This is a genomic window from Micromonospora sp. NPDC049274 (assembly GCF_040678875.1).
In the GTDB taxonomy this organism is placed as follows: domain Bacteria; phylum Actinomycetota; class Actinomycetes; order Mycobacteriales; family Micromonosporaceae; genus Micromonospora.
The window spans coordinates 340,706-396,786 of sequence record NZ_JBFAQS010000003.1; the positions used below are offsets into that span (position 1 = coordinate 340,706).

Annotated in this window: 53 protein-coding genes and 2 pseudogenes (1 of these 55 cut by a window edge); 31 read left to right on the forward strand and 24 right to left on the reverse strand. The window is 71.6% G+C overall.

Annotated features, from left to right (window positions below; all coding sequences use genetic code 11):
• Together AB0K10_RS07975 and AB0K10_RS07980 are read left to right on the forward strand one after the other, a co-directional pair.
• Positions 1 to 186, forward strand: partial view of a SigE family RNA polymerase sigma factor gene (locus AB0K10_RS07975; RefSeq protein ID WP_363681074.1) — the final stretch only. The gene continues 300 nt to the left of window position 1, outside the view; only the last 186 of its 486 coding nucleotides appear in the window; its start codon lies beyond the left edge, outside the window; it ends in the stop codon at positions 184 to 186.
• On the forward strand, positions 183 to 1,247 hold the full coding sequence (locus AB0K10_RS07980) for an LCP family protein (RefSeq protein ID WP_363681076.1): 1,065 nt from the start codon (positions 183 to 185) through the stop codon (positions 1,245 to 1,247). The genes AB0K10_RS07975 and AB0K10_RS07980 overlap by 4 nt, the downstream gene beginning before the upstream one ends.
• Positions 1,248 to 1,251: 4 nt before the next feature.
• Here AB0K10_RS07980 and AB0K10_RS07985 read toward each other — a convergent pair whose 3' ends face one another.
• Positions 1,252 to 1,464, reverse strand: a complete 213-nt coding sequence (locus AB0K10_RS07985; RefSeq protein ID WP_358097149.1) for a hypothetical protein — start codon at positions 1,462 to 1,464, stop codon at positions 1,252 to 1,254.
• Positions 1,465 to 1,586: 122 nt separating this feature from the next.
• Between AB0K10_RS07985 and AB0K10_RS07990 the strand changes: the two genes are divergently transcribed.
• Both AB0K10_RS07990 and fbaA read left to right on the forward strand, forming a co-directional pair.
• Complete coding sequence (locus AB0K10_RS07990) at positions 1,587 to 1,970, forward strand: phage holin family protein (RefSeq protein ID WP_363681078.1); 384 nt, start codon at positions 1,587 to 1,589, stop codon at positions 1,968 to 1,970.
• A 136-nt stretch (positions 1,971 to 2,106) separates the two neighbouring features.
• Positions 2,107 to 3,132 carry a class II fructose-bisphosphate aldolase gene (gene fbaA / locus AB0K10_RS07995; protein WP_363681080.1) on the forward strand — a complete coding sequence of 342 codons (1,026 nt, stop codon included), beginning with the start codon at positions 2,107 to 2,109 and terminating at the stop codon, positions 3,130 to 3,132.
• A 49-nt stretch (positions 3,133 to 3,181) separates the two neighbouring features.
• Here fbaA and AB0K10_RS08000 read toward each other — a convergent pair whose 3' ends face one another.
• Positions 3,182 to 4,375, reverse strand: a complete 1,194-nt coding sequence (locus tag AB0K10_RS08000) for a hypothetical protein (RefSeq protein WP_363681082.1) — start codon at positions 4,373 to 4,375, stop codon at positions 3,182 to 3,184.
• A 247-nt stretch (positions 4,376 to 4,622) separates the two neighbouring features.
• On the opposite strand from AB0K10_RS08000, the gene AB0K10_RS08005 reads away from it, so the two are divergent.
• Positions 4,623 to 5,051, forward strand: coding sequence for a DUF3151 domain-containing protein (locus AB0K10_RS08005; RefSeq protein ID WP_266247783.1), 429 nt, complete (start codon positions 4,623 to 4,625; stop codon positions 5,049 to 5,051).
• Between the two features lie 43 nt (positions 5,052 to 5,094).
• Here AB0K10_RS08005 and AB0K10_RS08010 read toward each other — a convergent pair.
• Together AB0K10_RS08010 and AB0K10_RS08015 are read right to left on the reverse strand one after the other, a co-directional pair.
• Positions 5,095 to 6,015 (reverse strand): annotated as a pseudogene (locus AB0K10_RS08010) (chromosome partitioning protein); the annotation flags it as partial.
• 1,547 nt (positions 6,016 to 7,562) lie between these two features.
• Entirely contained in the window at positions 7,563 to 8,636 is a 1,074-nt protein-coding gene (locus AB0K10_RS08015; RefSeq protein ID WP_363681084.1) for a hypothetical protein, read from the reverse strand.
• 124 nt (positions 8,637 to 8,760) lie between these two features.
• Between AB0K10_RS08015 and AB0K10_RS08020 the strand changes: the two genes are divergently transcribed.
• The 3 genes from AB0K10_RS08020 (at position 8,761) to purD (ending at position 12,550) form a co-directional block, all read left to right on the forward strand.
• The gene (locus AB0K10_RS08020) at positions 8,761 to 10,050 is read left to right on the forward strand and encodes an adenylosuccinate synthase (protein ID WP_363681086.1); all 1,290 of its coding nucleotides are present in this window, start codon (positions 8,761 to 8,763) and stop codon (positions 10,048 to 10,050) included.
• A gap of 223 nt (positions 10,051 to 10,273) precedes the next feature.
• Positions 10,274 to 11,209, forward strand: a complete 936-nt coding sequence (locus AB0K10_RS08025) for a type IV toxin-antitoxin system AbiEi family antitoxin domain-containing protein (protein WP_363681088.1) — start codon at positions 10,274 to 10,276, stop codon at positions 11,207 to 11,209.
• Between the two features lie 90 nt (positions 11,210 to 11,299).
• Positions 11,300 to 12,550 carry a phosphoribosylamine--glycine ligase gene (purD, locus tag AB0K10_RS08030; RefSeq protein WP_363681090.1) on the forward strand — a complete coding sequence of 417 codons (1,251 nt, stop codon included), beginning with the start codon at positions 11,300 to 11,302 and terminating at the stop codon, positions 12,548 to 12,550.
• Between the two features lie 31 nt (positions 12,551 to 12,581).
• Here purD and AB0K10_RS08035 read toward each other — a convergent pair whose 3' ends face one another.
• Positions 12,582 to 14,144, reverse strand: coding sequence for an AMP-binding protein (locus tag AB0K10_RS08035; RefSeq protein WP_363681092.1), 1,563 nt, complete (start codon positions 14,142 to 14,144; stop codon positions 12,582 to 12,584).
• A gap of 408 nt (positions 14,145 to 14,552) precedes the next feature.
• Here AB0K10_RS08035 and AB0K10_RS08040 point away from each other — a divergent pair, with 408 nt between their 5' ends.
• Positions 14,553 to 14,990, forward strand: a complete 438-nt coding sequence (locus tag AB0K10_RS08040) for a peptidase inhibitor family I36 protein (protein ID WP_363681094.1) — start codon at positions 14,553 to 14,555, stop codon at positions 14,988 to 14,990.
• A gap of 77 nt (positions 14,991 to 15,067) precedes the next feature.
• Here the strand turns inward: AB0K10_RS08040 and AB0K10_RS08045 are convergent, their stop codons facing one another.
• Positions 15,068 to 16,282, reverse strand: a complete 1,215-nt coding sequence (locus AB0K10_RS08045; RefSeq protein WP_363681096.1) for an acyl-CoA dehydrogenase family protein — start codon at positions 16,280 to 16,282, stop codon at positions 15,068 to 15,070.
• 1 nt (position 16,283) lies between these two features.
• Positions 16,284 to 16,736 carry an SCP2 sterol-binding domain-containing protein gene (locus tag AB0K10_RS08050; protein WP_363681097.1) on the reverse strand — a complete coding sequence of 151 codons (453 nt, stop codon included), beginning with the start codon at positions 16,734 to 16,736 and terminating at the stop codon, positions 16,284 to 16,286.
• Positions 16,737 to 16,804: 68 nt separating this feature from the next.
• Here AB0K10_RS08050 and AB0K10_RS08055 point away from each other — a divergent pair, with 68 nt between their 5' ends.
• Positions 16,805 to 17,443: a TetR/AcrR family transcriptional regulator gene (locus AB0K10_RS08055; RefSeq protein ID WP_363681099.1), complete on the forward strand. Its 639-nt coding sequence runs from the start codon at positions 16,805 to 16,807 to the stop codon at positions 17,441 to 17,443.
• Here AB0K10_RS08055 and AB0K10_RS08060 read toward each other — a convergent pair.
• Entirely contained in the window at positions 17,418 to 18,086 is a 669-nt protein-coding gene (locus AB0K10_RS08060; protein ID WP_363681422.1) for a DedA family protein, read from the reverse strand. The genes AB0K10_RS08055 and AB0K10_RS08060 overlap by 26 nt on opposite strands.
• Before the next feature lie 167 nt (positions 18,087 to 18,253).
• Between AB0K10_RS08060 and AB0K10_RS08065 the strand changes: the two genes are divergently transcribed.
• The gene (locus tag AB0K10_RS08065; RefSeq protein WP_363681101.1) at positions 18,254 to 19,405 is read left to right on the forward strand and encodes a histidine kinase; all 1,152 of its coding nucleotides are present in this window, start codon (positions 18,254 to 18,256) and stop codon (positions 19,403 to 19,405) included.
• Positions 19,402 to 20,043 carry a response regulator transcription factor gene (locus AB0K10_RS08070; protein WP_363681103.1) on the forward strand — a complete coding sequence of 214 codons (642 nt, stop codon included), beginning with the start codon at positions 19,402 to 19,404 and terminating at the stop codon, positions 20,041 to 20,043. The genes AB0K10_RS08065 and AB0K10_RS08070 overlap by 4 nt, the downstream gene beginning before the upstream one ends.
• Positions 20,044 to 20,054: 11 nt before the next feature.
• On the opposite strand, the gene AB0K10_RS08075 is transcribed toward AB0K10_RS08070, so the two are convergent.
• From AB0K10_RS08075 to AB0K10_RS08105, 7 genes are all read right to left on the reverse strand, one after another.
• Positions 20,055 to 20,675 carry a DedA family protein gene (locus tag AB0K10_RS08075; RefSeq protein WP_363681105.1) on the reverse strand — a complete coding sequence of 207 codons (621 nt, stop codon included), beginning with the start codon at positions 20,673 to 20,675 and terminating at the stop codon, positions 20,055 to 20,057.
• Positions 20,676 to 20,739: 64 nt separating this feature from the next.
• Positions 20,740 to 22,002 (reverse strand): adenylosuccinate synthetase, encoded by a 1,263-nt coding sequence (locus tag AB0K10_RS08080; RefSeq protein WP_363681107.1) that lies wholly within the window; start codon positions 22,000 to 22,002, stop codon positions 20,740 to 20,742.
• Complete coding sequence (locus AB0K10_RS08085; protein ID WP_363681108.1) at positions 21,999 to 22,958, reverse strand: hypothetical protein; 960 nt, start codon at positions 22,956 to 22,958, stop codon at positions 21,999 to 22,001. Before AB0K10_RS08085 ends, AB0K10_RS08080 begins: the two co-directional genes overlap by 4 nt.
• 9 nt (positions 22,959 to 22,967) lie before the next feature.
• Positions 22,968 to 23,939, reverse strand: a complete 972-nt coding sequence (locus AB0K10_RS08090; RefSeq protein ID WP_363681110.1) for a serine/threonine protein kinase — start codon at positions 23,937 to 23,939, stop codon at positions 22,968 to 22,970.
• On the reverse strand, positions 23,936 to 24,688 hold the full coding sequence (locus tag AB0K10_RS08095) for an NUDIX domain-containing protein (protein ID WP_363681112.1): 753 nt from the start codon (positions 24,686 to 24,688) through the stop codon (positions 23,936 to 23,938). Before AB0K10_RS08095 ends, AB0K10_RS08090 begins: the two co-directional genes overlap by 4 nt.
• A 107-nt stretch (positions 24,689 to 24,795) precedes the next feature.
• Positions 24,796 to 25,614: a MaoC/PaaZ C-terminal domain-containing protein gene (locus AB0K10_RS08100; RefSeq protein WP_363681423.1), complete on the reverse strand. Its 819-nt coding sequence runs from the start codon at positions 25,612 to 25,614 to the stop codon at positions 24,796 to 24,798.
• Between the two features lie 245 nt (positions 25,615 to 25,859).
• Positions 25,860 to 27,206 carry a 3-oxoacyl-ACP reductase gene (locus AB0K10_RS08105; RefSeq protein ID WP_363681114.1) on the reverse strand — a complete coding sequence of 449 codons (1,347 nt, stop codon included), beginning with the start codon at positions 27,204 to 27,206 and terminating at the stop codon, positions 25,860 to 25,862.
• 55 nt (positions 27,207 to 27,261) lie between these two features.
• Here AB0K10_RS08105 and AB0K10_RS08110 point away from each other — a divergent pair, with 55 nt between their 5' ends.
• Positions 27,262 to 28,554: an acetyl-CoA C-acetyltransferase gene (locus AB0K10_RS08110; RefSeq protein WP_363681116.1), complete on the forward strand. Its 1,293-nt coding sequence runs from the start codon at positions 27,262 to 27,264 to the stop codon at positions 28,552 to 28,554.
• Between the two features lie 60 nt (positions 28,555 to 28,614).
• Here the strand turns inward: AB0K10_RS08110 and AB0K10_RS08115 are convergent, their stop codons facing one another.
• The gene (locus tag AB0K10_RS08115) at positions 28,615 to 30,933 is read right to left on the reverse strand and encodes a right-handed parallel beta-helix repeat-containing protein (RefSeq protein ID WP_363681117.1); all 2,319 of its coding nucleotides are present in this window, start codon (positions 30,931 to 30,933) and stop codon (positions 28,615 to 28,617) included.
• A 338-nt stretch (positions 30,934 to 31,271) separates the two neighbouring features.
• On the opposite strand from AB0K10_RS08115, the gene AB0K10_RS08120 reads away from it, so the two are divergent.
• The 3 genes from AB0K10_RS08120 to purB all read left to right on the forward strand — a co-directional run bounded on the left by AB0K10_RS08120 (position 31,272) and on the right by purB (position 34,678).
• A complete protein-coding gene (locus tag AB0K10_RS08120; RefSeq protein WP_363681119.1) occupies positions 31,272 to 31,787 on the forward strand; it encodes a SigE family RNA polymerase sigma factor in 516 nt (171 codons plus the stop codon).
• Positions 31,784 to 33,064, forward strand: a complete 1,281-nt coding sequence (locus AB0K10_RS08125; protein WP_363681121.1) for a hypothetical protein — start codon at positions 31,784 to 31,786, stop codon at positions 33,062 to 33,064. Before AB0K10_RS08120 ends, AB0K10_RS08125 begins: the two co-directional genes overlap by 4 nt.
• A gap of 192 nt (positions 33,065 to 33,256) precedes the next feature.
• The gene (purB, locus tag AB0K10_RS08130) at positions 33,257 to 34,678 is read left to right on the forward strand and encodes an adenylosuccinate lyase (RefSeq protein ID WP_363681123.1); all 1,422 of its coding nucleotides are present in this window, start codon (positions 33,257 to 33,259) and stop codon (positions 34,676 to 34,678) included.
• A gap of 127 nt (positions 34,679 to 34,805) precedes the next feature.
• Here purB and AB0K10_RS08135 read toward each other — a convergent pair whose 3' ends face one another.
• On the reverse strand, positions 34,806 to 35,369 hold the full coding sequence (locus AB0K10_RS08135) for a YbjQ family protein (protein ID WP_363681425.1): 564 nt from the start codon (positions 35,367 to 35,369) through the stop codon (positions 34,806 to 34,808).
• Positions 35,370 to 35,444: 75 nt separating this feature from the next.
• Positions 35,445 to 35,555 (reverse strand): annotated as a pseudogene (locus tag AB0K10_RS08140) (peptidase S1); the annotation flags it as partial.
• 303 nt (positions 35,556 to 35,858) lie between these two features.
• On the opposite strand from AB0K10_RS08140, the gene purS reads away from it, so the two are divergent.
• The 4 genes from purS to AB0K10_RS08160 are packed head-to-tail and all read left to right on the forward strand — an operon-like array spanning position 35,859 to position 40,275.
• The gene (gene purS / locus AB0K10_RS08145; RefSeq protein ID WP_007454310.1) at positions 35,859 to 36,122 is read left to right on the forward strand and encodes a phosphoribosylformylglycinamidine synthase subunit PurS; all 264 of its coding nucleotides are present in this window, start codon (positions 35,859 to 35,861) and stop codon (positions 36,120 to 36,122) included.
• Positions 36,119 to 36,802 carry a phosphoribosylformylglycinamidine synthase subunit PurQ gene (gene purQ / locus AB0K10_RS08150; protein ID WP_363681125.1) on the forward strand — a complete coding sequence of 228 codons (684 nt, stop codon included), beginning with the start codon at positions 36,119 to 36,121 and terminating at the stop codon, positions 36,800 to 36,802. Before purS ends, purQ begins: the two co-directional genes overlap by 4 nt.
• A gap of 46 nt (positions 36,803 to 36,848) precedes the next feature.
• Entirely contained in the window at positions 36,849 to 39,515 is a 2,667-nt protein-coding gene (gene purL, locus AB0K10_RS08155) for a phosphoribosylformylglycinamidine synthase subunit PurL (protein ID WP_363681127.1), read from the forward strand.
• A gap of 4 nt (positions 39,516 to 39,519) precedes the next feature.
• The gene (locus AB0K10_RS08160; RefSeq protein ID WP_363681427.1) at positions 39,520 to 40,275 is read left to right on the forward strand and encodes a 2-phosphosulfolactate phosphatase; all 756 of its coding nucleotides are present in this window, start codon (positions 39,520 to 39,522) and stop codon (positions 40,273 to 40,275) included.
• Positions 40,276 to 40,521: 246 nt separating this feature from the next.
• On the opposite strand, the gene AB0K10_RS08165 is transcribed toward AB0K10_RS08160, so the two are convergent.
• Positions 40,522 to 42,591 carry a hypothetical protein gene (locus tag AB0K10_RS08165; protein ID WP_363681129.1) on the reverse strand — a complete coding sequence of 690 codons (2,070 nt, stop codon included), beginning with the start codon at positions 42,589 to 42,591 and terminating at the stop codon, positions 40,522 to 40,524.
• Positions 42,592 to 42,751: 160 nt separating this feature from the next.
• On the opposite strand from AB0K10_RS08165, the gene AB0K10_RS08170 reads away from it, so the two are divergent.
• The 5 genes from AB0K10_RS08170 to amcA all read left to right on the forward strand — a co-directional run bounded on the left by AB0K10_RS08170 (position 42,752) and on the right by amcA (position 47,463).
• On the forward strand, positions 42,752 to 43,105 hold the full coding sequence (locus AB0K10_RS08170; protein WP_363681131.1) for a sterol carrier family protein: 354 nt from the start codon (positions 42,752 to 42,754) through the stop codon (positions 43,103 to 43,105).
• A gap of 168 nt (positions 43,106 to 43,273) precedes the next feature.
• Complete coding sequence (purF, locus tag AB0K10_RS08175; protein ID WP_363681133.1) at positions 43,274 to 44,812, forward strand: amidophosphoribosyltransferase; 1,539 nt, start codon at positions 43,274 to 43,276, stop codon at positions 44,810 to 44,812.
• 61 nt (positions 44,813 to 44,873) lie between these two features.
• Positions 44,874 to 46,028, forward strand: coding sequence for a phosphoribosylformylglycinamidine cyclo-ligase (gene purM, locus AB0K10_RS08180; protein WP_363681135.1), 1,155 nt, complete (start codon positions 44,874 to 44,876; stop codon positions 46,026 to 46,028).
• 126 nt (positions 46,029 to 46,154) lie between these two features.
• Positions 46,155 to 47,258 carry a cyclophane-forming radical SAM peptide maturase AmcB gene (gene amcB, locus AB0K10_RS08185; RefSeq protein ID WP_363681429.1) on the forward strand — a complete coding sequence of 368 codons (1,104 nt, stop codon included), beginning with the start codon at positions 46,155 to 46,157 and terminating at the stop codon, positions 47,256 to 47,258.
• Positions 47,227 to 47,463: a multiple cyclophane-containing RiPP AmcA gene (gene amcA / locus AB0K10_RS08190; protein WP_007454327.1), complete on the forward strand. Its 237-nt coding sequence runs from the start codon at positions 47,227 to 47,229 to the stop codon at positions 47,461 to 47,463. Before amcB ends, amcA begins: the two co-directional genes overlap by 32 nt.
• A 142-nt stretch (positions 47,464 to 47,605) precedes the next feature.
• Here the strand turns inward: amcA and AB0K10_RS08195 are convergent, their stop codons facing one another.
• Positions 47,606 to 47,821, reverse strand: coding sequence for a DUF3073 domain-containing protein (locus AB0K10_RS08195; RefSeq protein WP_007454329.1), 216 nt, complete (start codon positions 47,819 to 47,821; stop codon positions 47,606 to 47,608).
• A 305-nt stretch (positions 47,822 to 48,126) separates the two neighbouring features.
• On the reverse strand, positions 48,127 to 49,209 hold the full coding sequence (locus tag AB0K10_RS08200; protein ID WP_363681137.1) for a Glu/Leu/Phe/Val dehydrogenase: 1,083 nt from the start codon (positions 49,207 to 49,209) through the stop codon (positions 48,127 to 48,129).
• Between the two features lie 194 nt (positions 49,210 to 49,403).
• Here AB0K10_RS08200 and AB0K10_RS08205 point away from each other — a divergent pair, with 194 nt between their 5' ends.
• Both AB0K10_RS08205 and AB0K10_RS08210 read left to right on the forward strand, forming a co-directional pair.
• Positions 49,404 to 50,243 carry a hypothetical protein gene (locus AB0K10_RS08205; RefSeq protein ID WP_363681139.1) on the forward strand — a complete coding sequence of 280 codons (840 nt, stop codon included), beginning with the start codon at positions 49,404 to 49,406 and terminating at the stop codon, positions 50,241 to 50,243.
• Positions 50,244 to 50,494: 251 nt separating this feature from the next.
• Positions 50,495 to 50,704: a BldC family transcriptional regulator gene (locus AB0K10_RS08210; RefSeq protein WP_007073996.1), complete on the forward strand. Its 210-nt coding sequence runs from the start codon at positions 50,495 to 50,497 to the stop codon at positions 50,702 to 50,704.
• 64 nt (positions 50,705 to 50,768) lie between these two features.
• Here the strand turns inward: AB0K10_RS08210 and AB0K10_RS08215 are convergent, their stop codons facing one another.
• Positions 50,769 to 51,158: a PPOX class F420-dependent oxidoreductase gene (locus AB0K10_RS08215; protein WP_363681141.1), complete on the reverse strand. Its 390-nt coding sequence runs from the start codon at positions 51,156 to 51,158 to the stop codon at positions 50,769 to 50,771.
• Between the two features lie 53 nt (positions 51,159 to 51,211).
• Between AB0K10_RS08215 and AB0K10_RS08220 the strand changes: the two genes are divergently transcribed.
• A complete protein-coding gene (locus AB0K10_RS08220) occupies positions 51,212 to 51,991 on the forward strand; it encodes a class I SAM-dependent methyltransferase (RefSeq protein ID WP_363681143.1) in 780 nt (259 codons plus the stop codon).
• A 40-nt stretch (positions 51,992 to 52,031) separates the two neighbouring features.
• On the opposite strand, the gene AB0K10_RS08225 is transcribed toward AB0K10_RS08220, so the two are convergent.
• Complete coding sequence (locus AB0K10_RS08225) at positions 52,032 to 52,322, reverse strand: hypothetical protein (RefSeq protein ID WP_363681145.1); 291 nt, start codon at positions 52,320 to 52,322, stop codon at positions 52,032 to 52,034.
• 177 nt (positions 52,323 to 52,499) lie between these two features.
• On the opposite strand from AB0K10_RS08225, the gene AB0K10_RS08230 reads away from it, so the two are divergent.
• Both AB0K10_RS08230 and AB0K10_RS08235 read left to right on the forward strand, forming a co-directional pair.
• On the forward strand, positions 52,500 to 53,357 hold the full coding sequence (locus tag AB0K10_RS08230) for a 3-hydroxyacyl-CoA dehydrogenase family protein (protein ID WP_363681147.1): 858 nt from the start codon (positions 52,500 to 52,502) through the stop codon (positions 53,355 to 53,357).
• 28 nt (positions 53,358 to 53,385) lie between these two features.
• Entirely contained in the window at positions 53,386 to 54,129 is a 744-nt protein-coding gene (locus AB0K10_RS08235; protein WP_363681149.1) for an enoyl-CoA hydratase/isomerase family protein, read from the forward strand.
• A gap of 58 nt (positions 54,130 to 54,187) precedes the next feature.
• Here the strand turns inward: AB0K10_RS08235 and AB0K10_RS08240 are convergent, their stop codons facing one another.
• Complete coding sequence (locus AB0K10_RS08240) at positions 54,188 to 55,531, reverse strand: ABC transporter substrate-binding protein (RefSeq protein ID WP_363681151.1); 1,344 nt, start codon at positions 55,529 to 55,531, stop codon at positions 54,188 to 54,190.
• 155 nt (positions 55,532 to 55,686) lie between these two features.
• Here AB0K10_RS08240 and AB0K10_RS08245 point away from each other — a divergent pair, with 155 nt between their 5' ends.
• On the forward strand, positions 55,687 to 56,076 hold the full coding sequence (locus AB0K10_RS08245; protein ID WP_363681153.1) for a hypothetical protein: 390 nt from the start codon (positions 55,687 to 55,689) through the stop codon (positions 56,074 to 56,076).
• Positions 56,077 to 56,081: the final 5 nt, after the last annotated feature.

Genomic DNA, 56,081 nt, shown 5'->3' on the forward strand with positions numbered 1-56,081 from the left:
CAGATCTGGACCTGGCTGTCCCGGCTGCCACGCCGGCAGCGCGCCACCCTCGTGCTGCGCTACTACGAGGATCTGCCCGACGCCGAGATCGCCGACATTCTCGGCTGTGCCGTCGGGACCGTACGTTCGTCCATCTCCCGGGCGCTGGCCACGCTCCGGGCCGAGTACGTGGAGGTTGGCTCATGATCGAGGATGACCTGCGGGCAGCCTTCGCCCGGCACGAGCCGCTGACCCCGCCGACCGGTCCGCTGCGCGCTGCCATCGACCGGCTGACGATCAGGCGACGCCGACGCCGTCGCCGCTGGCAGGCCGGTGGCACCGCGCTGGCCCTGCTCGGGGTGCTGGGGCTCGGGGTGCCCCTGCTGACTCCCGAGCAAGCGGGGCCGCCGCCGGCCGCCGAGCTGCTCGGTGAGTCCGGTCGGCCGACGCCCACCGGCGCGCTGAACATTCTGCTGCTCGGCATCGACGGCGACGGACGGACGGCTGCACGCGCGGATGCCGTGCTGCTGGTGCACATCCCGGCCGACCGCAGCCGCCCCTACCTGGTGACGCTGCCGCGTGACCTGGGGGTGCAGATTCCGGGGCAGGGAACCGACAAGCTGAACGCCGCGTTCCCGTTCGGGGCCGGGTTCACCCGCCCGGAGCTGACCAAGGGGTACGAGCTGACCCGGCGAACGGTGACCGAGCTGACCGGGGTCCGGGTGGACGCCGGCGTGGTGCTGACGTACCGCGCCGTGCGCTCGCTCACCGACGCCGTTGGCGGCGTCCCGACCTGCCTGCCCGAAGCGGTGCGCTCCGTCCACACGAAGCGGCTCTTCCCGGCCGGCTGCCACCGCCTCGACGGCGCCGCGTCGGTCGACCTGCTCCGCCAGCGCTACGGTCTGCTCTGGGGCGTCCAGGACCGGGACCGCAACTCCCGGGTCTTCGCCGCCGGCCTGGTGCGCCAGGCCGCCGACCAGGGCGTGCTCACCGATCCGGTACGCCTCGCCAAGTTGCTGACCACCGTCGGCCCGGACCTGGTGGTGTCACCCGACCGGGGCGCTGTGCTGGACCTGCTGCGGCTCGTCCCCACCCTGCGGACCGTCGATCCGGTCGGGCTCAGCCTGCCGGTCGCCGGGGTGTTTGAGAAGGACCGCTACCTGCGTACCGACCCGAAGCTCGCGCCGGAGTTACTGACCGCGCTGCGGGAGGACCGGCTCGGCGACTGGGCGGCCCGCCACCCGAAGCTTGTCGACAGCGCCCGCTGAGCTGTCAGCGGTAGTCGTCCTCGTCGGTGGTGACCACCCGGGCCTGCTCCATCGCGTCCCAGTCGTCGACCTCCAGGCCGCGCTGCGGCTCGGGGTCGACGTCGGCGGGGCCGACCGCTGCGGCCTGCTCGACCGCGTCGGCCGGCTCCGCCTCGGGGTCGCGTTCGTCCGCGGCGAGGTGGTCGCCGGGGGTGAAGTCCTCATCGGGCTGACCCATGGTCCCTCCCGGGTTGTCGGGGCACGATTCCCACCACCGTACGGGCTGCGTCGGTGCCGCGCGCGGAAGCCGAGTCGGCCGAATCACCCCGTGACGGCGCGCGCCGATGCCAGGATGGTGGCGTGGGCTTCCTCATCCGACTGGCGATCACCGCTGTCGCGTTGTGGGTGACCACGCTGATCGTGCCCGGCGTCGACGTGCACGGCCGCTCCGGTGGCAACACCGTGCTCACGCTGATCGTGGTGGCGCTCATCTTCGGCGTTGTCAACGCGGTGCTCAAGCCGGTCATCCGGGTGGTCGGCTGTGTGTTCTACCTGCTGACCCTGGGCCTGTTCGCGCTTGTGGTCAACGCGCTGCTCTTCCTGCTCACCGACCGGATCGCCCGCGGGCTCGACCTGCCGTTCCAGGTGGACGGCTTCTGGGCGGCGTTCTGGGGGGCGATCGTGATGACAGTGGTCACCTGGCTGATCAGCGTCATCGTGCCGGACCGTCTGGACACCCGGTGAGCGGGTGACACCCCCCTCGATTAGTCCGGCGCACCGCACCTGCGGGATACTGCCGGGCGGAGGACAGCGCGGTCCGGCGCACACGAGAACAACAGCGGCCAGCACGGCCGAGAGTGGTAAGTAAGGAGCGCATCACATGCCCATCGCTTCCCCCGAGGCCTACGCGGAGATGCTGGACCGCGCCAAGGCTGGCCGGTACGCGTACCCCGCGATCAACGTGACCTCCTCCCAGACGCTGAACGCGGCGCTCAAGGGCTTTGCCGACGCGGAGAGTGACGGCATCATCCAGGTCTCCACCGGTGGTGCCGAATACCTGTCCGGTCCCTCGATCAAGGACATGGTCACCGGCGCGGTGGCGTTCGCCGCGTACGCGCACGAGGTGGCCAAGAAGTACTCGGTCAACATCGCCCTGCACACCGACCACTGCCCGAAGGACAAGCTGGACGGGTTCGTGCGTCCGCTGATGGGCATCTCGCAGGAGCGGGTGAAGCGCGGCGAGCAGCCGCTGTACCAGTCGCACATGTGGGACGGGTCGGCCGTGCCGGTCGCGGAGAACCTGCAGATCGCCTCGCAGCTCCTCGACGAGGCCGCCAAGGCCAAGATCGTCCTTGAGATCGAGGTCGGCGTGGTCGGTGGCGAGGAGGATGGCGTCGAGAACGCCATCAACGACAAGCTCTACACCACCACCGATGACGGCCTGGCCATGGTCGAGGCGCTCGGCCTCGGCGAGAAGGGCCGCTACATGGCGGCGCTGACCTTCGGCAACGTGCACGGCGTCTACAAGCCGGGCAACGTCAAGCTCCGCCCGGAGATCCTGAACCAGATCCAGGAGGCGGTCGGCGCCAAGTACGGCAAGGACAAGCCGCTCAGCCTGGTCTTCCACGGCGGCTCGGGCTCTTTGCTGAGCGAGATCCGTGAGGCTCTCGACTACGGCGTGGTGAAGATGAACATCGACACCGACACCCAGTACGCCTTCACCCGGCCCGTTGCCGACCACATGCTGCGCAACTACGACGGCGTGCTCAAGATCGACGGCGAGGTCGGCAACAAGAAGCTGTACGACCCGCGGGCCTGGGGCAAGGCCGCCGAGGCCGGCCTGGCCGCTCGGGTCGTCCAGGCGTGCGAGGACCTGCGCTCCACCGGCACCACGATGACCAAGTAACGACGCTCCACCGACGGCCGGCTCTCCCTCGGGGAGCCGGCCGTCGCCGTCAGGTGGTCAGCAGGCGGACGGCCTCGTGGACGTCGTCGGTGAGGTGGATCGTCGTCGACAGGTCACCGAACGGGGACGCGGCAAGCAGCGGGCGCAGCAACGCCTCCACCGGCAACTCCCGCGTCCAGTAGTCGCGGTCCAGGAAGATGTACGCGCCGCTGGCCCCGTCGGTGCCGTAGTAGGTCTTGGTCGCCGCCTGGAACACCTCCTGCACCGTGCCCGCCCGTCCCGGCGCGAACACGATGCCGCCCCGGGCGAGCCGCAGAATCGTGTCCTCCCGGATGGCGTTCGAGAAGTACTTCGCGATCCGCCCGGCGAACAGATTCGCCGGCTCGTGCCCGTACAGCCAGGTCGGGATCGCCAGCCCACCGCTCCGCGCCCACCCGGCGTCGCCGGCACGCTGGCGGGGCACGCTCGCGTACCGCTGCCGGACCGTCAACGCCACTGCCGTGTACCGGTGGTGGTCGGTGAAGTCGGGCGCGGTGGCCAGCAGGTCGATCGCCGCGGTCAGGTCCGCCGCCGGCCGGTCCGCCAGGTACGCGCCGAGGTTCGCCGCCTCCATCACCCCGGGACCGCCGCCGGTCACCACCAGCCGGTCGGCCCGCGCCAGCTCCCACCCCAGCACGGCAGCCATCCGGTACGCCGCACTGCCGCGCCGCACCGCGTGCCCGCCCATGATGCCCACCACCGACTGCGGCCCGTACCCGCCCAGCCAGGCGCGGGTGGCGTCGGCGAGCGCGTTGTCCACGCCGTGGTCGTGCAGCCGCTGACCGAGCGCTTCCTTCACGTCCGGCAGCGCCCCGCCGTGCGCCCGGTAGTGCTCGTACACCCGGGTGTCGTACATGCCGGCGAACCCGCCCTCGGCGAACCCGGCGGCCAGGTCGTCCGGGGTGTAGAGGTGCGCCGGCTGGGTCGGGTACGGCAGCCCGGAGAACGGTGGCACCACGTTCGCGCCGCGCCGGACCAGGTCGGCGCCGACCTCCCGGGAGGCGAACCGGCAGCCGACGAAGAGCGTGCCGGTGACCTCGACGGCGGTCAGGTCGGGCACCGGGGCGAGGTCGAGGCGCAGCCCCTGCACGGTAAGCCCGGTCAGGCGCCCGGTGACCAGTCGCCTGTCGAACTCGTCCCGGGTCTGGATCTCGTCGGCGTGCAGGTGCGGTTCGATGACGTCCGTGGGAGGTGGGGTCGGCACCCGGCCATCCTGCCCCTTCGACGGGGCCGGCCAAACCCCGGGCGGGGCGGAAACGACAGGAGCCCGGCGGTCGTGGCCACCGGGCTCCTGCGTAACCGGGTCCTGGGGAGGCTCCGGACCATTAGTTGTAGTGGAAAACACCTGGCGGCGGCATAGGCCGCAGGCGTGACCAACTCCTCAGCCGTTCAGCGGAACGCGTCGGCCGACCCGCTCGCGTGTCGCCCTGTCCAGCGGGTTGAATGGGGCGATGCAGAACCTTTTGCCGGAGCCACCGGCCACCCTCCTGCCCGCGAACGACGAGGCCGACGCCGCCCTGGCCGCTGCCCAGGAGGCCGGCACCGACGAGGCGTTCGCCGAGGTGGCGGCCCGCTTCCCGACCTTCAGCGCGGCCTGGGGTGCGCTCGCGGCCCGGGCGTTCGCGGCCGGTGCGGTGGTGACGGGGTACGCGTACGCCCGCACCGGATACCACCGTGGCCTGGACCAGCTCCGCCGCAGCGGCTGGAAGGGCCACGGGCCCGTGCCCTGGTCGCACGAGCCCAACAGGGGCTTCCTCCGCTGCCTGTACGTGCTCTCCCGGGCCGCCGACGAGATCGGCGAGGCCGACGAGGCGGCCCGCTGTGCCCAGTTCCTGCGCGACTGCGACCCGGCTGCGGCGGACGCGCTGGCCAGCAACTGACACCGGCCCAGGGCCGGCCCGACGCCGGGCCGGCCCTGGGCGGCTACAACCCTTCGGCGACCGCTGCGGCGATCTTCAACCAGGCGTCCCGGGTGGCCGAGGAGAGCCCGCCGTACCGGATCGGTTCGCCGCTGTCGATGAGCCGCTCGTACGGCGCCAGCAGCACCGCCCGGGTCCGGGCCGCGAAGTGCTCCTGGATGGCCGGCAGGTCGATCTCCTTGCGGGACGGCGGCATCGACACCACTGTCACCGCCTGCCGGACCAGCCGATGCCTGCCGCTCTGCTCCAGGTGGTCGAGCATCCGGGCGGCCGTCTCCGCCGAGTCGTTACGGGCCGACATGGTGACCACGAGCTGGTCGGTGGCGTCCATCGACGCCTGCCAGTTCTGCGCCCGGACGTTGTTCCCGGTGTCCACGAAGATCAGCTTGTAGAACCGGCTGACCACCTCGCGGATCTCGGCGAACGCGGCAGCCGTCAGCATCTCGCCGCCGGTCGCCGACTCGTCCGAGGCCAGCACGTCGAACATCCCCTCGCCCTGCGAGCGGACGTACTGCGACAGGTCACCGACCCGACCGTGCGCTCCCTGGAACTGCCCGAGGTCGCGCAGCATGTCCCGCACCGTGCGGGAGTGGAAGTCCTGCTGGGCCCGCATCCCGAGGGTGCCCTGCGTCTCGTTGTTGTCCCAGGCCAGCACGTAGCCGCCGCGCTTCTGGCCGAACGTCATAGCGAGCAGCAGGATGGCCACCGTCTTGCCGGCGCCGCCCTTCGGGTTGACCACCGTCACCTGCCGCAGCCCACCGAAGTTGCGGCGCACCATCTCGATGTCCCGCTTGAGCTCCTGCTCGTGCCGCCCCGGCGAGAGCCGGACCAGACCCATCTTGTTGACCACCGCGCGTACGCCCATGGTGGCCACCGGGTCGGCGGGCCGGACCTGCCGGCGGCGGGCGAAGTCCTCGGCCGTCGGCGCGGCAGTGGTCTCCGGCGTCCAGGTGGCGTCCGGGTAACCGGTGGCCGGCACCCGCGCCACCGGGTCGGTCTCCTGATACTGCTGCGGCGGTGTCGGTGGGACCGCTGCGGCGCCCTGCTGCCACGGCGGCGGATACCAGCCCGGCGACGGCGGAAAGGGCCCCGGTGGCGGGGTCGGCACCGCGCCCTGCTGCGGCGGTTCGGCCGGTGCCGGGCCGGGGACCGCCGGCGGGTACGTCTGGGCGGAGTAGGTCTGGCCGGTGTACGTCTGCCCCGCTCCGGTGCCCTGGTCGAACGCGGGCGGTGGCGCGGGGATCGGTGGTGGTGCGGGAATCGGCGGTGGCGCGACGGTGGCCTGATCCTCTGCCGACGGGGGCAGGTTGGTCGGCCGCTGCGGCGGATACGCCCAGGGGGACTCGGTGGCCGGACGCACCGCCCCGACGGCCGGGCCGTCCTCCCCGGTACCGCCTGCTTCGTCAGCCTGCGGCACCGGTCCCGCCCCTGCCGCGGCCGGGTCTGTGGTGGAAGGGCCTGCGACTGCCGGGCCCGGCACGGCCGGGCTCGTCGTGGAGGGGCCTGCGGTGGCTGGGCCCGCTGCGGTCGGGTTTGCCACGGCCGGTCGGTCGACGGGCGTTGCTGCTGCCGTCGGGCGGTCCAGGGAGAACGGCAGGTCCAGGTCGACGCCGCCCGGCGCCGTCGGCGAGTGGGCGACCTGGCCTGGGCCACGCTCGTCCGCCGGCACCGTTCCGGTCCCGCCGCCCGTCGCCCTGGTTGCGGTGCCCGGCGCTCCGCTAGCGGTGTCGGTCGACCACGCCGCGGTGCCCGGTCCGCCGGTTGCGGTGCCCGGTTCCCCCGCTGCGGCGTTCGCTGACGCGGAGGTGGTCGCCGGCATGACCGCGTCGGTCGTCGGAGCGCCGGGGGCCGCCTGTGCCGTATCGCCGCCTGGGCCGAGGAGAGCGCCCACCCCCGGCGGAACCGGTGCCGTCGACGCGACGGGCGGCACCGGCGCAATGGCCGGCGCCGGCGGAATGGCGGGCGCGGGTGGGGTAGCAGGCGCCGATGAACTGGCCGGCGCGGGTGGGGTGGCTGGCGGGTCGGCCGGCGGCCAGCTCGGCTGTGCCGGTGCCCAGCCCGTACCTGCACCGTTCGGGCCGGTGGCTCCCCAGCCGTTCGGCGGCGGCACCGCCCCGGTCAGCGACGGGTAGTCCGACGGAGACGGCGGCGGCAGAGCTGCGGCCCCCGGCTGTCCGGGAACCGGCGGACGGCCGATCGGCGGCGCTGCCACCGGCGGCGCGACGGTCGACGATGGTACGGACGGCGACGGGCCACCCCGCCGCTCGGCGACAGCCGCCCACGGCGGCACCACGTCACCCGCGCCCCGCTCGGCTGGATCCGGCGGCCAGAGTGGCTCGATGTCCCGCTCCGGCACCGGCTGCTGGCCGGGCACCTGCGCCCGGTCGGCGTTCTTGTCCATTACGGTTCCTCCCCAGTCCTCCTGCGAGGATAGGCCCACCGGACGACCGGGGCCGGTCGGCACAGCCAGGGTCAGACCACCCAGACCGCCCAGGCGCCCGGTTCGATCCACCAGGAGCGCTTGCGGGTCAGCTCACCCTCGACGCCATCGTCGAGGTAGGGCACCTTTCCCTCCCGGGGCAGCACCGAGACGGCCCGTCCCCGGGCCCGCCGCACCTCCAGGCGTACCCGCTTGCGTCCCAACGCCGACCGGACGACCACCGGCACGGCCACCGCGACCTCGACCTGGCCGTCGGCCGGGTCCGGAGCGGCCAGCAGCGTCACGTCTTCGAGCGACGCGTACCCGCCGGCGTTGCCGATCGCGCAGACCAGCAGCGGTTCGTCGCCGTCGGTGAGGATGGCGTCGTCCACCTCCACCCGGGCCCGCCAGTGCAGCGGGCGGCCAGCGTCGTCGGCGGCGCCCAACAGGGCGCCGTCCAGGGTCACCGAGCCACCGTCGTTGCGCAGCAGGTCCAGGCGGCGTGGCGTGCCGTCCAACACGGCAGCGGCCACGGCCGCCGGGTCGCGGGGCAGCCCGAGCTGCGCGGCGAGGTCCCGGTGGGCGCCGCCGCGCGCCGGGTCGAGCGGGAGTACGGCGACCGGCGGCAGGTCGGGCAGGGTCCGGTCGCCGCGCAGGTCGGCCGGACGCTTGCTCGGCGCGGGGGCGTACCGCTTGACGAGCCGGCGCAGCACGGCGCGCAACTGCGCGTCGCTCGCCGTGGCGACGACCAGCCGTGTCTTGCCGTCCGAATCCGGCCAGGTGAGACCGTCCGGGCGGGCCGGACCGTCGAGCTGGGTCAACACCGCGTCGATTTCGGCGTCCGAGCGGGCGGTGGCCGTCTGCACACGAGCGCCCCGGGCGGTAAGCGCGTCGGCGCAGGCCAGCACCGGCACCCGGGGCCGATCGGTGGCGCAGACGTCACTCGATGTCCCGCTGGCGTCGGCCGCGGTCCTCCTGCCGTTGTCGGCCGCGGTCGTCTTGCCGGCGTCGGCCGCGTCGACGCCGGTGTCGCTTCCGGTCGCGCCGCCGCAGCAGGCCCCGCCGCTGCCGCAGCCCCCGGGAGCATCGCGCTCCGACGCGAGGGTGAGCAGCACCACGTCGTACACCGAAGGAGCCTCCTGCCTCTCGACGCGACCCCTGCCGGTCGCGCCGTCACTACTTGTTAACCTGACACCCCGGGCTCGCCAACCGGTCGCCACCTGGCACCCGAGCCTTCTGGAGGCGGAAAAGATGCCAGCGATCGTGCTCATCGGCGCTCAGTGGGGCGACGAGGGCAAGGGCAAGGTTACCGACCTGCTGGGTGAGCGGGTCGACTACGTCGTGCGCTACTCCGGCGGCAACAACGCCGGGCACACGGTCATCACCCCGGACGGCCAGAAGTACGCGCTGCACCTGATGCCCTCCGGGGCGCTCTCGCCGAGCGCGATGATCGTCATCGGCAACGGCGTGGTGGTCGACCCGAAGGTGCTGCTCGCCGAGATCGACGGTCTCGCCGAGCGCGGCGTGGACGTGTCCCGGCTGCGGATCTCCGGTGACGCACACCTCATCATGCCGCACCACCGAGCGCTGGACCGCGTGGTCGAGCGGTACCTCGGCTCGTCGCGCATCGGCACCACCGGCCGGGGCATCGGCCCGGCGTACGGCGACAAGGTCGCCCGGATGGGCATCCGGCTCCAGGACCTGCTCGACCCGGGCATCCTGCGCAAGAAGCTGGAACTCGCGCTGCGCGAGAAGAACCAGATGCTGTTCAAGGTCTACAACCGCAAGGCGATCGACCTTGAGGCCACCGTCGAGGAGTACCTGGAGTACGCGGAGCGGCTCAAGCCGTACATCGCCGAGACCCGGGCCATGCTCTGGGACGCCCTGGACCGCGGCGAGACCGTGCTCCTGGAGGGTGCCCAGGCCACCATGCTGGACATGGACCACGGCACGTACCCCTTCGTGACGTCGTCCAACCCGACCGCCGGTGGCGCCTGCGTGGGCGCGGGCATCCCGCCGACCGCGATCAACCAGGTCATCGCGGTGAGCAAGGCGTACACCACCAGGGTCGGCTCCGGGCCGTTCCCGACGGAGCTGTTCGACGCCAACGGCGCGCACCTGCGCAAGATCGGTGCGGAGTACGGCACCACCACCGGCCGGGAGCGCCGGTGCGGGTGGTTCGACGCGGTCGTGGCCCGCTACGCCTGCCGCCTCAACGGCGTCACCGACCTGGTCATCACCAAGCTGGACGTGCTCACCGGGCTGCCCAAGGTGCCGATCTGCGTCGGGTACGAGATCAACGGCAAGCGGGTCGACGACATGCCGATGAGCCAGACGGACTTCCACCACGCCACGCCCATCTACGAGGAGCTGGACGGGTGGTGGGAGGACATCACCAAGGCCCGCACCGTCGACGAGCTCCCGGAGAACGCCCGCCGCTACATCGCGAGGGTCGAGGAACTCTGCAACACCAGGGTGAGCGTCATCGGCGTAGGCCCAGGCCGAGAAGAAAACGTAGTCCAACACCCCCTCCTCCCCTAACCCCCGGCACCCGGCCCCGCCCCGCCCCGCCCCCGCCCCGCCCCGCCCCGCCCCGCCCCGCCCCGCCCCGCCCGCGTTGATCATGAAGTTATTGCCACTCTCCTCGGCGTGTCGTGGCAATAACTTCATGATCAACATGCACTGATCGGCTGGTTATCCACAGCGGGTCCGTGGTTGTCCACAGGGGTGGGTTTGGGGCGCCCGGGTGGGTCAGGGTGGCCGCGTGGACGCTTTGGAAGGTGCGCGGCGGATTGCGGCCGCGCGGGACGGGATCGTGACGCTCGGGGAGGCGCGAACCGCAGGCCTCACCACGCATGAGGTTCAGCGACTCTGCCGGAGCGGTCGATGGCGCTTCGTGGCACGTGGCAGCTATCTCGTGGACGCCGATCTTTATGACGGGGTGCCCAGACGGGCACGGATCAGGGCGGCGGTCGCCTCCTTCGGCCCGTCGGCGGCGGCAGTGCTTGCCACGGCGGCAGAACTGCACGGGCTGGCCGGTCTGCGGGCCACCGAGGTGATCGATCTGTCGGTGCCGGGCCGGGTTGCCAGGCCGGCCCGGGTCGCCCATCCGGAGGTGGTGGTCCATCAGTTGGTCATTCCGCCCGAACATCTCGTCCGAGTGGATGGAATCACCACTACCGAGCCGCTTCGGACCCTCGCCGACGTGAGCCTGCGGGTTGATCGTTTCTCGGCGGTGAGTGTGTTGGATTCGGCGTTGAATCGTCGGCTGATCACCGCGGACGATCTGCACTCCATCCCGCAGCTCGTCCGAGGCCGACGTGGTGCGGTCGCGGCTCGTAGCTACCTGGGCGAGGCGGATGGGCGGGCGCAGTCGCCGCTCGAGACGCGCGCTCGGCTTCGTTGTGTCGACGGCAGCGTGCCGCCCGATGCGCTGCAACTGGAGGTCCGCGACCACGACGGCTATCTGCTGGGCATCGGGGACCTGGGATGGCGTGGTCCCCTGGTCATCGCCGAGGCCGACGGTCGCGGCCCGCACGGCGTTCCCGAAGCAGTCTTCACTGATCGCCGCCGCCAGAACCGGCTGGTCAACGCCGGTTGGACGATCCTCCGCTTCACCTGGCAGGACACTCTCCGTCCCGATTACATCCCGTGGACTGTCCGCCAGGCAATCGCTGCCTCCCGACAGCGACATCGTTGATCATGAAGTTATTGCCACGACACGCCGAGGTCGTGGGCAATAACTTCATGATCAACGGGGTGGGTGGGGCGGACAGTAGGATGCTTGGTTGTGCGCGTTCTCTTGGTGGGTGGTGGTGGGCGGGAGCATGCTCTCGCGCTCGGGTTGGCCGGCGATCCGGCTGTTTCGGCGCTGATTGCCGCGCCCGGTAATCCGGGGATCGCCTCGGTTGCCGAGCTGCGGGCCGTCAATGCCTCCGATCCTTCCGCGGTGGCCGCGCTGGCCGTGGAGACTGCCGCCGACCTGGTCGTGATCGGGCCGGAGGCGCCGCTCGTCGCCGGTGTCGCCGACGCGGTACGCGCCAAGGGCATCGCCGTGTTCGGCCCGTCGGCCGAGGCCGCCCAGTTGGAGGGCTCGAAGGCGTTCGCCAAGGACGTGATGACCGCCGCCGGCGTGCCGACCGCCCGGGCGTACGTCTGCACGGACGAGGAGAGCACCGCGCGGGCGCTTGACGAGTTGGGCGCCCCGTACGTGGTGAAGGACGACGGGCTGGCCGCCGGCAAGGGCGTCGTGGTGACCGACGACCGGTCCGCCGCGTTGGCGCACGCCGCGGAGTGCGGCCGGGTCGTGGTCGAGGAGTTCCTCGACGGCCCGGAGGTCAGCCTGTTCGTGGTCACCGACGGCGAGGCGGCGCTGCCGCTGCTGCCCGCACAGGATTTCAAGCGGATCGGCAACGGCGACACCGGCCCGAACACGGGCGGCATGGGCGCGTACGCGCCGCTGCCCTGGGCCCCGTCCGACCTGGTGGACGGTGTGCTGCGCGACGTGGTCCACCCGACCCTCGCCGAGATGCGCCGCCGGGGCAACCCGTTCGCGGGCCTGCTCTACGTGGGCCTCGCGATGACGGCGACCGGCCCCCGGGTGATCGAGTTCAACGCGCGTTTCGGTGACCCGGAGACCCAGGTCGTGCTCGCCCTGCTGGAGACCCCGTTGGGCGGGCTGTTGCACGCGGCGGCCACCGGCACGCTGGCCGAGCACCCGCCGCTGCGGTGGCGGGACGGCAGCGCGGTCACCGTGGTGCTCGCCGCGCAGGGCTACCCGGCGGCGCCGCGCACCGGCGACGTGATCACGGGCGCGGATCGGCCGGGCATCATCCACGCGGGCACCGCCCGCCGGGCCAGCGACGGCGCGTTGCTGTCCGCCGGCGGCCGGGTCCTCTGCGGTACGGCCACCGGCCCCGACCTGGCGACCGCCCGGGATGCCGCGTACACGCTGGTGGACGGGGTGGAGCTGACCGGTTCGCAGCACCGCACCGACATTGCCGCCGCCGCGATCGACGGCCGGATCACCATCCCGGCCTGAGCGGCGCCCGGCCTGAGTGGCTGAGTGGTCGTCAGCCGTAGTAGCGGCGTAGTTCCCCGGCGAGCACCTTGCCGGTGGCGTTGCGGGGCAGGTACTTCACGAAGACCACGTCCCGCGGTACGGAGAATCGGGCCAGATAGTGCCGGACGTACTCCCGGACCGCTTCGGGGTCGAGGGTTTCGCCGGGGTGTAGGGCGAGGAACGCGGCCAGTCGCTGCCCGTACTCGGGATCGGGTACGCCGATCACGGCGGCCTCGCGTACCTGCGGTAGTTGGGCGAGGAGGTCCTCCACCTCGGAGGGGAAGACGTTCTCGCCGCCGGAGACGATCATGTCGTCGGCCCGGCCGTCGACGAAGAGCAGCCCGTCGGCGTTGAGTCGACCGAGGTCGCCGGTGTCGAGCAGGCCGTCGCGTGTCTCCCGGCTGGCACCGGAGGTGTAGCCCTCGAAGAGCATCTCGTTGCCGACGAAGATGCGGCCGACCTGTCCCTGCGGGACCGGCTGGCCGTCGGTGTCGAGCATCTCCAGGCGGGTGCCGTGCGGCGGTCGGCCGGCCGTGGTGGGTGCCTGGCGCAGGTCCGGGGGGCCGGCGATGGACGCCCAGGAGACCTCGGTGGAGCCGTAGAGGTTGTAGAGGACGTCTCCGTACGCGTCCATGAACTTCGGGGCGAGCCCGCCCGGCAGGGCCGATCCACTGACCGCGACGACCCTGAGCGGGGGGCGCGGGTCCGGTGGGGGCATTTCCAGCAGCCGTTGGAGCATCACGGGTACGGCGAAGAGGGCGTCGCAGCGGTGTGTCACGAGCGCGGCGAGCGTGGCGGCCGGGTCGAAGCGGCGGTGCAGCACGATTGTGGCCCGCAACGCGAAGCACACCTGGAGGGCAGCGAATCCCCAGGTGTGGAAGATCGGGGCGGCGATCAGCACCCGGTCCTTGGCGTGCAGGGGGATGCGGTCGATGATGGACACGAGCGGTCCGAAGCCGCTGGGTGTGGGCCGGCGGGCGCCCTTGGGCGCGCCGGTGGTGCCCGAGGTGAGCACGATGATCCGGCCGTCGCGCTCCGGCGGGTGCAGCTCGCCGGGCAGTGCTCCGGCCACCAGCTCCTCGCGCGCGCGCTCGTCGAGGCGGGGCAGCTCGGCGGGGAGGCCGAGGACCCGTTCGGCGAACTCGTCGTCGTGCACCAGCAGCCGCAGTCGCTGCTCCTCGGCGACGGTGGACAGTTGGGCGGCGGAGAGCCCGGTGTTGACCAGGACCGCGTCGACGCCGAGCAGGGTCGCCGCGACGATCGTCTCGATCAGTCCGTGATGGTTGCGGCACAGCACGCCGATCCGGTCGCCGGCCTGTACGCCGAGCCGGGACCGCATGGACCGGGCCATGCGCTCGGCCCGGTCGAGGAGCGTCTGGTAGGTCAGCTCGACGCCGTCCTCGTCGATGATCGCCGGCCGGCCAGGGTCTCGGGCGGCCGCCTGGCGTAGTTCGCCGGCGAGGCTCCAACCCCAGGTGCGCAACGCGTTGAGCTGCGAGGCGATCCGGACCGGGCGGCCCGGGTTGAGCAGGCCGCGCCGGGTCAGCGTGGCGACGACGAACGGCAGGTCCATGCCGCAGACCTCCTAGGGGTGGTATGCGGACGGGCAGTGGATCTCCCCGCCCGTCGAGGTGTCGTCCCTTGATCATGCACCGGGCGTGGCTGGAGGCCCAGTCGGCGTCGGCGTGGGGTGACGAAGACGGCACGGATCGTGGAATCCGCTGCCCCGCGAAGCCGCCGTGGTCGGCGTGACCGCGGGTCGAGTCTCGCCTGGCCGTGAATCAAACAATGTGAAAGCGAATGCTGACATGCCTGGGAATTGACAGCTAATCGCCTCGGGCGAGCCGGAGCCGGAGCCGTTCAGTGAACATAAACAGTTCTTCCAGACCGCCCGCGTACGTTCGGGAACGAAGGCCTGCGATGGAAAGGGCGTCGAGCGCTTCCATCGCCCAAGTAGCGCTTCCGAAAATGTGGAGGTTCGGTGAACCTGTTGAAAAATCGTACTCTCGCCGCAGGGGCGGGAATTGTCGTAGCCGTGACCGGCTCCCTCTTCGCGATTTCTTCGCCCGCCTCGGCGGACTACGCGTGCCCGGCGAGGCAGGTGTGCTTCTTCCAGGACAAGGACGGCCACGGAAGCCCGGCCACGCTGGCGGGTCTGGTCCAGGGTGGCGGCGGCGTCGCCAACTTCTCTGATCACAAGTTCCACAACGGTGTGAACCTCAATGACCAGGCGTCCTCCGTCTTCAACAACACGAATCAGTACCTGGGGGTCTACGAACACAACAACTACGGTGGGCGGTGGCAGCGGGTCAAGCCGTACGGGTGGGCCAACTTCGGGGGTGATGTCAAGAATGACAGCGCCTCGTCCGCCCGGTTCGTCGACGAGGGGTGCACGCCGGGGCGGGAGTGGTGCCTCTAGGCGCCTAGGTCTTATCGTCACGACCCAGATGTAGAGCGAGGGCCGGAATACCCGGCCCTCGCTCTGCAGCCCTACGGTCAGCGGATCTGCATGCCGGAGATCGCCCGGGAGATGACCAGTCGCTGGATTTCGGACGTACCCTCGAAAATGGTGTAGATCTTGGCGTCGCGGTACCAGCGTTCGACGGGGTGGTCGCGCAGGAAGCCGGCCCCGCCGAGCAACTGCACCGCCTTTTCGGTGACCGACACCGCCACCTCGCCGGCCTTGAGCTTGGACATCGAGCCCTCACCCGCGGTGAAGGGGCGGTTGTTGCGGCCCATCCAGGAGGCGCGCCAGACCAGCAGCCGGGCGGCGTCGATCTCCATCCGCATGTCGGCCAGCGCGAACGCGACGGCCTGGTTCTCGATGATCGGTCGTCCGAACTGGACCCGGTCCCTGGCGTAGTCCAGGGCATACTCGTAGGCGGCCCGGGCCACGCCGAGCGCCTGCGCACCCACCGTGGGTCGGGAGAGCTCGAAGGTACGCATCGCGGCCTGTCCGGTGGCCCGTTGCCCGGAGCGGGCCCGGTCCAGGCGTTCCAGCAGGGCGTCGCGTCCGCCGAGCAGGCAGCGGCCGGGTACGCGTACGCCGTCGAGGAAGACGTCGGCGGTGTGCGACGCGCGCAGGCCGAGTTTGCGCAGCTTGCGGGTCGCGGCCAAGCCGGGGGTGCCGGGAGGTACGACGAACGCTGCCTGGCCCCGGGAGCCGAGCGCGGGGTCGACGGAGGCGGTGACCACGTGCACTCCGGCGATGCCGCCGTTGGTGGCGTACGCCTTCTGGCCGGTGAGCACCCACTCGTCGGTGGCCTCGTCGTAGACGGCCCGGGTACGCATCGCGCCGACGTCGGAGCCGGCCTCCGGCTCGCTGGTGCAGAACGCGGCGACGGCCGGCGAGTCGACGTCGCCGAAGCACTGCGGCACCCACTCGACCAGCTGGTCGGGGGTGCCGGCGCCGTAGATGGCGGCGACGGCGAGCGAGGTGCCGAAGATGCTCAGGCCGATGCCGGCGTCACCCCAGAAGAGTTCCTCACTGGCGATCGGCAGGGAGAGCCCGGTCGGGTCGGCCCAGCAGGTGGCGAGGAACTCGAAGCCGTAGAGGCCGACCTTGGCGGCTTCCTGGATCACCGGCCAGGGAGTGTCCTCGCGTTCGTCCCACTCGGCGGCGGCCGGGCGCACGACCTCGGCGGCGAAGCCGTGCACCCAGTCGCGTAGATCCCGCTGTTCCTCGTTCAGGTCGAGCGAGAACTCGGCCATGTCAGGCCTTGGGGATGTCGAACAGGTTGGCGATGTTGGCGGCGAGGCCGAGGTCGCCCTTCGCCTTCAACTTGCCGGTCATGAACATCATCACCGGGTTGGCGCCACCGGAGACGATCTTCAGGAACTCGACCGGGCCCATGGTGAGGCTCAGCTTCGGGTCGTGCTGCGGGGTCTCGTTCACCTGGCACTTGCCGTCGGCGACGGCCACCTCGTAGGTGTCGCTGCCACCATCCGGGCGGCCGGTGATGATCCAGTGGATGACCGCGTTCGTGGAGCCGGCCCGGTCCGCGCGGAACAGCGACGGCATCCGGCCGAAGACCTCGCCCAGGACCTTGCCGCGCAGGTCACCGGCCATCACCTGGGCGATCTTGTCGTCCGGGGTGGACTTGACCAGCTGGGCGAACTCCTTGGGGCCGACGTTGGCGAAGTTGGCCGGGTCGAAGTCAGTCATCAGGTGCGCCTTCCGGAAGATTTGGCTACTCGTGCGTAACCCTACGCACGAGTAGGTATGCTCGCAAGGTGTCCAGCGTCCCCGCCTTCAAGCGCCTGCCGCGCGCCGTCCGCGAGCAGCAGATGCTCGACGCGGCCGTCAAGGTCTTCTCCCGACGTGGCTTCCACGCCGCCAGCATGGACGAGATCGCGGAGGACGCCGGCATCTCCAAACCCATGGTGTACGCGTACCTCGGCACCAAGGAGGAGCTGTTCGTCGCCTGTCTGCACCGGGAGGGGACCCGGATGATGCAGGCCATCGCCGGGGCGGCGGCCCCCGACCTGCCGGCCGACGAGCGGCTCTGGCGTGGGCTGCGGGCGTTCTTCGGCTTCGTGGGCGCACACCGCGACGGCTGGGCGGTGCTCTACCGGCAGGCCCGGGGCGAGCAGCCGTTCGCCGGCGAGCTGGCCACCATGCGGGCCCGGCTGGTCGAGGTGGTCGCCGGAATGCTCGACCACGCGCTGCGCGAAGAGGGCCGCGAGATCGCCGCCGTCGACCTGGAGGTCGTCGCGTACGCCCTGGTGGGGGCGACCGAGTCGCTTGCCGACTGGCTCGCGGACCACCCGGAGGCGGACCCGGAGAAGACGGCCACCCGGATGATGAACGTCGCCTGGCTCGGTGCCGCCCAACTGCTGCACGGCGTCACCTGGCGTCCACCGGCCGACTGACGGCCCCGGCGGAGACAGCGTCGCTGCCCGGCTCGCCGGACCGCGCCGCACGACGCCGGTTGCGGAGCCAGCGGACCACCTCGACGACCACCGTCACCGTCAGGGCGAGGCCCAGACCCAGCAGGAGACCACGCAGCGGGTCCTGCTCGAAGGCCAGCCCGCCCAGGTAGCCGACCAGCGCCGAGTAGAGCCCCCACGAGCTGGCGGCCAACGCGTCGAAGACCAGAAACCGTCGCCGGGGATAGCGCATCGCACCCATGGTGAGGGTGACCGCGGTCCGGCCGCCCGGAACGTAGCGGGCCACGGTGAGGATCAGCCCGCCCCGGGTGGCGATCCCCCGACGGGCCCGGTCGATGGCGGCTCGGCGTCGACCGTCGGGCGGCAGCCGGTCGAGCAGCCGGGTGCCGCCGCCCCGCCCGATGGCGTACGAGATGTGGTCGCCGACAAGCGCCCCGACGGCGGCCACCAGGATCACCGCCGGCAGGTACGGCGCTCCGGAAGCCGCGAACACCCCCGCGGTGATCACTGCCGTCTCGCTCGGCACCACCGGGAAGAAACCGTCCAGCACCGCGATCGCGAAGATCGCCAGGTACACCCAGGGCGAGGACATCGTGTCGTGCAGCAGGTCGAGTAGATCCATTATCCCGATGCTGGTGGGGGCGGCGTTGGCCGACATCGGCCAGCGGTCAGGTGGGCGCCACTACTTAGGTAGCCGCCGGCCCGGACTGCGGGTCGGGGTCATCCCCCACCTCACCCGGGTACGCCGCTGCGGGGCGACCCGATCCGCCGGCCGCGCCCTAGGCTCGCTGGGTGGCATCCAGCGCCGTCGCTCTCCGGCAGGTCGTCCATCGGTACGCCCCGCCGCTGCTCGCCGTCCTGGTCGCCGTAGCCGTCTGGGCCAGCGCGACCGGGGACATCGGTGTCCGCTCGCCTCTGCCGGGCGCGGTCGTACTGCCGATCGCGCTGGGCTCCGCGTGGGCCGCCGGCACGGTCCGGACCCGTCGCTGGCCGTTGTTCCTGGCCGCGGCGGTCGGCTGGTTGGTGCTCGCCGCGGCGGCCGCCGGGGTGCTGGCCTCGTACCAGGCGGGTCTGCGGCTGCGCGGTCGCCAACTCGCCGGCTACCTCGCCGGGGCGGCCCTGGTGCTGACCGGCGGGGTGCTGGTCGGGCTGGCGGTGGGTGGCGTACGCCGGATCACCACCGCCGCCACCGGCAACGTGCTGCTGCTCGCCGCCTGCCTGGTGGGGCTTCCGTTGGTCTTCGGTCTCTGGGTGCGGGCCCGCCAGGACACGCTCGCCGCTTTGCGGGACCGGGCCGAGCGGCTGGAACGCGAGCAGGAGGCCCGCGCCGACCGGGTCCGCGCCGAGGAGCGGACCCGGATCGCCCGGGAGATGCACGACGTGGTGGCGCACCGGGTCTCGCTGATGGTGGTGCATGCCGGGGCGCTGGAGGTGACCGCCGTGGACCCGGGGACCGTCGAGGCAGCCGCGCTGATCCGGACGACCGGCCGGCAGGCGCTCACCGACCTGCGCGAGGTGCTGGGTGTGCTGCGCCAGGCCGGACCGGCCGTGACGCCGGAGCGAGGGCTCGACACGTTGGACGAGTTGATCGGGGAGTCCCGTGCCGCCGGGCTGCGGGTGTCCCGGCGGGACGAGGGCGTGCCGACGGCACTGCCCGCGACGCTGGGGCGTACCGCGTACCGGGTGGTCCGGGAGGCGCTGACCAACGTGCGCAAGCACGCGGCCGACGCCGAGACGACCGTCTGCCTGCGCTACCTGCCCGACGGGCTGGAGGTGCTGGTCCGCAACGGCCCGTCCGAGGGCGGGTCGACGCTGCCCGGTGCCGGGCAGGGGCTGCTCGGGCTGCGGGAGCGGGTGGAGCTGCTCGGCGGCCGGTTGGAGGCGACTCCCGTGAACGGCGGCTTCCTGGTCAGGGCCCTGATCCCGCTGGCGGGTGCGGCGTGATCCGGGTGGTGGTGGTGGACGACGAGCAACTGCTCCGTGCCGGGCTGCGGCTGATCCTCGAAGCGGCGGAGGACATCACGGTCGTCGGTGAGGCAGCGGACGGCGCTGGCGCGTTGGAGCAGGCCCAGCGGTTACGCCCCGACGTGGTGTTGCTCGACGTGCGGATGCCGGGCATCGACGGGTTGACCGTCGCGCCCGAGGTGGTCGCCGTCGGCCCGAAGGTGATCATGTTGACCACCTTCGACCTCGACGAGTACGTGCACCGGGCGCTGCGGGCCGGCGCGGTCGGCTTCCTGCTCAAGGACACCCCGCCCCGCGAGTTGGCCGCCGCGGTTCGCACGGTGGCCGCCGGGAACGCGATGCTCGCCCCGACGGTGACCCGGCGTCTGATCAGCTCGTTCGCCGAGCGCGGTCCGGACCGCCGGGACGCGGCCCGTGCGCGGCTCGCACCGCTGACCGAGCGGGAGCTGGCGATCGTCCGGGAGGTGGCGCGCGGGCACGGCAACGCGGAGATCGCCCGGCGGCTGACGATGAGCGAGGCAACCGTCAAGGCACACGTCAGCCGGTCGCTGGCGAAACTCCACGCCGGCAACCGGGTGCAGTTGGCCATCCTGGTGTACGACGCCGACCTGCTGTGACAGGCGCGGGGTCAGTGGCGGGAGGAGGCGTGGCGGCGGACCCTGCGACGTAGCCACCGGATCCCCTCCAGCCCAAACGTGACGACCACCGAGATTCCCACCCCGACCAGCAGACCCTTCACCGGATCGCGTTCGAAAGCCAACCCGCCGAAGTAGCCGAGCAGTCCGCAGTACAGCGCCCAGGTGATCGCGCCGATGCTGTCGTACAGCAGGAATGACCGGCGGGGATAGCGCACCGCGCCCATGGTGAGGGTGACGGCGGTCCGCCCGCCCGGCACGTACCGGCTGGTGGTCAGGATGACTCCGCCGCGCCGGTCCACGGCCCGACGGGCCCACTCGGAGCTGGCCCGCCGGCGGCTGCCGTCGGGGAGGCGGGCCAGTCGGCGGGCGCCCCCGCCCCGCCCGATGGCGTACGAGACGTGGTCGCCGATCAGCGCGCCGGTGGCGGCGGTCACGATCACCAGGGTCAGGCTGGGATGCCCCCCGCTCGCCGAGAGCACCCCCGCGGTGATCACCGCCGCCTCGCCCGGCACCGCGGGGAAGAACGCGTCGACCGCGGTGAGCCCGAAGATCACCAGGTAGACCCACGGCGACGTGACCGTCCCACGGAGGAGGTCGAGCAGGGCGTCCATGCCCCCATGCTTGCCGGGCGCGACCTACCCGGTGGGCGAGTCGCCGGATCACGGCCCCGACTTGTCAGTCGGCGTGCACCAGGGCGGGTGGGGCGAGCAGTGGACCGCACGGGGTCTTGTCGTCGGCGGTGGGGCCGTGTGAGGTCAGTACCACGGGTGCGCCCAGCTCCGTGCCTATCGCCTCGGCCCAGTCCGTCGGTGGCTCGTCGTACACCGGCCGCGAGCGCAGCAGACGCGCGGTGAGCGCGGCCTGCCGGTCCAGATCCCCGGCCGGGCCGGGGTCGAGCCGGTCGGTGGTGTCGTAGCGGCGGCAGATCCGCAGGTCGGGGCCGGCGAGGTCGAGGTGGGTCAGCGCCAGGCCGTCGACGCCGCCGGCCGCGGCGAGGGCGTACCGGTGGGCGACCGCGTCGAAGTGGCCGAACCGGAAACGGCCCTGCCAGGGGTTCGTCGGGTTGTGCGGGTCGGCGAGCGGCAGGGCCGGGTCCTCGGTCACCAGTGGGCCGGCGCCGTGTCGGGTGGTGACGATCCGCAGCACCCCGAGCCGGGTCAGGTCGCCGGTCAGCCCCGCCTCGGCGAGCAGGCTGTCGGCGTTTGCGAACGTGGTGGTGCTCCACGTGGTGTACGGGTGGAAGCCGTGCCACTCGTCGAGCAGCACGCCCTGCGCGCCCTCCAAGACGCAGGTGCCGGCGCGCAGCGCCCCGGCGAGCCAGCTCTCGTCGACGATGGCGACCCGCCCGGCGAACCCGGTGAACGCGGGCAGACAGTCCTCGACCGGAGGCGCGTCCAGCGGGCCGAGCTCGGCGGTCAGCCGGTCCCGCAGGACGGTCAGTCGGCGGCGCAGCAGACCCGGGCTGCGGCAGTCGGCGACCCGGGGCGCGTCGTCCGGGTGGGCGAGACCGTAAGAGACGGCCTCGCCCACCCCCAGCCCGCAGGAGCCGTGCCGGTCGGCCCCCCGGGCGATCTCCCGGGCGCGGTTGGCGGCCCGGTGATACGGGGTGGCGAGCAGCGCTTCCCCGTCTACGGTCAGCCGGTCGAGCGCGTCGGGCACCCCGACCGTGGCGAGATGGTCGGCCTCGGCGGCCAGTGCCAGCGGGTCCACCACCACGTGCCGGGACAGGTGCGTACCGACACCGGGGTGGAACGTGCCCGCGCCGAACTGCGCGAACGTGTGGTGCCGCCCGTCGCGCAGCACGACGTTGTGCGCCGCCTGCGCGCCCCCGTTGAAGCGGACCACCGTGTGCACCTGGCGGGTGGCGCAGAGCCAGTCCACGACCGTGCCCTTGCCGGCGTCGCCGTAGCCGAGGTCGACCACCGCCACGTGCCTCACAGCCTCCTCACCCCGCCGGTGGTGTCGCGGAACGCCGGCAGCGTGGACACCTCGGCTCGCCGTCCCCGGCCGAGGCGGGCCAGGGCCTTCGACACGGTGCCGGTGGCGCTGGAACCGGCGTGGTCCAGGTGGCGCAGGCCCTCGTCCAGGTCGATGGCCTGCTCGCCGAGCCCGATGGTGAGTGCGATGGTCTCGCAGACCGCGTCCAGGTCGTCGAGCACGACGGCGTTCTGCCCGAGCAGGTCCCGCCAGAAGTCGAGCACTGTGGCGTTGCCGGCGTAGTGGCTGCCGGCCGGGAGCAGGTAGTAGGTGTCCCAGCGGCGCGTCACCTCGTCGACGACCTGCCGCAGCGGCACGTCCTCGCCCAGGTCGTCGCCGATCAGGCCGGCCACCTCACGGGCCTTGACCTGCTGATACGCCAGCTCGTCGCCGATGATGAACAGGTAGCCGCGCCGGCCGCGCTTCTCCCAGTTGTCGGTGACGGTGTGCCGGGCCATGAAGTACAGGGCCAGCTCGTACGACTCGCTCATCTGCCCGCCGCCACCGCCCTCCAGCACGATCCGCCCGAGGTCGTCGTCCATCCGGTTGTCCGACTCGAACTGGCCGACCTGCAGCGGCACGCGGTCGCAGGTGGCGTCGCCGATCGCGCCGAACATGATCTGCGGGTCGCTGGCGTAGCCCTGCCGTTGCAGCAGCCCGAGCAGTTGCGGCAGCTTGGTCTGCAGGGCGCGCGGCACCCTGCGCATCGAGCCGGTCACGTCGAAGAGCACCGCGATGGGCGTCGACTGCGGGTGCTCGTCGGAGTCGCGGCTCTCCCGGCTCGCGTCGCGGGGGTCGAGCGCGGGGTGCACGGTGCGCGCGCCGCTGTCGCTGTAGGAGAACGCGCTGCGGCCGGTGGATCGCCGGTAGCGGTCGGCGGCGTCGTACACGTCGGTGGACCAGATTCCACTGCCCATGACAGCTCCTTAGGGGGTGAGGGTGAAGGGTCGGAAGGTGCGTGGCCCGTAGAGCCGGTCCAGCACCTGGTCGAGTTCGCGCAGCAGACGCCAGGCGTCGTCGGGCCGGCCGTCCAGGTGCCGCTGCCGGCAACCCCGCGCGAAGGTGTGCAGTTCGCGGGGCGCACGCGGCCCCATCAGCCAGCTCATGCAGCGGCTGGCCATGGCGATGTCGGTGCCCGGGCCACAGGGCCGCCTGTGGAGGACCTCCTCCGGATACCAGTCCTCCTGGCCGGGCACCAGGGCCGGAATCGTGCTGCCCACGGCCGCGGAGAAGCACCAGTCGACGAGCACGACGCCGTGGGCGTCCGGCTCGATCAGCACGTGTCGCGGCAGGACCGCGCCGTGCACCAGGCCCGCCCGGTGGGCCAGGCCGAGCACCACCAGCAGCCGCCGCCACATCCAGGCCACGTCCCGGGCGTCCAACCCGTCGGGGTACGCGCGCCGCACCTCGTCCAGGTCGTGCAGGCCGGGCGCGGTGGCGAGCACGGTGATCCGCCGTTCGGCACCGGAGGCGGCGTCGCGGTGCGGGAACTCGTCGACGAGCCGGGGCACGTACGGCAGGTAACGCGGGTCGCCGCGCTCGGCGATGGTGTGCAGCGCGTGTGCCTCGCGGGCCATCAGGTCGTTGTCGGCGGGTCGTCGGGGGAGCTTGAGCAGCCGGTCGGCACCGACGTCGTAGAGGTCGGCCAGGTCACCCGAGTGGGCCGGGGCTCCGAGCCGGTAGTCGCCGAGGACGGTGACCCGCCGGGCCTGCCACCGGGTGGTGACGTGGACGAACGCGTCGAGGGCTTCGGCGCGTACCGCAGGGTCGGTCGGCAGGCGGTCGGGGTGCAGGGCCGCGACAAGCTCGCGGTAGCGGCGGGCCGGCTGGTCCGCGCCGAACAGGTCGGCGTCGGTGCGGGCCGCCGCGACCAGGCCGATGGCCTCGGTCGCCCTCATCGCACCGTCTCCTCACGGGCGGGGCGCAGCAGCGCCGGGTGCAGCAGGCGGGCGTCGCCGGCCCGGTAGAGCCGGGCGCGGGGGCCACCCCGGGAACCACCGCGCTCGGTGCTGGTGCCCGTGCTCTCCACGAAGCCCGGGACGGAGAGCACCTTGCGGTGGAAGTTTCCGGCGTGCAGCGCGTGACCCCAGACCGTCTCGTAGACGGCGCGCAGCTCGCTGATCGTGAACTCGGCGGCCAGGAAGCGCGTGGCGAGCGGGGTGTACTCCAGCTTGGACCGGGCCCGCTCCAACGCGTCGTCGATGATCCGGCCGTGGTCGAAGGCGAGCTGCCTGCTGGTCAGCGCGGTCACCGGCAGCCAGATCGCCTCGTCGGCGTCGGTGCCGGCGGCCGGGTCGGGCAGGTCGGGGGCGAACGCGAGGTGGGCGATCGAGACGACACGCATCCGCGGGTCACGGTCGGGAGCGCCGTAGCTGCCCAACTGCTCCAGGTGTACGCGGCGCAGCCCCTCCCCGCCGAGGCCGGTCTCCTCGGCCAGCTCCCGTCGGGCGCCGGCGGTCAGGTCCTCGTCGGGGCGGACGAACCCACCGGGCAGCGCCCAGTGGCCGGCGAAGGGTGCCTCGCCGCGCCGGATCAGCAGCAGGTGCAGCGCGTCGTCGCGGATGGTCAGGGCCACCACGTCGACTGTCACGGCGACCGACGGGTAGTCCCGCGGGTCGTACGCGGCCAGGAACTCCTGCTCGTTCATCGCGTCTCTCTCACTCTGAGAACATCTCGTTGTGAGAACAACTTAGCGCATGCGAGTGCCCCTGCCAAGGGGGCGCTCGTCAGCGCACGGGGCCGGCTGGCCGCGCGTCAGCGCACGAGACCCGCCAGGTGCGGTCGGCCGCGCGAGTCGTGCAGGGCGAACCCGCCGTCCGGCAGGAGGGTGAAGTTGACAGTGCTCGGCAGCGGTACGGGCAGCTTGAACGCCACCTCGACGGTGCAGGCGTCCGGCAGCCGGGTCTCCAGCGCGGCCAGGCAGCGCGCCTTGCTCCACATGCCGTGCGCGATAGGCCGGCGGAAGCCGAACAGCCGCGCCCCGAGCCGGGAGGTGTGGATCGGGTTGTGGTCGCCGGAGACCCGCGCGTACTCCGTGCCGACGCGCGGCTCCACCCGCCAGCGCGCCGTGGCGGCCGGTGCCGTGGGACGTTCTCCCCGGTCGCGCCCTGCATCGGCTCTGCGCTCCCGACCGAGGTACGTCGAGACGCCGCGCCACACCTCCTCGCCGTCGACCGAGCCGACAAGCACCACGTCCACCTGCCGCCCCCGGTCGTGTGGACGCAGGTTCTCCGCGTACGTCGTGAAGTCGAGGGTCTCGTCGGCGGTGATCGGGCGGCGCGTGGTGATCCGATTACCGACGTGCACCAGGCCGATCAGCGGAAGGGGAAAGCCCGGCGCGGTCATCAGCCGCAGGGCCAGCGGGAAGCCCAGGACGTGCGGGAACGTCGCGGGCAGCCGGTCGGCGAGCCGGAAACCGCAGACCCGGTCGTAGTCGGCCAGGTGCGCCCGGTCGATCCGCACCCCTGCCACGGCGAACTCGACCGCCGGCAGGTCGGCCCCGCGCCGTCCACCGCCGAGGCCGGGCAGCGTGCCGAGCGCGGCCCGCCGGTACAGCGCGCCGGGCGCGGGCATCCGGGGCAGCTCGACGCGCGTCCGGCCGCCCGTTCCGGCCGGACCGTCGCCGCCGAGGTCACCTGTCACCTCGGCTGCCGAGGCGGTCAGGTCATGGGTCTGCTCGACGCTCGGGTCGGTGCCGGCCGCTTCCGGCCGGCGGATCGCGTCAAGCATCTCCCGCGAAAGGATCTCGGTCGGGCCCTCGATCAGGTCGTGGACCGACAGGTCGTCGGGTTCCCTCGCGGGCTCTCTCCTTTTCGCCATCACGCCCCCAGCAGACTCTGGCCGCAGACCCGGACCACGTTGCCGCTGACCCCGCCGCTGGCCGGCCAGGCCAGCCAGCCGATCGTCTCGGCCACGTCCTCCGGCAGACCGCCCTGCGCCAGGCTGTTCATCCGTCGGCCCGCCTCGCGGACCACAAGCGGGATGCGCGCGGTCATCCGGGTCTCGATGAAGCCGGGGGCCACCGCGTTGACGCTGATGTTCCGGTCGCGCAGGGCCGGGGCGAGCGAGTCGACCAAGCCGATCACGCCGGCCTTGCTGGTGGCGTAGTTGGTCTGCCCCCGGTTACCGGCGATCCCGGCGATGGAGGAGACGCCGATGATCCGGCCACCGGCCGGGATCAGCTCCCGCTCCAGCAGCACGTCGTTGATCCGCTCCTGACTGGACAGGTTGACGTCGATGACCTGGTCCCACCGGTCGGCGTCCATCCGGCCGAGCGTCTTGTCCCGGGTGATGCCGGCGTTGTGCACCACCACGTCGACCCGGCCGTGTCGGCTTGCCAGGTGGTCGGCGAGCCGGGTCGGCGCGTCCGGCGCGGTCAGGTCGAGTTGCACCGCCGTACCGCCGATGTCGTTCGCCACCGCGGCGAGGGCGTCACCGGCCGCCGGGACGTCCAGGGCTACCACCTGTGCGCCGTCGCGGGCGAGGACCCGGGCGAGGGCCGCGCCGATGCCCCGGGCAGCCCCGGTGACCAGCACGACCTGCCCATCCAGCGGGCGGTCCCAGTCGGCCGGGGCGCTCGCCGGGCCGGCACCCACCCGGATCACCTGCCCCGAGACGTACGCGGACCGGCCGGAGAGCAGAAATCGGACTGTCGATTCGAGGCTCGTGCCGTTGGCGTCGCGAGTTACCTGGACGAGTTGTGCCGTGGTGCCCCGACCGAACTCCTTGCCGATGCTGCGGACCAGCCCCTCCAGGGCGCGCTGTGCCGTCGCCTCGCGCGGCGCCGGGCACTCGCTCGGCGGAGTGCCGAGCACGATCACCCGGCCGCTGGGCAGCAGCGCCCGGGCCTGCGGGTGAAAGAAGTCGTAGAGCTGACGCAGCTGGGTCGAGTCGGTGATGCCGGTTGCGTCGAACACCAGGGCGCCGAAGCGGTCCTGCGGTGCGGCCGCGCCGGTGTCGCGCAGCTCGACCCCGGCGGCGGTCAGGATCGCGGTGACCGGCTCGACGAGCCGGCCCCCGCCGGCCGCGCCGAGCAGGGCCGGCCCGGTCAGCAGCGGGTCGCCGGGGTGGTGTCGGCGCAGTCGCGGCGGGTCGGGCAGCCCGAGGCGCTTGACCAGCGCGCGGCCGGCGGCCGATTGGACGAAGCTCGCGTACCTGTCGGTCATGGGCGTAGCCTACTGGCGAGTAGGGTTCGAGCAACACTTGTCGAGGAGGCGGATCGTGCAGAGCATCCGGCGGGTCGCGGTCATCGGGGGCAACCGCATCCCCTTCGCCCGTTCCAACTCCCGCTACGCGGACGCGTCCAACGCGGATCTGCTCGGCGCGGCGCTGGACGGCCTGATCGCCCGCTACGGGCTGGCCGGGCAACGCGTCGGCGAGGTGGTGGCCGGCGCGGTGCTCAAGCACTCCCGCGACTTCAACCTCACCCGCGAGGTGGTGCTCGGCTCCCGGCTCGACCCGCACACCCCCGCGTACGACATCCAGCAGGCCTGCGGCACCGGCCTGGAGGCGGCCATCCTGGTCGCCAACAAGATCGCCCTCGGTCAGCTCGACGTCGGCATCGCCGGCGGTGTCGACACCACCTCCGACGCGCCGCTCGCGGTCAACGAGGACATGCGGCGCACACTGCTCAAGCTGAACTCGGCCCGGACCCTCGGCCAGCGGGTGAAGATCGCCGCGAAGCTGCGCCCGCTCCAGCCGTTCAAGCCGGAGATCCCGCGCAACGCCGAACCGCGTACCGGCCTGTCCATGGGTGACCACGCCGCCCGTACCGCCGTGCAGTGGCAGATCGAACGGCGCGCGCAGGACGAGCTGGCACTGCGCTCGCACCAGCGGCTCGCCGCCGCGTACGACAGGGGTTTCTTCGACGACCTGATGACGCCCTACCTGGGGCTCACCCGCGACCAGAACCTCCGCCCCGACAGCACCCTGGAGAAGCTCGGCGCGCTCAGGCCGGTCTTCGGCACCCGCGGCCCGGACGCCGAGCAGGCCACCATGACCGCCGGGAACTCGTCGCCGCTCACCGACGGCGCGTCCACAGTGCTGCTCGCGTCGGAGGAGTGGGCGCGGGAACACAGCCTGCCGGTGCTTGCCTGGTTCAGCTGGTCGGAGACGGCCGCCGTGGACTTCGTACACGGCGACGAGGGGCTGCTGATGGCCCCCGCGTACGCGGTGCCGCGGATGCTGGCCCGTGCCGGGCTGACGTTGCAGGACTTCGACTACTACGAGATCCACGAGGCGTTCGCCTCGCAGGTGCTGGCCACCCTCGCCGCCTGGGAGTCGCCGGAGTTCTGCAAGGACCGGCTCGGCCTGGACGCTCCGTTGGGCGCGATCGACACCGATCGGCTCAACGTCAACGGCTCCTCGCTGGCCGCCGGGCACCCGTTCGCCGCCACCGGCGGCCGGATCGTGGCCACGCTGGCCAAGCTGCTGGCCTCCAAGGGCAGCGGACGCGGGCTGATCTCCATCTGCGCGGCCGGCGGCCAGGGCGTGACGGCGATCCTGGAGCGCTGAACCGCCCCGACGGCCGACGCCCGCCACGGATCGTCGTGACGGGCGCCGGCGCGTGGTGGATCAGCTGAGGACGAAACGCTCGCCCGAGCCGATCGAGGTGCGGTCGGCGGTCAATGGTGACGACCCCAGGCCCGCGCTGACGTAACGGTTGTTGACTGTCGCCTTGAGGCTGACCGTCCCGTTCGTGTTGCGGACCAGCGTGAACGTCCCCCAGGGGCTGACCAGGCCGCTGGCGTTGATCAGCGGCAGGGCGCCGGCGTTCGGCGCGAAGACGAAGCGGTTGTTGGCGTGCGCGAACAACGCCACCTTGCCGTCGCCGAGATCGACGAAGTCGAACCGCTGGTTCTTGTCGAGGACGGAACTGCTGGCGATCAGCGGCTTCGACGCGGCGGTGTCGGCGGTCACGAACCGCTTGACGGTCGCGGTCCGCAGGGTCCGGTTGGCGTCGGCGAGGTTCACCCGGTGGAACCTCTCCGCGAAGGTGACCGCATAGGTGCTGGTGAGCAACGCGTCACCGGGGTTGTACACGCTGACGTACCGGCCGTTGGATGCTTTGAGGCTGAAGCTGCCGTCGGTGTAGCGGGTCACGGTGAACGTCTCGTTCGGGCCCACCGACGAACTGCCCGCCGAGAGCACGTCGACTGCCAAGAGGTCCGGACTCACGTAGGCGCCGGTGCGGTGGGCCAGCAGCGCCACCTGGTTGGTGCCGACGTTCACCAGGTCGAACGCATCGGCCGGCGCGAGGGTCGTGCGGTCGGCGACCAGAACGGGGCTCTGGTGTGCCGCGTTGCCGACACCGAGATAGTGGTTGTGGGCCAGGGACAGCAGACCGATCGTGCCGGCGGAGGGTAGGAAGCTCACGCTGTACGCCCTCGCCGCCGTCATGGTGTCCGCGAGGGTGGCGGTGACCGTGACCCGGAACGTCCCGTGCGAGCCGTACTGGTGTCGGGCCACCGGCCCGGACTGGGTCACGACCGTCCCGTCACCGAAGTCGAACCGGTAGGACACGACGGGCGTGAAGCCGGCCCGGGTGGCCGAGGCGTCCGCGGTGACCCACCCGGTCCCGGGCTCCTGGGTCAGGGCTGCCAGCACGACCGGAGCGGGAAGCGATTCGTGCGTGCCGCGGTCGGCCCAGGGGACGGGCCCGGCTCCCGTGTTCGCCCTCGACGGGTCGTCGCCGCGACTGCGGCCCAGGACGTCCGTCGCCGGGAAGCCAGGAGCAGCCGAGTTCGCCGAGTCGACACGCCCCCACTCGCTGGAGTCGTAGCTGTCGTGGGCGCCCTGTCCGGAGGCGGCGTGGAACTCCTCCAGGGTCATCGGCCGGTCCCAGGCGTAGCCGGTGGACTTACCGGTGTTGTTGTAGTCGACGACAGTCTTTCCGCGGGACTCGGCGTACACCCCGATCTCCACGCCGTCGGTCGAGGACGACGCGCAGAGACCCGTGTTGTTGGGGCCGCCGTTCCTGATGACCACGTTGTTCTGGACCGAGATGCGGTCGGACGTGCCGTCGACACGGACACCGTCGCCACAGCGATCCTGCACGAGGTTGTTGCTGACGGCGGTGCCGATCGCCCCCCGGATCTGGATGCCGTCACCGTAGCCGCGGTTGATCTGGTTGTTGGCGATCACGGTGTCGATCGCACCCGGCCGGACGGCGATGGCCGCCCCACGGAAGCCGGCCACAGTGCTCGCGAGGATCCTCGTGTCAGCAGCCTCGACGTCGATCCCCGCGCCCGCTCCGGCGTCGGCGTCGCTGTTGCTGAAGGTGGCCTTGGTGATGGTCACCCCACTGCTCGCCGCGTCCAGGAACAGGCCCGTGGCAAGCCGTGTGCCGACGCCGATGGCACCCCGTACGGTCACTCCGGTCACTCCGGACAGCCGGAACGCGGGGTGGGTCGATGCTCCGGTGGCACTGACGCCGACATCGTCGAGGACGATGCCGTCGGAGTCCTCGATGTCGACGGCCGGTGCCTCCATCGTGCCGACGATGCGGAAGCCCTTGATGGTGACGTGGCTCTGGTGGTGGACGACGGCACCGGCGGTCGGCCCGGTGAGCCGGACGAAACCGTTGGTGGCGGACACGCCCGCGAGGATGGTGATCGGCCGTTCCGCCGTGCCGGAGACGGGAACGCTGAACCGTTCCGCGTACGGCCCGCCGTCGACCGTCACGGTCTGGCCCGGGCCGACTCTGGCGACGGCCGCCCCGATGGTGCAGAAGGGCTGGTCGACTGCGCCGACACCGGTGTCGGTGCAGCGCTCGGGGACGAGGTTGTTGACGTACAGGACGGTGGTCTCGGCGCGGGCGGGGCTAGCGGACGGCAGTAGCGTGCCGCCGAGCAGCGCGATCGCCGCGAGCCCGACGAGGCGTGATGTGCGCATACGGTGTCTCTCACAGCGAAGGGAGACGGCCGGGATCGGCCGGAGAAACCAGATCATGGCGTATTCGCCGTCTCCTGTCCGCCCTGTCGGGCAACGCAACGACAACGGGTCGGGTCAGCGACGGCAGAAACTCCGACGGGCGGGCAACCTCGCCGCCGTGACGCTTCGTCCCCTGGACATGAGACGAAGAAGTGCCCGCCGGACGGCTACCACCGGCGCGCGGACGAGGTGGACCTGATGGCGCCAACGAGATGCCGGTCGAGCTACGGCTGGGCGAGCAACCTTTCCGGCCCTTCTTTCCGTTCCCCAGGCATGAGGCGAACGCAAGGTCCAGCGCGGTGAATCGGGCCGACGAGGACGACTACCGGCAGTTCGTCAGCGCCCGGTTGGAGCCCCTGCGCATCACTGCGTACCTGCTCTGCCGGGACTGGCACACCGCAGACGACCTGGTCTCCATCACCATCGGCAAGCTTTACCAGCACTGGCGGCGCGTCCGGACGATGGAACACGTCGACGCGTACGTGCGGGGGATGCTGACCAACGCGTGGCTGGACGAGCGGCGCCGGCCGTGGCGGCGCGAGAAGGTCACCGACGAGCTGCCCGAGCAGGCCGACGTAGCCCTGCCGCAGGCGGCGCTGGCCGACCGGGAACTGCTCCTGGACCTGTTGGCGCAGCTTTCCCCGCGGCGGCGGGCGGTGGTGGTCCTGCGCTTCTACTGCGACCTGTCGGTCGAGGAGACCGCCCGGGCGTTGGGGATCAGCACAGGGACGGTGAAGAGCCAGGCCGCGCGGGGTCTGGAAAGCCTTCGGACGCTGGCGACGGTGGATTCGGCATTGAGCGGAGAGAGCGCGTGAGCTACCGGACAGCTTTCAGAGAGGCCGTTGGAGAAATCCCGCCGACCTCGATCGACATGGATCGGGTGATCGATCGACAGCGGAGAGTCGCTCGGCTCCGCGCTTGGGGTGCCTCCGGAGCGGGCGCGGTGATGGTGCTGGCGATCACCCTCACGATGATGCCCCGGCCGCCCGAACCGGCCCCGCCGAACGTCGCACCAGTGGTTCAGCCGTCTATCACCACTGCGGCGGGTACCCCTGAGGACGCGAAGCGCCTGGAGGACTCCTTCGTGGCCGCCCTCGTCCGCGAGGTCCCCAACCTCACCTGGCCGGAGTCCGCCTCTCCAGACATCCCGAAGCTGAAGGTGGGCGCCAGTCCCCAGACCACGCTGGAGAGCTACTCGATGTGGACGACCGTTGGCGCTGGCGGTTCGACCGCCGAGGTGAGCACGCGTGTCTGGCGGCTGGGAGAGGAGATCTTCGCTGAGACGGGCTGCGAGGAAGAACGGCCCTCAGATCTGTTCGAGTACGCGTGTGCGGAATCCAGCGGCCCGGACGGAGCGCAGGTCAGGACCATCGAACGCGCCTTCATCGACGCCAAGGCGAAGGACCGGAAGGGGGAGCATCAACTCAACGTCAACCTGCTTCGACGAAGCGGGACGCTGGTCACGATGCGGGTTTACAACGACCCAGGGCAGGGTGAACTGCCACTGACCGCCGGGCAGATGATTGCCGTGGCATCCGACCCCGCTCTGGCTCTTGGCCCCCTTCCGCCCGGCGTGACCGTGCGACCGCCCCTGGAACCGAGGCCGGGCGAGTCCAGCGCCCCGGACGTCCAGAGGAAGATCGACACGGCGGTCTTCGCCGCCCTGCGCGCCCAGGCACCCGGGGTCAAGGCTGTTGGAGCCAGAGCGGCCCTGGAGGATGAGTGGACGGGCTCCGGTGGCGACAACAGCATCGACAAGTACTGGGGCCAGGCGGTTATCGCGGTTGACGGGCACAGCGGGCTCTTCTCGGTGCAGCTTGAGCGGGAGGGCTCCGGCCTCGCCGGTGATCTGACCTGCGGCCCACAGTCCAGGACGTACGCCTGCACGACCGGCGAGGGGCCGAACGGCGAACGGTGGCGGATCACCACCAACACGACCGGCGGCAGCGAGCGGAACGTGCAGGTGCTGCGGAAGGACGGCTCCCTTGTCTGGGTGTCCCACTCCCAAGGCCCCAAGGACGCGTTCGCGCTGACCGCTGAGCAGCTGAAGGCCATCGCCCTCGACCCGGCAGTCGCCCTTCCGGGGAAGTAACCCGACCGGTCGGTGATGGTTCGCAGGCCTCGACCCGGAGGGCACGGCCTCGGCGTGCCCTCCGGGCCGGGCGGACCGGCAGGTGTCCTGCCGGTCCGCCTGATGGCTTCTTCCTGCATCAGCAGGATCCGAGGCTCGTCGGGTGTGGCCCCCGTCGGGTCGCGCCGCCAGCCGGTGCCGGAGAATGGGACCGTGACGATCCCGAACGTGCTCGCCAACCGGTACGCCTCGCCCGAGTTGGTCGCCCTCTGGTCACCGGAGGAGAAGGTCCGGATGGAGCGGCGGCTCTGGCTCGCCGTGCTCCGCGCCCAGCGCGACCTCGGGGTGCCCGTGCCGGACGGCGTGGTCGAGGCGTACGAGCGGGTGCTCGACCAGGTCGACCTCGCCTCGATCGCGGAGCGGGAGCGGGTCACCCGGCACGACGTGAAGGCCCGCATCGAGGAGTTCAGCGCGCTCGCCGGGTACGAGCACGTGCACAAGGGGATGACCTCGCGGGATCTCACCGAGAACGTCGAGCAGCTCCAGGTGCGCGCCTCGTTGGAGCTGATCCGGGACCGGGTGGTGGCCACCCTGGCCCGGTTGGCCTGGCTGGCGTACGAGCACACCGAGCTGGTGATGACCGGTCGTTCGCACAACGTGGCGGCGCAGGCCACCACGCTGGGCAAGCGCTTCGCGTCGGCGGCGGAGGAGCTGCTGATCGCGTACGACCGGCTGGAGGATCTGATCGCCCGCTACCCGCTGCGCGGCATCAAGGGCCCGGTCGGCACGTCCGCCGACCAGCTCGACCTCTTCGACGGCGACGCCGACAAGGTGGCCGAGTTGGAGCGGCGCGTCGCCGAGCACCTGGGCTTCGCGCGGGTGCTGGACAGCGTCGGGCAGGTCTACCCGCGCTCGTTGGACTTCGACGTGCTGTCGGCGCTGGCGCAGACCGCCGCCGCACCGTCGTCGCTGGCGACCACGATCCGGCTGATGGTCGGTCAGGAGTTGGTCACCGAGGGCTTCAAGCCGGGCCAGGTGGGCTCCAGCGCGATGCCGCACAAGATGAACACCCGCTCGTCGGAGCGCGTGAACGGCTTTGCGGTGATCATCCGGGGCTACCTGTCGATGGTCGGCGAGCTGGCCGGTGACCAGTGGAACGAGGGGGACGTGTCCTGCTCGGTGGTTCGGCGGGTGGCTCTGCCGGACGCGTTCTTCGCCGCCGACGGGCTGTTCCAGACGTTCCTGACCGTGCTCGACGAGTTCGGCGCGTACCCGGCGGTGATCAACCGGGAGCTGGAGCGGTTCCTGCCGTTCCTGGCCACCACCAAGATCCTGGTGGCGGCGGTCCGGCGCGGTGTCGGCCGGGAAGTCGCACACGAGGTGATCAAGGAACACTCGGTCGCTGTGGCATTGGCCATGCGCGAAAAGGGCGCCCCGGAGAACGACCTGTTCGACCGCCTGGCCGCCGACGGCCGCCTCGGCCTGTCCCGAGCCGACATCGACACCCTGGTAGCCGACCGCAGCGCCTTCGTAGGCGCAGCGAAGACCCAGGTGGAAGCGATAACCCGCCGCATCACCACTGTGGTCGAAACCCACCCAAAGGCGGCAACCTACAGCCCACCCCCAATCCTGTAACCCCCCACCCCCTCCCTCCCTCCCCCTCCCCCCCGTCGATCATGAAGTTATTGCCGCGACACGCCGATGCGCAGGGCAATAACTTCATGATCAACCGGCCTTGACCGGGGTGGGTGCGGGGTGGGCGTTACTCGCCTGTGGGGGTTTCTGCTGCTGTTCTCAGGTTGGGGGCGCTTGCCGGTTCGGCGATGCCGCCCAGGGACTCCGCGAAGGCCGGCTCGGTGGCGGTCTCCGCCGCCACCGCCGGCTGGTCGGCCGGCATGACCTCGGGCATCTTGGGTACGGCGACAACCGCCGTGCCGTACGCGCAGATCTCCATCCACATCTCACCGCAGTCGCGGCTGTCGAAGCGCATGCCGATCACCGCGTTCGCGCCGAGCCGCAGGGCCTCCTCGCCGAGGCGGGTCACCGAGTCGGTGCGCCAGCGGGTCAGGTTGTCCGGCGCCATCGGGTCGTACGCGCCACCGCGCAGGTTCTTGACCCCCTCGCGGTATGGGTTGCGCGTCCTGGCCATTGATGACACCACCTCACCGAGAATCTGGCGGATCTCGTAGCCGGGCAGTTGCTCTGTCGTCACGACCAGCACGGTTCCGATGCTGTCAGGAGTTGCGCGACCCGATCGTGTGCCGTGTTCACCTGATCGGATGCTGCAAAACGACGCGGCGCGGACGGTAGGCACGGTGTCGACCATCCGCGCCGCGCGGGCGCTAACGGTCGGACACCGGCCACCGAGGTGATCCAGGCCCGGTTGTACGCGTCTTGAGCTGCTGGATGCGGAGCAGCCGCGGTAGCAGGTCATGCCCCACCCGTAGATCGAGTTGGTCGATCCGACGGGCGGGTTGCCGCCGGCCAGGGACGCCGCCGCGGTGCTGATGCTGCGGTAGACGCTGCCGACCCGCACGGACATCAAGTTATATCAATGTGTGGCAGGGCCGACGAGCATCGTTTTCAAGAAGGTCATCGAGATCAACCGATGTAACGATTCGGCTACCCGGCGTGCCGTATCTGCCCTGGTGGGGCCGCCTGTCCCGCCCCGTCGGTCGTCCCCGACGCCGGTTATGTGGATCACTGCCTGGACTGCGCCCGGCCGGTGCGTCCGCGGCGGTATCTGCCAGGTACGCTGGCTGCGCTCGCCCATTGTGGGTCGGCACCCAACTGCGTACACAGTCAGGAGTGCCCAGTGCCTCGCGTCGTCGTCGACGTCATGCTCAAGCCCGAGATCCTCGATCCGCAGGGCCAGGCCGTCGCAAACGCGCTGCCCCGGCTCGGCGTCAGCGACGTCGCCTCAGTGCGGATCGGCCGGCGCATCGAGATCGACTTCACCGGTGAACCGGACCTGGACCGGGCCCGGGAGATCGCCGACAAGCTGCTCGCCAACCCGGTCATCGAGGACTTCACCGTCCGCCTGGTCGAGACCGACGAGACCGCGGACGCCCGATCGTGACCGCCCGGGTCGGTGTGGTCACCTTCCCCGGCTCGCTCGACGACGGGGACGCGGCCCGCGCCGTACGGATCGCCGGCGCCGAGCCTGTCCGGCTCTGGCACGGTGACCCGGATCTGCACGGTGTGGACGCGGTCGTGCTGCCCGGCGGCTTCTCCTACGGTGACTACCTGCGCTGCGGCGCCATCGCCCGGTTCGCGCCGGTGATGGAGACGCTCGTGGACGCCGCCCGGGGTGGCCTGCCGGTGCTCGGCATCTGCAACGGCTTCCAGATCCTCTGCGAGGCGCACCTGCTGCCCGGCGCGCTCACCCGCAACCAGCACCTGCACTTCCGCAACCGGGACCAGGTCCTGCGCGTCGAGTCGGCCGGAACCGCGTGGACCAACGCGTTCCAGCCCGGCCAGGAGATCCTCATCCCGGTGAAGAACGGCGAGGGCTGCTACGTCGCCGACGCCGCGACGCTGGACCAGCTCGAAGCCGAGGGACGGGTCGTGGCCCGCTACGTCGGCGGCAACCCCAACGGGTCACTGCGCGACATCGCGGCCATCACCAACTCCGCCGGCAACGTTGTCGGCATCATGCCGCACCCCGAGCACGCCGTGGAGGCGCTCACCGGCCCCTCGCTGGACGGCCTCGGCTTCTTCACCTCCGTCCTCAAGCACCTGGTGGGGGCGCCGGCGTGAACGCGAGGAGTCGTTCAGGCGGGCACGAGCGCAGCGAGGAGAGGTCATGACCACCCATCCGGACCCGGTACGGGACACACCGGAGGCGTACTCCGCCCCGGCGCAGCCGACCGAGCCGCTGGCGCAGCCCACCGCCCCGGCAGCCGCTCCGGCCCGGCCGGCGACCGCCGACTGGACCGACGGAGTGGACACCGTGCCGCGTGCCGGTGGCACCCCGGGCGAGTTGCAGCCGTACACCGAGTTGGGCCTGCGCGACGACGAGTACGACCGGATCCGACAGATCCTCGGCCGTCGACCCACCCAGTCCGAGCTCGCCATGTACTCGATCATGTGGAGCGAGCACTGCTCCTACAAGTCGAGCAAGGTGCACCTGCGCCAGTTCGGTGAGAAGGCCCCGCACAGCGACCGCCTGCTCGCCGGCATCGGTGAGAACGCCGGCGTCGTGCAGGTCTCCGACGAGCTGGCGGTGACCTTCAAGGTCGAGTCGCACAACCACCCGAGCTTCGTCGAGCCGTACCAGGGCGCGGCGACCGGCGTCGGCGGCATCGTCCGGGACATCCTCGCCATGGGTGCCCGGCCGATCGCGGTCATGGATCCGCTGCGTTTCGGCGCGGCGGACCACCCGGACACCGCCCGTGTGCTCACCGGCGTCGTCGCAGGCGTGGGTGGCTACGGCAACTGCCTCGGCCTGCCCAACATCGGCGGCGAGCTGGTGTTCGACCCCTCGTACCAGGGCAACCCGCTGCTCAACGCGCTCTGCCTGGGCGTGCTGCCGGTCAGCCGGCTACAGAACAAGGCCGCCGCCGGCCCGGGCAACGTCGTCGTGCTGATGGGCGCCAAGACCGGCCGGGACGGCATCGGCGGCGTGTCGGTGCTGGCCAGCGCGACCTTCGACGAGGGCAGCGAGGCACGCCGCCCCGCCGTGCAGGTCGGTGACCCGTTCACCGAGAAGCTGCTGATCGAGGCGTGCCTGGAGCTGTACGACGGGCAACTGGTCGTCGGCATCCAGGACCTCGGTGGCGCCGGTCTGACCTGCGCGCTCACCGAGACCGCCGCCGCAGCCGGCACCGGCATGCGGGTCTGGCTGGAGCGGGTGCCGCTGCGCGAGCCCTCGATGGACCCGCACGAGATCCTGGCCAGCGAGTCCCAGGAGCGGATGCTGCTGGTCGTCGAGCCGGAGAAGCTCGACGCCGTGCTCAAGACCGCCGAGAAGTGGGGCGTCCTCGCCACCGCGATCGGTGAGGTCACCGCACCGGAGCCGGACGGCCGCCCCGGTCGACTGCTGATCACCTGGCAGGACCACCTGGTCGTCGACGTGCCGCCGGGTTCGCTTGTCGACGACGGCCCGGTCTACGCCCGGCCGATGCGCGAGCCGGCCGACCTGATCCTGCTCCAGGCCGACCGGGCCGAGACGCTGCCCCGTCCGGCCGACCCGGAGGCGCTGCGGGAGACCGTGCTGCGCATGATCGCGTCGCCCAACCTGGCCGACAAGACCTGGGTCACCGAGCAGTACGACCGCTACGTGCTCGGCAACACCGTGCTCGCCCAGCCGGAGGACGGCGGCGTGATCCGGATCGACGAGCGGACCGGGCTCGGCGTGGCGCTGTCGTTGGACGGCAACGGCCGGTACGCCCGACTGGATCCGTACAACGGCACCAAGCTGGCCCTGGCCGAGGCGTACCGGAACGTGGCGGTGACCGGCGCGACGCCGATCGCCGTGACCAACTGCCTCAACTTCGGCTCCCCGGAGGACCCGGGTGTGATGTGGCAGTTCGCCGAGGCCGTGCGCGGCCTGGCGGACGGCTGCCTGGAGCTGGGCATCCCGGTCACCGGCGGCAACGTCAGCTTCTACAACCAGACCGGCGCGGCGCCCATCCACCCGACCCCGGTGGTAGGTGTGCTGGGCGTGCTGGACAACGTCGCCGACCGGGTGCCGATGGGCTTCGTCCCGCGCCCCGGTGGCGACCACGACCAGCTCTACCTGCTCGGCGAGACGAACGTGGAGCTGTCCGGCTCGGAGTGGGCCTGGGTGACGCACGAGCACCTCGGCGGCATCCCGCCGCAGGTCGACCTCCTTCGTGAGAAGGCGCTGGCCGAGCTGCTGGCCGAGGCGGCCCGCGTCGGCCACCTGGCCTCCGCGCACGACCTCTCCGACGGTGGTCTTGCCCAAAGCCTGGTCGAGTCCTGCCTGCGGCGTGGCGTCGGTGCCCGGATCGCCGTGCCGGAGCAGTTCGCCGGCGGCTCGATGCCGTTCGTCTACCTGTTCAGCGAGTCCGCCACGCGGGCGCTGGTGTCGGTGCCGCGTGGCCACGACAAGGCGTTCGCCGCGCTCTGCGCCGAGCGGGGGGTGCCGTTCGAGCTGATCGGCGTCACCGACCCGACGGGTGGCGCGCTGGAGGTGCACGGCCAGTTCCGGATCGGTCTGGACGAGCTGCGGACCGCGCACACCGAGACGCTGCCGCGTCTCTTCGGCGGCGCCGCCGCCGTCGAGGTGCCCGCACCGGCCGCCGGCGTGGCGGGCGCGGTCGAGGGCGTGCCGCTGCCGGGCACCCCGGCCGAGCCGGTGGACGCGTCGGAGGTGCTCTCCGAGCCGATCGCCTCGGCCGGTCCGTCCCCGCAGACTGGAGCCGTCGACCCGGTCGGGTCGGAGCAGCCGGGTGAGTCGTCCGAGTCTGACCCCGGTGCCGCCGAGCCGTCGCCTGACGAGCGCTGAGGCGTTGGCGGCGGCCGTCCACGGCCAGCCCGGGTCGGGCGCCCGCTTCGACTGGGGCCTGACCGGGGCGGCCGAACTCGGCCGGGTCTGCGCGGCTTTGGTGGTGGTGGACGTGCTCTCGTTCACCACCGCCGTGGAGGTGGCGGTCGCCCGAGGCATGCGGGTGCACCCGTTCCCGTGGGGTGAGCAGGCCGCCGAGTACGCAGTCCGGGTCGGCGCGGTCGCCGCGGTGGGTCGTCGCCTGGTGACGGCCGACCATCCGTGGTCGCTGTCGCCCGCCGCGCTGAGCGCCGCGCCCGTCGTGGCGGATCTGGTGCTGCCCTCACCGAACGGCTCCGCGATCAGCGCCGCCGCCAGCGCCACCGGGCTGCCGGTGGTCGCGGCGTGCCTGCGCAACTCCCGCGCCGTCGGGCGTTGGCTGCGCCGCCAGGGGTACGGCACGTCGGACGCCCCGATCGGGGTCATCGCCTCGGGTGAGCGGTGGCCGGACGGGTCGCTACGGCCGTCGGTCGAGGATCAGCTCGGCGCGGCGAGCGTGCTGGACGCCCTTTCCGGTGTGCCGGCTGGCCTCTCCGTGGAGGCGGCCATGGCGCTCGCCGCTCTGGCCAGCACTCCGGACGTCCCCGCCGCGGTGCGCGGGAGCGTGTCCGGTCGGGAGCTGACCGAGAGCGGCTTCGGCGCCGACGTCGACATCGCCGTCCGGGTCGACGTTTCGGATGTCGTGCCGGTCCTCCGCCAGGGCGTGTTCTCCGCCGCCTGACCGACGCGGGTCGCCGGCCGCCGCGCCTGGGCGGTGCCGCACGTCGGTCTGTCTGCGTGATTACTCGGTTTCCTGGAAAGCAGGCCGTCCGCCACACCTCGACACACCGACTTCCTGGACGGCGGGGTCGATCACGACGAGCCGGTGCGGTGATCGAGGGCTCGGCGACCAGCGGCAGCAACGGAACGGCCGCCCGGATCTCCGGACGGCCGTTGTCGTGGTGCTGCTTTGTTGGATGCTGTTCGGTCAGTCGTCCAGCCAGTCGAGGCGTCGGCCGCCCCGCTCGGTGGGCGGCGGACCGTCCGGCCGGGCCCGGCCACCCTGCTGCTGGCCGTAACCCGCCTGGTCGTAGCCCCGGTCGTCGTAGCCGCCGCGTTGCTGCGGGGGCTCCTGGCCGTAACCCGCCTGGTCGTACCCGCCGCCCTGCTGCTGGCCGTAGCCGCCCTGGTCGTAGCCCCGGTCGTCGTAGCCGCCGCGTTGCTGCGGGGGCTCCTGGCCGTAGCCGCCCTGGTCGTACCCGCCGCCCTGCTGCTGACCGTAGCCGCCCTGGTCGTACGCGCTCGTCGATTGGCCGTAGCCGCCGGTCGGCTCCGCCGTCCGACCGCCGCCGTACGGGGTCGTCGGATCGGGCTGGCCGTAGCTCGAAGCCTGCTCCGGCTGGTAGACGCCTGTGGCGTACGGGTCGGCGGGTGCCGGGTATTGAGTGCTGTCACCTGTGTACCGGCCGGTCGGCTCGTCGAAGCGCTCGCCGTAGCCTGCCGCGCCGGCGGGAGCGGGCGGGTAGCCCGCGGCACCGGCCGGAGCCGTGTAGTCACGGCTGCCGTAGCCACCACCGGAGGAGGGCGCGCTGCCGTAGCCGCCACTCGGGGCCGCCGCGCCGCCGTAACCCGCGCCCGAGCCGGGCGCGGCGCCGTAGGCGTCCCCTGCCGGGCCGGCGCCGTAGGCGTCCCCCGCTGGGCCGGCGCCGTAGCCGCCATCAACCCCGCCGGCGCCGTAGCCGCCATCCGGCGTTGCCGCCGTGCCGTAGCCGCCGCCCGAGGAGGGCGCATTGCCGTAGCCGCCGGCGCCGTAGCCGCCCGGGGCGGGCTCGTCGCCGTAGCCGGCGCCTCCCCAGCCCTGCTGGCCCGCCGCACCGTAGGGCTGTGCAGGCGCTCCGTACGGGTCCGGTGGGACGTCGTCGACCACCGGGCGGTGCATCATCGTCGGCGCCTCGCTCAGCGCCGCGCCGCCGACCATGGTCGGGTCGGGCCCGCCCCCGGGGCGGTTGACCACCCGGGTCCGGTCGTCGGCCCCGTGGAAGGCACCCCGGGCCGCCGGCACGGCGCCAGCCGCGCCGGCCGCCGCCGGCTCGTCATCGTCGTCGCCGCTCTCGCGGCGCTTCATCCAGAGCAGCACGATCGTGCCGACGCCGGCCGCGACGAGCAGGCCGCCGAGCAGGATGATCAGGTACGACCCGATGCCGCCGCCGTCGTCCTCCTTGCCGGCGTTCGCCGCGGCGCCGGGGCTGGCCTCCTCGGAGGGCTCCTCCTCGGTGCCCTCCTCGGTCGCCTCCTCGGTGGGAGTGGCCTCGGCGCTGGCGGACGGGGTGGCGCTGGGCGTCGCGGCGACCCCGATCTCCAGGCTGATCCGCTGGCCGGTGATGGACTGTCCGGCGTTGGCGTTGAAGCTCTTGAACGCCTTGATGTTGTCGGAGGACGCGCCCAGGTCGATCCGTCCGGGAGTGATCGGGGCGCTGGTGCTCCCGGTGAAGCGGAAGTTACCGCTGCCGTCGCTCATGGCGTCGTAGCGGTGGCCGCCGCTGTCCTGGAGGATCACGAAGGCGTTCGGCACCGCGGTGTTGTCGGCCTTCTTGACGACCTTGCCGGAGACCGACTTCACAGTCTGGTTCTGCTGGGGCGTCGGCGGGGCCGCCTTGGCCGTGAGGTTGACCGTGGTCGAGCCCTGTCCGTTTCCGAGCCCAGCACTAGCCTTGACGGTGATGCGGGCGGACCCGTTTGAGGCATCGTCGGCCAGCTTGAACTTGGCTGTGTAGGTGCCGCCCTCGGTCACGTTCCCTTGCGAGCAGCCATCGACGCACTGGAGCTTTGAGTTGTCAGAGCTGACAGTGACGTCGGCGGGCACGACCGGATCGTCGAAGCTGAGCTTGTAGCTCACAGTCGTCTCGCCGCCGGCCTGGACAGTGCCTGGGGAGGCCGAGACGTTTGTGACGTTGGGTGCGGCCAGGGCTGGTGTGGCGGGGACGGCGAGCAGAGCGCCGGCAACCAGCGCTACGACCACACCGGCCCGCTGCTTCCAGGCACGTCGGTGTGTTGACACGTCCACCGCCTTCCGGGCTGACTTCCCTTGACCGGCGGGGCGCCGGGCCGGGGATCATCACGGTACGAATACGCCGTCGGCCACTATGCCTTGTCTGACTGGATCGGCGCGACCCAGGGCCAGAGTCGGGTGCTTCACCTGTGCGTCGTATCGTCCCGTCGTGTCCTCTCCGCACAGTAAGTCCGCCGCCGTAGCGGCGGCTTTGTCGGCGCTTGACGAGGGTCGTACACCCGAACGGCCGGTACTCCGGGAGGCGGTCCGGTCCTTGTTGACCGTCCTCGCGGAGCGCGCCCCCGGCCGATCGGTGGAGGTGCGCGTCCCACCATACGGTGCGATCCAGTGCGTTCCCGGTCCTCGACACACCAGGGGAAACCCACCGAACGTCGTCGAGATGTCTCCGCAGACCTGGTTGGAGGTGGCCACCGGGCGGATCGGGTGGATGGAGGCGGTCACCGACGGTCGCGTGCAGGTGAGCGGCGTTCGGGCGGACCTCTCGGCATTCCTGCCCCTCTAGCTGCCCGGATGTCCGAGTGATCGTAACTCTCGGCAGGGAAATCGTGACTATCTGTATTGACGGTGACTCGCGTACACTGTCAGGCGACGACAGTGGTCCCGGCCGAGGAGTGTGGATCCGCACCGTGATCCCCGCCAGGCCGGTCCAGACCAGCGTGAGGGAGCGGTAGTGCCCCGAGGCGACGGCCGGCTGAGCCACGACCTTGACCCCCAACGACCCGGCCCCCAGGACGCCTGCGGCGTCTTCGGCGTCTGGGCCCCAGGTGAAGAGGTCGCCAATCTGACCTACTTCGGCCTCTATGCCCTACAGCACCGCGGGCAGGAAGCCGCGGGCATCGCGGTGAGCGATGGCTCGGGCGTGGTGGTCTACAAGGATCTCGGCCTGGTGGCCCAGGTCTTCGACGAGCCCACCCTGGCCAGCCTGCGCGGCCACCTGGCGATCGGGCACGCCCGATACTCCACGACCGGCGCCTCCAACTGGGAGAACGCCCAGCCGACCATCCGGTCGACGAGTTCCGGCACGACCATCGCGTTGGCCCACAACGGCAACCTGGTCAACACCGCCGAGCTGGAGAAGGAGGTCGCCGAGCGCGGCCTCGTCGCGGACGGCTCGACGAACGACACCTCGCTGGTGACCATGCTGCTGGCCAGCCGTCCGGACCTGTCGGTCGAGGCGGCCGCGCTGGAGGTGCTGCCGCAGCTGCGCGGAGCGTTCAGCTTCGTCTTCATGGACGAGTCGACGCTGTACGCGGCCCGCGACCCGCACGGCGTCCGCCCGCTGGTGCTCGGCCGGTTGGAGCGTGGCTGGGTGGTGGCGAGCGAGACCGCCGCGCTGGACATCGTCGGCGCCAGCGTGGTGCGTGAGGTCGAGCCCGGTGAGCTGATCGCGATCGACGAGGAGGGGCTGCGCTCCACGCGGTTCGCCGCGCCGGAGCCGAAGGGCTGCCTCTTCGAGTACGTCTACATCGCCCGCCCGGACGCGACAATCGCCGGGCGTAACGTGCACGCGGCGCGGGTGCAGATCGGCCGGCAGTTGGCCAAGGAGCACCCGGTGGAGGCCGACCTGGTCATCCCGGTGCCCGAGTCCGGCACGCCGGCCGCGATCGGTTACGCCGAGGCGTCCGGCATCACCTACGGCGCCGGCCTGATGAAGAACCCGTACGTGGGTCGCACCTTCATCCAGCCGTCGCAGACCCTGCGTCAGCTGGGCATCCGCCTCAAGCTCAACCCCCTGCGGCAGAACGTCCGCGGCAAGCGGCTGGTGGTCGTGGACGACTCGATCGTGCGCGGCAACACGCAGCGGGCCATCGTGCGGATGCTGCGCGAGGCGGGGGCGCTGGAGGTGCACGTCCGGATCTCCTCGCCGCCGGTCAGCTGGCCATGCTTCTACGGCATCGACTTCGCCACCCGGGCGGAGCTGCTGGCCAACGGGTTGGACAACGACGGCATCCGGCGCTCCATCGGCGCCGACACGCTGGGCTACGTATCGCTTCCCGGCCTGATCGCCGCGACCGAGCAGCCGAAGACCCGGCTGTGTCGGGCGTGTTTCGATGGGGAGTACCCGATCGAGCTGCCAGCCGGCAACCTGATCGGCAAGCACGTGCTCGAAGGGATGGGCCGCCGGGTCGCCGACGCGACGCCGGAAGCCCCGGACAGCTTCGGCCCGCTCGTCGCCACTCCGGGTGGCGTGACCGCAAACCGCCCGTAGCACCAACCGGCGCGGCCCGGCCACCGCCGGCGCGGCACCGAGAACCACAAAGGGGAGAACCGTGACGCACGTGTCCGAGCGCAGCGGCGCAGGAAGCAGCCCGACGGGCGCCGGCGGCGACCACCAGCCGTGGACGGGTGGTGCCGGTCGGCAGACCCGTAAACGCTCGGTCTCGTACGCCGACGCCGGGGTCTCGATCGACGCGGGCGACCGCGCCGTGGAGCTGCTCAAGTCGAAGGTGCGCGAGACCCGCCGCCCGGAGGTGCTGGGCGACCTCGGCGGCTTCGCCGGCCTGTTCCGGCTGGACACGAAGAAGTACAAGAGCCCGATCCTGGCGTCCTCCACCGACGGTGTGGGCACCAAGCTGGTGATCGCCCAGCAGATGGACATCCACGACACGGTAGGCATCGACCTGGTCGCGATGGTCGTCGACGACCTGGTGGCCTGTGGCGCCGAGCCGCTGTTCCTGCTCGACTACATCGCCACCGGCGAGGTCGTTCCGGACAAGGTGGCCGAGATCGGCGCGGGCATCGCCGACGGCTGCCGGTACGCGGGCTGCGCGCTGCTGGGCGGGGAGACCGCCGAGCACCCCGGTGTGCTGCGCCCGGACGAGTACGACATCTCGGCGACGGGCGTCGGCGTGGTCGAGGAAGCCGACATCCTCAGCCCGGAGCGGGTCGAGGTGGGCGACGTCGTCATCGCCATGCGCTCCTCCGGTCTGCACTCCAACGGCTACTCGCTGGTCCGGCACGTGCTGCTCGGCGCCGCCCGGATGCGTCTGGACATCGTGATCGACGACTTCGGGCGGCAGCGGACCCTGGGCGAGGAGCTGCTCACCCCGACCAAGATCTACGCCAAGGACTGCCTCAAGCTGATCGCCGAGGCCGAGGTGCGGGCGCTGTCCCACATCACCGGCGGCGGCATCCCCGGCAACCTGGTACGGGTGCTGCCGGAGCACGTCGACGCGGTGGTCAACAGGTCCACCTGGAAGCCGCAGCCGATCTTCGACCTGATCCAGTCGAAGGGCCGGATCGACGACCACGACATGGAGTCGACCTTCAACATGGGCGTCGGCATGTTCGCGATCGTCTCGGCCGAGGACGCCGACCGGGCCCTGGCGACGCTTACCGGCCGTGGGGTCGAGGCGTGGCAGGCGGGCGAGATCATCGAGGGCACCGGCAACGTGCAGATGGTGGGTCAGCACACTCGCGGCTGATCACGCTCCGGTGATCGTACGGGCACCTGATCAGGGCTTCACCCGAGTGGCCAGTGCCGCCTAGCCTGAGGGGCTCGGGCTGGGCGGAGGAGGGTGATGGCTGCTGGTGAGGTGTCGTTCAGCGGGATGCGCGGTCTGGCCGCGGTCCCGTCGTACGTCGTCATGCAGCCGACGACCCTCTGCAACCTCGACTGCGCCTACTGCTACCTGCCGTTTCGAGCCGTTGACCGGCGGATGCCGGTGCCGGTGGCCGAGGCGGTGGCGGCGGCGGTCAACCCGTGGGCGGCGGCCGGTCGCTTCTCCGTCGTGTGGCACGGCGGCGAGCCGCTTGCCGCCGGCCGGGAGCACCTGGCGGACCTGATCGCGCCCTTCGGGCCCGAGGTCGAGCACCACGTGCAGACGAACGCCACGCTCATCGACGACGAGTGGTGCGCCTTCTTCGCCCGCCACGAGGTGCGGGTGAGCGTGAGCGTGGACGGGCCCGCCGAACGCAACGGCGACCGGGTCAACCGCGGGGGTCAGCCGGCGTACGACCGGATCCTGCGCGGTGTGGCGGCGCTGCGCCGGCACGGACTGCCCTTCTCGGCGCTGGCCGTGGTGTCCCGGCCGGCGCCGGGGCTCGCCGCCGAGTTGTACGACTACTTCCTCGGGCTGGGCTGCGACGTGCTGGGCATCAACATCGAGGAGACCGAGGGCGTCAACACCCGCGACAACAGCCACGACGCTGCGGCGGTGACGGCGTTCTGGGCCGAGTTGGTGTCGGCCTGGCGCAAGGAGCCCCGGATCCACCTGCGCGAGGTCGAGTGGTCGCTGCGGTACGCGGCGGCGGTGCTCGACGGCGCGGCGGACGGCGTCCTGCCCCGTCGGCTGGACCCGATCCCGACGATCGGGCACGACGGCTCGGTGACCGTGCTCTCGCCGGAGTTGGCGGGCTTCACCGATCCGCACTACGGGGACTTCAGCAGCGGGAACGTGCTGGCCACCCCACTGGCCCGGATCCTGACGGACGCGGCGTCGACGCCCTGGGTGGGCGAGTTCCTCACGGGCGTGGAGGCGTGCCGGGCGTCGTGCCCGTACTTCGGCTTCTGTGGTGGCGGTCATGCCGCCAACCGTTACTTCGAGCTGGGGCGTTTTGACGGTACGGAGACCGAGCACTGCCGCAACAGCAAGATCCGCCTATTGGAGGGAGTGTTGGAGCATGCCCGAGACCACCAGTCACCGGCGGCCTGAGCGCGAAGCGGACGACGCCCCGGACGGAGTCACCGAGCGGGTGCGGGAGGCCGCCCCCGGGCTCGTCGCGCTGCTCCAGGAGGCCGAGGACGCACGGCGGCTGCGGGCGGAGGTGTCGGGCGGAGACGGCGTCAGCGCGGTCTGCGCCTGGAACCACTTCGAAAACATCCCGACCTTCTACAACTGGAACAACCGGCCGCGCTGAGGCCGACGGTGATCAGGGGCCTGTCGGCCGGTCGGAGTGACCTCCGGCCAGGGCAGGCCCCTGATGATCGCACCGATCTCGCTCCCGATGGGCACATGCGTGAGCACGCGGGGCTTACCGCGTGCTCAGCTGCGTCGAGAGGTCAGCGGGTCGGTCGGACCCAGGGATCCGGGTCGTCGTCCGCGTGATTCTCATCATCGTCGTCGACGAACTCTTTTGAGTCGTCGTCGAAGTGGTGCTCAGACTTACCAGCACCCGCCAGTTCGCGCTGCAAGGCGGTGAGGTCGGTGTTCGGGGAGTGGTACTTCAACTCCCGGGCCACCTTCGTCTGCTTGGCCTTAGCACGGCCGCGCCCCATGGCTCGACCCCCTCGCACAGAATGCGGGGCAGCCCGAAGGCGGGCCCCGATGACGTCAGGCATCTCTCGTGGCTCTTACGGTACATGGGGATGCCATCGTTCGGCACCTCGGGTTACCGTCAGCCGGCTCTGCGCGTCGCGGCGATCCGGCCGTCACCCAGTGTACCTGGTAAGGAGCGGAACGAAGAGCACCCGTGACACCGGACAAAACACGCCAAACTTGACCCGGCTTCAGCTTACCGAGTCGGGCCGGCGCGAGAGGCCCGGAGGCGGATCCCGGTCGATCCGCCTCCGCCCCCGGATGGTCAGCGCAGGTGGATCGCGCGCAGGCGACCGACCTCGGCCATCCGCCGCTCGGCCAGCCGGTCCGCGGCGACCGCCGGCGGCACGCCCTCGGCGTCCGCCAGGTGCAGGATCTCGCGAGTGGTGTCGTAGATCCGGGTGGCCCGCAGCTTCGCCCGCTCGAAGTTGAAGCCCTCGATCTCGTCGGCCACCTGGATCACGCCGCCGGCGTTCACCACGTAGTCCGGCGTGTAGAGGATGCCCCGGTCGGCCAGCAGCTTCTCGATGCCCGGGTGCGCGAGCTGATTGTTCGCCGCTCCGGTCACCACCTTCGCGCGCAGCGCCGGCACCGTGTCGTCGTTCAGCGCGCCACCCAGCGCGCACGGGGCGTACACGTCGATGTCCGCCGCGACCAGCGCGGTGGCGTCGTCCACCAGGGTGACCTGCGGGTGGTTGGCGCGTACCCAGGCCAGGGCCTTCGGGTTGACGTCGGTGGCGACCACCTCGGCGCCGTCCTCCAGCAGGTGCCCGGTCAGGTACTTGCCGACCTTGCCGAGGCCCGCGACGCCGACGCGCCGGCCACGCAGGCTCGGCGTGCCCCAGACGTGCTCGGCGGCGGCCCGCATCCCCTGGAAGACACCCCACGCGGTCAGGATGGACGAGTCGCCGGCGCCGCCGTGCTCCACGCTGCGGCCCGTCACGTACCTGGTCTCGCGGGCGATGATGTCCATGTCGGCCACGTAGGTGCCGACGTCACAGGCGGTGTAGTAGCGGCCGGCCAGCGACTCCACGAAGCGGCCGTACGCGCGCAGCAGCGCCTCGCTCTTGATCTCCTCCGGGTCGCCCCAGATGACGGCCTTGCCACCGCCCAGGTCCAGGCCGGCGAGAGCGTTCTTGTACGCCATTCCGCGGGACAGGTCGAGCACGTCGGCGAGCGCGTCGTCCTCGCTGTCGTACGGGTAGAAGCGGGTGCCGCCGAGCGCGGGCCCCAGCGCGGTGGAGTAGATCCCGATGATCGCCTTCAGGCCGCTCTGCTTGTCCTGGCAGAAGACGACCTGTTCGTGACCTGTCGATACCGGGTCGTCGGTGCTCGCGAATACGCCCATGACTGGCTCCTACAGTGGTGTGCGTTCCTTGTGGGACGCGGACCTGGTGGACGCCGGCGGGGATGCTGCCGGTGCGGTCGAGCCTAGTATCGGCCGCCGTGCGGCTGCCCGACGTGCCACCGTCGTCCCACGTTGCGGCGCACGTGGTCCGGCCGCTGGCTCCGTACGGGTGCGGTTCGTGGGAGGATCGCGCGGTGCCGTCGCTCTTCGCTTCTTACCTGCGCGTGTACGAGCCGCTGACCGCCTTCGACAGGGACCGGCAGAGCTACTGGCGCCGCTACGCCTCGGAAGGGCGCGCGGTCGCCCCGGTCGAGGGTCCCGGCCGCCAGCGAACGGCGGTGATCGAGGCGTTGGGTGCGGGCTGGACCCGGTTGCCGGACCTGCCCGAGGAGGCGTACGTCCTGGAGACGGACGACGGCCTGCTGGTCTGCCCCTGGAACCTGCGCATCCGGGTCGCCGAGGCGGCGCTCAACGCCCGGGACGGGGTGCCTGCGGTGCTGGCCGACGCGTTCGTGCCGCCGGTGCTCGCCGGGCAGGCCAGGGCGGTCGTCGACGACTGGCGCAGCGGCGCCCGGGTGCTGGAGCACGGTGTGCCACGGGTGCACGAGCAGATCGCCACGTGGGGTGTCCCGCTGCGGTGGTTCGTGCTCTTCGACCCGGCGGAGCGGGATCAGGTCACCGAGCCGGGGCGGCGGGCGCTGCGCTACCGGACGGAGATCTCCAAGGCTCGTCGCCGCTCGTCGCGGGCGTTGTCGGTGCTGCGCAAGTCGGTGGGCGAGGCGCCGATCACCGAGGCGGTGGAGGAGGCGGCCCGCTGGCTGGAGGAGTTCCACCCGCGCTCGGTGGTGGAGCTGGACTACGGCGGCCTGGTCGACCTGCTCTCCGACGAGACCCTCGCCGCGGACGACTCGCCCGAGCTGGTCGCCGGCGGCCTTGCCGGGCTGTCGCGGGGCGAGGCCGAGGAGGCGTCCGCCGCGTACGACAAGCTGGTGGCCCGCTGGCGTGCCGTACAGCTGCTGGAGCGGTGCAACTAAGGCATTTCGCCCCTAGGAGCGCTCCCAAGGTGAGGTGTGCTCGTAGTTGACGCATCACGAACCGTGATCATGAGTCCGAATAAGGTAGTTTCTGCCGTGTAAAAGTCGTAAAAATCGGGCATGGTTCATCCGTCCGTCTAGGGACCTTCATCCGTTCGGCCCATGTCGGACATCGGGGACTAGCCGGACCATGGGAGACGCGTCGGCCGGCGGGACCCCGGCCGATGTCTATACATGTGGAGGAGTGACCGATGGCATCGCGAACGCACGAACCAGAGCCGCTACTCACGCCGGCCGAGGTGGCGTCGATGTTCCGTGTCGACCCGAAGACGGTGACCCGGTGGGCGAAGGCGGGCAAGCTCAGTGCCATCCGTACCCTGGGTGGCCACCGTCGATACCGCGAGTCGGAGGTCAGGGCGCTGTTGCAGGGTCAGATCCCGCAGCAGCGGCAGGGCGACTGAGCGGCATACGTTTTTTCGGTAGGGGCGGTGGATCTCGGTCCGCCGCCCCTTTCCATGCCCGGACTCAGCCCTTCGGTTCGGTCAACGTGACCCGGATGCCGACCGTGCCGCCCTCGCCGCGGCGCAACCGGCTGCCGAGCAGGCTCAATCGACCTATCACCCGGTACTTGTGCTTGAGCAGGTCGCGGATCCGGCCCGTGTCGCTGCCACCGGAGATCGTCGCGTGGGCGGGCACCTCCGCCCCGTGCGGCCGGCCCCGCACGTCGCACGGGGCCACGGTCACCTCGCCGTTGTGGCGGATCCGCTTCACCTTCCCCGAGTCGGCCCGGGTCCAGACCGCCAACGCCTCACCGTCGCGGACCGCCCAGACCGGGGTCGGCACCGCCCGACCGTCCTTGCGGAAGGTCGTGAGCAGGAGGTACTTCTCGGCCGACAGTCGGTCCAGCGTGGTCACGCCGCCAGAATACGACCGGTGCGGCCCTCCGAGGGCTGGATAGCATCAACGGCGTGACGGGGGAGCCTCTAATCGGTGACGTGTTCGGGGAACTGCTGCGGGACACACTGGCCGTGGCCACCGGGGTCGGGCCCCGGCCGCTGGTCGGTGGTCGACTGCCGCGACCTGTCATCGAGATCATCGAACGGGAGGACGGTCTGATCAACGGCGCCCCGGCGGCGCACTACCTGGACGGGCCGGCAGAGTGGCAGCCGTACGACCATCGGGCCGTGGACCGGGTCCGCGGCGAGACGCTTGACATCGGCACCGGCGCCGGCCGGATCGCGCTGCTGCTCCAGGAGCGCGGCGTACCCGTCACCGGGCTGGACACCTCGGCAGGGGCGCTGGAGGTCAGCAGGCGTCGCGGCGTACGCCGGCTCGTGCACGGGACGGTGGACACGCACGTCGCCGACGGCCAGCGGTACGACACGTTCCTGCTGCTCGGCAACAACCTCGGGCTGTTCGAGGGCAGGGACCGGGCGCCCGGCTTCCTGGCCGCGCTCGCCGCGCTGGCACGACCGGGGGCGCAGATCATCGCGCACGGTACAGACCCGTACGGCACCACCGATCCGGTGCACACCGGCTACCACGAGCTCAACCGTCGCCGGGGACGGTTCGGTGGCCAGTTGAGGCTCCGGCTGCGCTATCGGGAGCTGAGCACCGGGTGGTTCGACTACCTGGTCTGCTCGCCGGACGAGTTCGCCGAGCTGGTGCGCGGCAGCGGCTGGCGGCTGACCGATGTGGACGACCGCGACGCCCCCTACTACCTGGCCACCCTGCGCCTCGTTGCCTGACCCGACAGAGAGCCCTCGTCGAGGGCCCTCTGTCGGCAGATCAGACCTGGACGGTCGGGGGCAGCTGCTCCGGCGGGAGGCCGCCATCGCCGTCGACCACCTCGTCGGGGGTGCCGTCCTCGTCGATGTCGACCATGGTGATGTCCACCTTGCCGTCACCGTCGGTGTCGAACTGGAACAGGTCGGCCTTACCGTCGCCGTCGGTGTCCACCACCCACACGTCGGTCTTGCCGTCGTTGTTGGTGTCGGCGCGCAGCAGGTCGACCCGCTCGTCGCCCCGGGTCTCCACGATCTCGGAGTCGGTGCTGACGCTCTCCGGTGCCTGGCTCATCTCGATGCGGTCCTTCCCTTGAGTTGACGGGCCGTACGTACCCGATCGCGCGCTCCCCCACGCATCGGCGGGTCGTCGTGCTGTTTAGGGTCGCACCATGAGCGAGCGGAGCGGGCCGGGCACCCGGGCCGGCGTGGCGGGGACCCCGCGCGCCACCGGGGCGGACAGGGAGGCGTGATGAACGATCGTTTCGTGGTCGTCGGTGCGGGCACGATGGGGCTCGGCATCGCGTACGTGGCGGCCGGGGCCGGGCACGCCGTCGAGCTGGTCGAGGTGGATCCGGCGCGGGGCGCGACAGCGCTGACCCGGCTCGCCGACCTGTGGGAGCGGGCGGTGCAGCGCGGCAAGCTGACCGCCGACGAGGCCGCAGCGAACCGGCAGCGGGTGACGCTGCGCCCGAGCCTCGGCGAGGTCGCCCCCGCTCCGGGGGTGATCGTGGAGGCGGTGCCGGAGCGGCTCGACCTCAAGCGCACGGTGTTGCGGGACGCCGCCACCCTGAGCCCGGCCCTGCTCGCGAGCAACACGTCGAGCATCGCCATCGGCGAGTTGGCAGCGGGCCTGGACGCGCCGGAGCGCTTCCTCGGCCTGCACTTCTTCAACCCGGTCTGGGCGATGGCCCTGCTGGAGATCGTGGTCGGCCCGGCCACCGCCGAGGAGACGACCGCGGCGGCCGTCGCGCTCGCCGGCCGGCTCGGCAAGGACCCCGTCGTCGTACGCGACCTGCCCGGCTTCGCCACCTCCCGGCTCGGGGTCACCCTCGGGTTGGAGGCGATCCGGATGGTCGCCGACGGGGTGGCCAGCCCGGCCGACATCGACAAGGCGATGGTGCTGGGCTACCGGCACCCGATCGGGCCGCTGGAACTCACCGACCTGGTCGGCCTGGACGTGCGGCTGGACATCGCCCGCACCCTCCAGGCCGCGTACGGTGACCGCTTCGCGCCGCCGCAACTGCTCGTGGAGATGGTGTCCGCCGGGCGGCTGGGCAAGAAGTCGGGGCACGGCTTCTACCACTGGGAAGGCGGCGTGAAGCGGTGAGCGCGGTCATCGACGGAGGGTGGGCACGGTGAGCGGTCTGCGGATCGAGGAGCGGCCGGATCGGCTCGTGGTGACACTGAGCCGGCCGGAGAAGCGCAACGCCATCGACGCCGACCTGATCGGCGAGCTGCACCAGGTCTGCGCCGAGTTGGAGGCACGCCCCCGACTGCTGCTGTTGACCGGCGGTGCCGAGGGCATCTTCGCCGGTGGCGCCGACATCGGTCAGCTCCGCGATCGAGGCCGCGCGGACGCCCTGGCGGCGATCAACTCGGCGGCCTTCGCGCGGATCCGGGCGTTGCCGATGCCGAGCGTGGCCGCCGTCGACGGTCCGGCGCTGGGCGGTGGCGCGGAGCTGGCGTACGCCTGTGATTTGCGCGTGTGCACGGCGCGGGCGGTCTTCGGCCAGCCGGAGGTGCGGTTGGGCATCCTGGCCGGCGCTGGCGCGACCCACCGGCTGCCCGCTCTGGTCGGCGAGGGCCGGGCCAAGGAGTTGCTGTTCACGGGCCGGCGGGTGGACGCCGCCGAGGCGCTGCGGATCGGTCTGGTGAACCGGGTGATGGACGAGCCCGGCGAGCTGCTGGCGGTGGCGCACGGGCTGCTGGACGAGATGGCGCAGGGCTCACCGCTGGCGTTGCGGCTCACCAAACTGGCGGTGGACGCACCCGCCGCCGCACATCCGCAGCTCGATCTGGTCAGCCAGGCCGTGCTCTTCGAGGACGAGGAGAAGCACCGCCGCATGACCGAGTTCCTGGAGCGCCGCCGGGCCCGCTGACACGGAACGGCCGCACCGGCTCCGAAGCCGGTGCGGCCGCTGCGGTCCGCGGTGGTGCTCAGTGCCGGATCTGCATCCCGGAGTCGGCGATCGCCCGGATCACCTGGGCAGACTCACCGAAACCGATGATGAGTACGGCGTCCGCCCCGAATTCCTTGATCTCCTTCGCGCCGCCGGTGAAGTCCACGGGGGCCGCCTTGGCGTCGGCCGGAGGGTCGTACGTGAGCAGCTTGAGTCGGTCGGCGGGGATGCCGGCCTTCTCCAACTCGTCACGGACGGTGGCCTGGAGGCCCTCACCGTAGGAGTCCTTGCGGGCGACGATGACGATCTTCTGCGATCCGTCACGGAGGACGACGTCGGCCAGCGCCCGACCCTGCAGGCTGTCCGGCGGGGCGGTGCGGAAGTAGAGGCCCTTGTCCTCGATGTCGGTCAGGCTGGCGTCGGTGTTGCACGGCGAGAAGAGGATCTTGCCGGCGCGGACGACGTCCGGCAGCACCTCCCGGGAGATGCCCGAGGCGCCGGCGCCGATGATGATGCTGACCCCGTCGGCCACGTGCTTGGCGACGGTCGCCTTGGCCACCGCCGTGCTGGTGCCGTCGTCGCCGTCCTTCCACGTCACCGGCTTGCCCAGCGCCCCGCCAGCGGCGTTGATGTCCCTGATCGCCAGCGCGGCGGCGGCCGCCATCGGCGGGTACGCGATCGCCAGGTCGCCGGTCTTCGGCAGCAGACCACCCACGATCAGCGGCTGCTGGTCGTCGTTGCTGCCGGGGCGCGGCTTCCTCGCCTTCGGCGGGGTCTTGGTGCTCGCAGCGGACTCGGCGCCCGCGCCGACAAACTCGGTCTTGCCGTCGTTGATCTGCTGGCCGTCGAAGGTCAGCGTCGCGTAGCTCGCGGTGGCCGGCTCGCCCTTGTCGGTGAAGCCGGCACGGCTCAGCGAGACGCTGCGGTACTCGATGTCCTGCCCGGACCGGGCCAGCGCGAGGCACGTGGCAGGGTCCTCGCAGCGCTGACCGTTGTTGGTCACGCCGACGATCTGCTTGGCGATGGCGGCCGGGTCGGTGCTGCCAGCCAGTTGGGCGGCGAGCACACTGATCACCACAGCGTCGTACGTCTCGGCGGAGTACAGGTAGTCCGTCAGCGCCGGATTGACGGACCGTAGCCGGCTCTTGAAGTCGTCGGGCAGCTGGGTGAGTGGCGTGGTCCCCTTCATCCCGTCGACGAGATCCGCGCGTTCCTTCAACTCCGCTGGGTAGGAGTTGAGCATGTTGCCGTCCGTGCCGTAGAGGCGCACCTGTTGGGCGCTTCCCTCTTCGGCCTTTTCATCCCCGCAAGCGCTTGTGGCGAGCAGGATCGTCGCGCAGGCAGCCAATGTGGCCACCCGCGAGCGGCGTGATACGAGCATGGTCGTCCTTCCTCCGGCGAAGGTCCGCTGCGCACATTAGCGTGCCGGGGCCGGCCGCGGGACCGTGGAGGTGGCGAAATGCGCAGGTCGCTCGCGTCGAACACACAGAGTGACGAAAATGCTGGGCCTTGACCCCCCGTCCTACTGTGCGCTGGGTGACGGACCTACCACAGCAGACGTTCGACGACGCGACCGCCGTGCTCCATTCGGCGCTGGCCGGCGATGGGGAAGCGGTGACAGGTGCGTTCGACGCGGTCGTCGACCGGGCCGGCCTGCCCGGCGCGTACGGGGTCGCCTGGTGTCTGGCGGCGACGATGGTCGGCGACGCCCCGCCGAGCAGCGGATGCGCGCTGGACTTCCCGGGCATCGAGCAGGCGGATTACGACACCCGCTGGGTGGCTCGCTTCGTGAGCGCGTACGCCAACCGGGACGTGTCGACCGGGGAGGCCCTGTTCGGGGCGGCCGCCGCCGACGGGCAGCTCTCCGACTGCCTGCTCACGCTCGCCGGCTCGACGATCGCCACCCTGCGCAGCCGTGCCGGCTGACCGCG

Bases quoted from the DNA above. Each gene is read 5' to 3' on its own strand.
- AB0K10_RS07980 (WP_363681076.1), top strand. From the start codon at position 183: ATGATCGAGGATGACCTGCGGGCAGCCTTCGCCCGGCACGAGCCGCTG.
- AB0K10_RS07985 (WP_358097149.1), bottom strand. From the start codon at position 1,464: ATGGGTCAGCCCGATGAGGACTTCACCCCCGGCGACCACCTCGCCGCG.
- fbaA (WP_363681080.1), top strand. From the start codon at position 2,107: ATGCCCATCGCTTCCCCCGAGGCCTACGCGGAGATGCTGGACCGCGCC.
- AB0K10_RS08005 (WP_266247783.1), top strand. From the start codon at position 4,623: ATGCAGAACCTTTTGCCGGAGCCACCGGCCACCCTCCTGCCCGCGAAC.
- AB0K10_RS08020 (WP_363681086.1), top strand. From the start codon at position 8,761: ATGCCAGCGATCGTGCTCATCGGCGCTCAGTGGGGCGACGAGGGCAAG.
- AB0K10_RS08035 (WP_363681092.1), bottom strand. From the start codon at position 14,144: ATGGACCTGCCGTTCGTCGTCGCCACGCTGACCCGGCGCGGCCTGCTC.
- AB0K10_RS08045 (WP_363681096.1), bottom strand. From the start codon at position 16,282: ATGGCCGAGTTCTCGCTCGACCTGAACGAGGAACAGCGGGATCTACGC.
- AB0K10_RS08050 (WP_363681097.1), bottom strand. From the start codon at position 16,736: ATGACTGACTTCGACCCGGCCAACTTCGCCAACGTCGGCCCCAAGGAG.
- AB0K10_RS08075 (WP_363681105.1), bottom strand. From the start codon at position 20,675: ATGGACGCCCTGCTCGACCTCCTCCGTGGGACGGTCACGTCGCCGTGG.
- AB0K10_RS08085 (WP_363681108.1), bottom strand. From the start codon at position 22,958: ATGGGCAGTGGAATCTGGTCCACCGACGTGTACGACGCCGCCGACCGC.
- AB0K10_RS08090 (WP_363681110.1), bottom strand. From the start codon at position 23,939: ATGAGGGCGACCGAGGCCATCGGCCTGGTCGCGGCGGCCCGCACCGAC.
- AB0K10_RS08095 (WP_363681112.1), bottom strand. From the start codon at position 24,688: ATGAACGAGCAGGAGTTCCTGGCCGCGTACGACCCGCGGGACTACCCG.
- AB0K10_RS08100 (WP_363681423.1), bottom strand. From the start codon at position 25,614: ATGCCCGCGCCCGGCGCGCTGTACCGGCGGGCCGCGCTCGGCACGCTG.
- AB0K10_RS08105 (WP_363681114.1), bottom strand. From the start codon at position 27,206: ATGACCGACAGGTACGCGAGCTTCGTCCAATCGGCCGCCGGCCGCGCG.
- AB0K10_RS08115 (WP_363681117.1), bottom strand. From the start codon at position 30,933: ATGCGCACATCACGCCTCGTCGGGCTCGCGGCGATCGCGCTGCTCGGC.
- AB0K10_RS08135 (WP_363681425.1), bottom strand. From the start codon at position 35,369: ATGGTCGACACCGTGCCTACCGTCCGCGCCGCGTCGTTTTGCAGCATC.
- purL (WP_363681127.1), top strand. From the start codon at position 36,849: ATGACCACCCATCCGGACCCGGTACGGGACACACCGGAGGCGTACTCC.
- amcB (WP_363681429.1), top strand. From the start codon at position 46,155: ATGCGCGGTCTGGCCGCGGTCCCGTCGTACGTCGTCATGCAGCCGACG.
- amcA (WP_007454327.1), top strand. From the start codon at position 47,227: ATGCCCGAGACCACCAGTCACCGGCGGCCTGAGCGCGAAGCGGACGAC.
- AB0K10_RS08195 (WP_007454329.1), bottom strand. From the start codon at position 47,821: ATGGGGCGCGGCCGTGCTAAGGCCAAGCAGACGAAGGTGGCCCGGGAG.
- AB0K10_RS08200 (WP_363681137.1), bottom strand. From the start codon at position 49,209: ATGGGCGTATTCGCGAGCACCGACGACCCGGTATCGACAGGTCACGAA.
- AB0K10_RS08210 (WP_007073996.1), top strand. From the start codon at position 50,495: ATGGCATCGCGAACGCACGAACCAGAGCCGCTACTCACGCCGGCCGAG.
- AB0K10_RS08225 (WP_363681145.1), bottom strand. From the start codon at position 52,322: ATGAGCCAGGCACCGGAGAGCGTCAGCACCGACTCCGAGATCGTGGAG.
- AB0K10_RS08230 (WP_363681147.1), top strand. From the start codon at position 52,500: ATGAACGATCGTTTCGTGGTCGTCGGTGCGGGCACGATGGGGCTCGGC.
- AB0K10_RS08240 (WP_363681151.1), bottom strand. From the start codon at position 55,531: ATGCTCGTATCACGCCGCTCGCGGGTGGCCACATTGGCTGCCTGCGCG.